The organism is Delftia deserti (assembly GCF_042653485.1).
GTDB lineage: Bacteria > Pseudomonadota > Gammaproteobacteria > Burkholderiales > Burkholderiaceae_C > Comamonas > Comamonas acidovorans.
In genome coordinates this window covers 4773439-4828486 of record NZ_JBHSIH010000001.1, presented here as the reverse complement: position 1 = coordinate 4828486, position 55048 = coordinate 4773439, and the positions used below count along the sequence as shown (strand labels likewise).

The 55048-nt window shown below is 69.7% G+C and carries 53 protein-coding genes and 1 pseudogene (1 of these 54 cut by a window edge); 23 read left to right on the top strand and 31 right to left on the bottom strand.

The window, feature by feature from the left end; genetic code table 11:
- The 8 genes and pseudogenes from ACFPFG_RS23040 to metC all read left to right on the top strand — a co-directional run.
- Positions 1-542, top strand: the 3' portion of a protein-coding gene (locus ACFPFG_RS23040) for a transporter substrate-binding domain-containing protein (protein ID WP_183019634.1). The gene continues 277 nt to the left of window position 1, outside the view; only the last 542 of its 819 coding nucleotides appear in the window; its start codon lies beyond the left edge, outside the window; it ends in the stop codon at positions 540-542.
- Complete coding sequence (locus tag ACFPFG_RS23035) at positions 539-2068, top strand: FAD-binding oxidoreductase (protein WP_380108401.1); 1530 nt, start codon at positions 539-541, stop codon at positions 2066-2068. The genes ACFPFG_RS23040 and ACFPFG_RS23035 overlap by 4 nt, the downstream gene beginning before the upstream one ends.
- Positions 2065-3330: an aminotransferase class I/II-fold pyridoxal phosphate-dependent enzyme gene (locus tag ACFPFG_RS23030; protein ID WP_312374371.1), complete on the top strand. Its 1266-nt coding sequence runs from the start codon at positions 2065-2067 to the stop codon at positions 3328-3330. Before ACFPFG_RS23035 ends, ACFPFG_RS23030 begins: the two co-directional genes overlap by 4 nt.
- A complete protein-coding gene (locus ACFPFG_RS23025; RefSeq protein ID WP_013800583.1) occupies positions 3327-4076 on the top strand; it encodes an amino acid ABC transporter permease in 750 nt (249 codons plus the stop codon). Before ACFPFG_RS23030 ends, ACFPFG_RS23025 begins: the two co-directional genes overlap by 4 nt.
- Complete coding sequence (locus ACFPFG_RS23020; protein ID WP_380108398.1) at positions 4066-4887, top strand: amino acid ABC transporter permease; 822 nt, start codon at positions 4066-4068, stop codon at positions 4885-4887. Before ACFPFG_RS23025 ends, ACFPFG_RS23020 begins: the two co-directional genes overlap by 11 nt.
- A complete protein-coding gene (locus ACFPFG_RS23015; RefSeq protein WP_232245712.1) occupies positions 4874-5752 on the top strand; it encodes an amino acid ABC transporter ATP-binding protein in 879 nt (292 codons plus the stop codon). The genes ACFPFG_RS23020 and ACFPFG_RS23015 overlap by 14 nt, the downstream gene beginning before the upstream one ends.
- Positions 5753-5778: 26 nt before the next feature.
- On the top strand, positions 5779-6450 hold the full coding sequence (locus ACFPFG_RS23010; protein ID WP_380108396.1) for a cysteine dioxygenase family protein: 672 nt from the start codon (positions 5779-5781) through the stop codon (positions 6448-6450).
- Positions 6447-7671 (top strand): annotated as a pseudogene (metC, locus tag ACFPFG_RS23005) (cystathionine beta-lyase). The gene ACFPFG_RS23010 and the pseudogene metC overlap by 4 nt, the downstream one beginning before the upstream one ends.
- 852 nt (positions 7672-8523) lie before the next feature.
- Here the strand turns inward: metC and ACFPFG_RS23000 are convergent.
- Positions 8524-10734 (bottom strand): rhodanese-like domain-containing protein, encoded by a 2211-nt coding sequence (locus ACFPFG_RS23000; RefSeq protein ID WP_380108394.1) that lies wholly within the window; start codon positions 10732-10734, stop codon positions 8524-8526.
- 234 nt (positions 10735-10968) lie between these two features.
- Between ACFPFG_RS23000 and ACFPFG_RS22995 the strand changes: the two genes are divergently transcribed.
- Positions 10969-11958, top strand: coding sequence for a tripartite tricarboxylate transporter substrate binding protein (locus ACFPFG_RS22995; RefSeq protein WP_013800577.1), 990 nt, complete (start codon positions 10969-10971; stop codon positions 11956-11958).
- A 15-nt stretch (positions 11959-11973) separates the two neighbouring features.
- Here ACFPFG_RS22995 and ACFPFG_RS22990 read toward each other — a convergent pair whose 3' ends face one another.
- Both ACFPFG_RS22990 and ACFPFG_RS22985 read right to left on the bottom strand, forming a co-directional pair.
- The gene (locus ACFPFG_RS22990; RefSeq protein WP_013800576.1) at positions 11974-12390 is read right to left on the bottom strand and encodes a tautomerase family protein; all 417 of its coding nucleotides are present in this window, start codon (positions 12388-12390) and stop codon (positions 11974-11976) included.
- Positions 12391-12439: 49 nt separating this feature from the next.
- Complete coding sequence (locus tag ACFPFG_RS22985) at positions 12440-13243, bottom strand: SDR family NAD(P)-dependent oxidoreductase (RefSeq protein WP_183019643.1); 804 nt, start codon at positions 13241-13243, stop codon at positions 12440-12442.
- Positions 13244-13403: 160 nt separating this feature from the next.
- Between ACFPFG_RS22985 and ACFPFG_RS22980 the strand changes: the two genes are divergently transcribed.
- The 4 genes from ACFPFG_RS22980 to ACFPFG_RS22965 all read left to right on the top strand — a co-directional run bounded on the left by ACFPFG_RS22980 (position 13404) and on the right by ACFPFG_RS22965 (position 16430).
- A complete protein-coding gene (locus tag ACFPFG_RS22980) occupies positions 13404-13931 on the top strand; it encodes a winged helix-turn-helix transcriptional regulator (RefSeq protein WP_380108391.1) in 528 nt (175 codons plus the stop codon).
- Positions 13932-13939: 8 nt separating this feature from the next.
- Positions 13940-14743 carry a helix-turn-helix domain-containing protein gene (locus ACFPFG_RS22975; protein ID WP_183019645.1) on the top strand — a complete coding sequence of 268 codons (804 nt, stop codon included), beginning with the start codon at positions 13940-13942 and terminating at the stop codon, positions 14741-14743.
- A gap of 93 nt (positions 14744-14836) precedes the next feature.
- Positions 14837-15457, top strand: a complete 621-nt coding sequence (locus ACFPFG_RS22970; RefSeq protein ID WP_380108388.1) for a GlxA family transcriptional regulator — start codon at positions 14837-14839, stop codon at positions 15455-15457.
- A gap of 13 nt (positions 15458-15470) precedes the next feature.
- Positions 15471-16430, top strand: a complete 960-nt coding sequence (locus ACFPFG_RS22965) for a DMT family transporter (protein WP_235264268.1) — start codon at positions 15471-15473, stop codon at positions 16428-16430.
- A gap of 41 nt (positions 16431-16471) precedes the next feature.
- Here the strand turns inward: ACFPFG_RS22965 and ACFPFG_RS22960 are convergent, their stop codons facing one another.
- On the bottom strand, positions 16472-17035 hold the full coding sequence (locus tag ACFPFG_RS22960; RefSeq protein ID WP_380108386.1) for a fasciclin domain-containing protein: 564 nt from the start codon (positions 17033-17035) through the stop codon (positions 16472-16474).
- Positions 17036-17263: 228 nt separating this feature from the next.
- Here ACFPFG_RS22960 and ACFPFG_RS22955 point away from each other — a divergent pair, with 228 nt between their 5' ends.
- From ACFPFG_RS22955 to ACFPFG_RS22935, 5 genes are all read left to right on the top strand, one after another.
- Complete coding sequence (locus ACFPFG_RS22955; RefSeq protein WP_380108384.1) at positions 17264-17743, top strand: rhodanese-like domain-containing protein; 480 nt, start codon at positions 17264-17266, stop codon at positions 17741-17743.
- A 12-nt stretch (positions 17744-17755) separates the two neighbouring features.
- Positions 17756-18670, top strand: coding sequence for a serine O-acetyltransferase EpsC (epsC, locus tag ACFPFG_RS22950; RefSeq protein ID WP_183019649.1), 915 nt, complete (start codon positions 17756-17758; stop codon positions 18668-18670).
- Positions 18667-18939: a helix-turn-helix domain-containing protein gene (locus ACFPFG_RS22945; RefSeq protein WP_012207587.1), complete on the top strand. Its 273-nt coding sequence runs from the start codon at positions 18667-18669 to the stop codon at positions 18937-18939. Before epsC ends, ACFPFG_RS22945 begins: the two co-directional genes overlap by 4 nt.
- Before the next feature lie 82 nt (positions 18940-19021).
- A complete protein-coding gene (locus ACFPFG_RS22940) occupies positions 19022-19954 on the top strand; it encodes a family 2A encapsulin nanocompartment shell protein (protein WP_013800566.1) in 933 nt (310 codons plus the stop codon).
- Between the two features lie 12 nt (positions 19955-19966).
- On the top strand, positions 19967-21874 hold the full coding sequence (locus ACFPFG_RS22935) for a family 2A encapsulin nanocompartment cargo protein cysteine desulfurase (protein ID WP_386849608.1): 1908 nt from the start codon (positions 19967-19969) through the stop codon (positions 21872-21874).
- Between the two features lie 72 nt (positions 21875-21946).
- Here the strand turns inward: ACFPFG_RS22935 and ACFPFG_RS22930 are convergent, their stop codons facing one another.
- From ACFPFG_RS22930 to ACFPFG_RS22910, 5 genes are all read right to left on the bottom strand, one after another.
- The gene (locus ACFPFG_RS22930; protein ID WP_374619544.1) at positions 21947-22903 is read right to left on the bottom strand and encodes a Bug family tripartite tricarboxylate transporter substrate binding protein; all 957 of its coding nucleotides are present in this window, start codon (positions 22901-22903) and stop codon (positions 21947-21949) included.
- 44 nt (positions 22904-22947) lie between these two features.
- Positions 22948-23943, bottom strand: a complete 996-nt coding sequence (locus ACFPFG_RS22925) for a tripartite tricarboxylate transporter substrate binding protein (RefSeq protein WP_183019652.1) — start codon at positions 23941-23943, stop codon at positions 22948-22950.
- A gap of 64 nt (positions 23944-24007) precedes the next feature.
- Positions 24008-25048, bottom strand: a complete 1041-nt coding sequence (locus ACFPFG_RS22920) for a hydroxyacid dehydrogenase (protein WP_380108380.1) — start codon at positions 25046-25048, stop codon at positions 24008-24010.
- Complete coding sequence (locus tag ACFPFG_RS22915) at positions 25048-25725, bottom strand: RraA family protein (protein WP_197954957.1); 678 nt, start codon at positions 25723-25725, stop codon at positions 25048-25050. The genes ACFPFG_RS22920 and ACFPFG_RS22915 overlap by 1 nt, the downstream gene beginning before the upstream one ends.
- Positions 25726-25791: 66 nt before the next feature.
- Entirely contained in the window at positions 25792-27027 is a 1236-nt protein-coding gene (locus tag ACFPFG_RS22910) for an alpha-hydroxy acid oxidase (RefSeq protein WP_197954955.1), read from the bottom strand.
- A gap of 83 nt (positions 27028-27110) precedes the next feature.
- Between ACFPFG_RS22910 and ACFPFG_RS22905 the strand changes: the two genes are divergently transcribed.
- Together ACFPFG_RS22905 and ACFPFG_RS22900 are read left to right on the top strand one after the other, a co-directional pair.
- Complete coding sequence (locus tag ACFPFG_RS22905; RefSeq protein ID WP_380108377.1) at positions 27111-28031, top strand: LysR family transcriptional regulator; 921 nt, start codon at positions 27111-27113, stop codon at positions 28029-28031.
- Positions 28032-28106: 75 nt separating this feature from the next.
- Positions 28107-28301, top strand: a complete 195-nt coding sequence (locus tag ACFPFG_RS22900) for an oxidoreductase-like domain-containing protein (RefSeq protein ID WP_183019657.1) — start codon at positions 28107-28109, stop codon at positions 28299-28301.
- A gap of 18 nt (positions 28302-28319) precedes the next feature.
- On the opposite strand, the gene ACFPFG_RS22895 is transcribed toward ACFPFG_RS22900, so the two are convergent.
- From ACFPFG_RS22895 to ACFPFG_RS22865, 7 genes are all read right to left on the bottom strand, one after another.
- Positions 28320-28790, bottom strand: coding sequence for a RidA family protein (locus ACFPFG_RS22895; protein WP_183019658.1), 471 nt, complete (start codon positions 28788-28790; stop codon positions 28320-28322).
- A gap of 49 nt (positions 28791-28839) precedes the next feature.
- Positions 28840-30651, bottom strand: coding sequence for an acyclic terpene utilization AtuA family protein (locus ACFPFG_RS22890; protein ID WP_374619526.1), 1812 nt, complete (start codon positions 30649-30651; stop codon positions 28840-28842).
- A 21-nt stretch (positions 30652-30672) separates the two neighbouring features.
- Positions 30673-31842: an acyl-CoA dehydrogenase family protein gene (locus ACFPFG_RS22885; RefSeq protein ID WP_197954947.1), complete on the bottom strand. Its 1170-nt coding sequence runs from the start codon at positions 31840-31842 to the stop codon at positions 30673-30675.
- 191 nt (positions 31843-32033) lie between these two features.
- Complete coding sequence (locus tag ACFPFG_RS22880) at positions 32034-33188, bottom strand: acyl-CoA dehydrogenase family protein (RefSeq protein ID WP_380108374.1); 1155 nt, start codon at positions 33186-33188, stop codon at positions 32034-32036.
- Positions 33189-33220: 32 nt separating this feature from the next.
- Positions 33221-34000 (bottom strand): enoyl-CoA hydratase/isomerase family protein, encoded by a 780-nt coding sequence (locus ACFPFG_RS22875; protein ID WP_183019662.1) that lies wholly within the window; start codon positions 33998-34000, stop codon positions 33221-33223.
- A complete protein-coding gene (locus ACFPFG_RS22870) occupies positions 33997-36021 on the bottom strand; it encodes an acetyl/propionyl/methylcrotonyl-CoA carboxylase subunit alpha (protein WP_380108372.1) in 2025 nt (674 codons plus the stop codon). Before ACFPFG_RS22870 ends, ACFPFG_RS22875 begins: the two co-directional genes overlap by 4 nt.
- A 19-nt stretch (positions 36022-36040) precedes the next feature.
- The gene (locus ACFPFG_RS22865) at positions 36041-37663 is read right to left on the bottom strand and encodes an acyl-CoA carboxylase subunit beta (protein WP_183019664.1); all 1623 of its coding nucleotides are present in this window, start codon (positions 37661-37663) and stop codon (positions 36041-36043) included.
- 201 nt (positions 37664-37864) lie between these two features.
- On the opposite strand from ACFPFG_RS22865, the gene ACFPFG_RS22860 reads away from it, so the two are divergent.
- Complete coding sequence (locus ACFPFG_RS22860; RefSeq protein ID WP_220808647.1) at positions 37865-39460, top strand: acyl-CoA synthetase; 1596 nt, start codon at positions 37865-37867, stop codon at positions 39458-39460.
- 260 nt (positions 39461-39720) lie between these two features.
- Positions 39721-40554 (top strand): AraC family transcriptional regulator, encoded by an 834-nt coding sequence (locus ACFPFG_RS22855; protein ID WP_183019665.1) that lies wholly within the window; start codon positions 39721-39723, stop codon positions 40552-40554.
- Positions 40555-40565: 11 nt separating this feature from the next.
- On the opposite strand, the gene ACFPFG_RS22850 is transcribed toward ACFPFG_RS22855, so the two are convergent.
- From ACFPFG_RS22850 to ACFPFG_RS22785, 14 genes are all read right to left on the bottom strand, one after another.
- Entirely contained in the window at positions 40566-40997 is a 432-nt protein-coding gene (locus ACFPFG_RS22850) for a type II toxin-antitoxin system VapC family toxin (protein WP_183019666.1), read from the bottom strand.
- A complete protein-coding gene (locus tag ACFPFG_RS22845; RefSeq protein WP_197954938.1) occupies positions 40994-41287 on the bottom strand; it encodes a type II toxin-antitoxin system Phd/YefM family antitoxin in 294 nt (97 codons plus the stop codon). Before ACFPFG_RS22845 ends, ACFPFG_RS22850 begins: the two co-directional genes overlap by 4 nt.
- Positions 41288-41352: 65 nt before the next feature.
- Positions 41353-41946, bottom strand: a complete 594-nt coding sequence (locus ACFPFG_RS22840; protein ID WP_374619512.1) for a TetR/AcrR family transcriptional regulator — start codon at positions 41944-41946, stop codon at positions 41353-41355.
- A gap of 9 nt (positions 41947-41955) precedes the next feature.
- Positions 41956-42732 carry an enoyl-CoA hydratase/isomerase family protein gene (locus tag ACFPFG_RS22835; RefSeq protein WP_183019669.1) on the bottom strand — a complete coding sequence of 259 codons (777 nt, stop codon included), beginning with the start codon at positions 42730-42732 and terminating at the stop codon, positions 41956-41958.
- 17 nt (positions 42733-42749) lie between these two features.
- The gene (locus ACFPFG_RS22830) at positions 42750-43922 is read right to left on the bottom strand and encodes an ABC transporter substrate-binding protein (RefSeq protein WP_183019670.1); all 1173 of its coding nucleotides are present in this window, start codon (positions 43920-43922) and stop codon (positions 42750-42752) included.
- Between the two features lie 36 nt (positions 43923-43958).
- The gene (locus tag ACFPFG_RS22825) at positions 43959-45815 is read right to left on the bottom strand and encodes an AMP-dependent synthetase/ligase (RefSeq protein ID WP_380108368.1); all 1857 of its coding nucleotides are present in this window, start codon (positions 45813-45815) and stop codon (positions 43959-43961) included.
- A 16-nt stretch (positions 45816-45831) separates the two neighbouring features.
- Positions 45832-46653 (bottom strand): ABC transporter ATP-binding protein, encoded by an 822-nt coding sequence (locus tag ACFPFG_RS22820; protein ID WP_232245710.1) that lies wholly within the window; start codon positions 46651-46653, stop codon positions 45832-45834.
- Positions 46650-47456, bottom strand: coding sequence for an ABC transporter ATP-binding protein (locus ACFPFG_RS22815; RefSeq protein ID WP_183019672.1), 807 nt, complete (start codon positions 47454-47456; stop codon positions 46650-46652). The genes ACFPFG_RS22820 and ACFPFG_RS22815 overlap by 4 nt, the downstream gene beginning before the upstream one ends.
- 12 nt (positions 47457-47468) lie before the next feature.
- The gene (locus ACFPFG_RS22810) at positions 47469-48545 is read right to left on the bottom strand and encodes a branched-chain amino acid ABC transporter permease (protein WP_183019673.1); all 1077 of its coding nucleotides are present in this window, start codon (positions 48543-48545) and stop codon (positions 47469-47471) included.
- A gap of 16 nt (positions 48546-48561) precedes the next feature.
- Positions 48562-49437, bottom strand: a complete 876-nt coding sequence (locus ACFPFG_RS22805; protein ID WP_197954935.1) for a branched-chain amino acid ABC transporter permease — start codon at positions 49435-49437, stop codon at positions 48562-48564.
- Between the two features lie 247 nt (positions 49438-49684).
- Positions 49685-49876, bottom strand: a complete 192-nt coding sequence (locus tag ACFPFG_RS22800) for a hypothetical protein (protein ID WP_183019675.1) — start codon at positions 49874-49876, stop codon at positions 49685-49687.
- Positions 49877-49879: 3 nt separating this feature from the next.
- Positions 49880-50695 carry an ABC transporter permease gene (locus ACFPFG_RS22795; RefSeq protein WP_183019676.1) on the bottom strand — a complete coding sequence of 272 codons (816 nt, stop codon included), beginning with the start codon at positions 50693-50695 and terminating at the stop codon, positions 49880-49882.
- A gap of 5 nt (positions 50696-50700) precedes the next feature.
- A complete protein-coding gene (locus ACFPFG_RS22790) occupies positions 50701-51552 on the bottom strand; it encodes an ABC transporter permease (RefSeq protein ID WP_380108365.1) in 852 nt (283 codons plus the stop codon).
- Positions 51553-51557: 5 nt separating this feature from the next.
- On the bottom strand, positions 51558-52346 hold the full coding sequence (locus ACFPFG_RS22785) for an ABC transporter ATP-binding protein (protein ID WP_417323509.1): 789 nt from the start codon (positions 52344-52346) through the stop codon (positions 51558-51560).
- A gap of 212 nt (positions 52347-52558) precedes the next feature.
- Between ACFPFG_RS22785 and ACFPFG_RS22780 the strand changes: the two genes are divergently transcribed.
- Positions 52559-54343 carry a monovalent cation:proton antiporter-2 (CPA2) family protein gene (locus ACFPFG_RS22780; protein WP_380108361.1) on the top strand — a complete coding sequence of 595 codons (1785 nt, stop codon included), beginning with the start codon at positions 52559-52561 and terminating at the stop codon, positions 54341-54343.
- A gap of 33 nt (positions 54344-54376) precedes the next feature.
- Here the strand turns inward: ACFPFG_RS22780 and ACFPFG_RS22775 are convergent, their stop codons facing one another.
- On the bottom strand, positions 54377-54766 hold the full coding sequence (locus ACFPFG_RS22775; RefSeq protein WP_183019680.1) for a VOC family protein: 390 nt from the start codon (positions 54764-54766) through the stop codon (positions 54377-54379).
- Between the last annotated feature and the right edge of the window lie 282 nt (positions 54767-55048).

Sequence of the window (55048 nt, the reverse complement as noted above, 5' to 3'; positions counted from 1 at the left end):
TGGACATCCTGATAGCCAACATGCAGTGGACGCAGGAGCGCAGCGAGATCCTGTCCTTCGTGCCCACGCCGTTCGAGGAAGTCGGCGGCGCAGCCATCGCCAAGAAGGGCAGCGGCGTGCGCCAGTGGGACGACCTGCGCGGCAAGCCCGTGTGCGTGTCGCAGGGCAGCAATTTCACCAAGCCGCTGGCCGATCAATACGGCGCCCAGATCAAGGCCTTCCGGGGCCAGCCCGAGTCGCTGCTGGCCCTCAAGGGCGGCAACTGCGCGGCCGCCGTGCATGTCAGCCCCACGCTGCGCGAACTCGTGGCCGGCAATGCGGACTGGAAGGACTACGAGATCGTCTCGCCCGCCGACATCATTCCCTCGCCCTCGGTGATCTGGCTGCGCAAGGGCGAGTCCGACACGCAGGCGGCCATCGACCGCATCGTGCAGGACTGGCACCGCACGGGCTGGCTGATCGAGGTGGAGCAGCGCAACGGCATGACGCCCACGCCGCTGCTGCACCAGCTGCACGACAAGTTCAGGAAGGCGCCCGCATGAGCACCCGCACCAGCACCAGCGGCCACATCACCGGCCCCGCCGACCTGATCACCGCGCTGCGCCAGGCCCTGGGCGACGCCCATGTGCTCACGGGGGCCGATGCGGCCGGCTACCTGACCGACCAGCATGGCCGCCTCACGGGCCAGGCCCTGGCCGTGGCACGGCCCGCCGACACGGCCCAGGTGGCGCAGCTGGTGCGCCTGTGCCGCGCCCACCGCACGCCCATCGTGGCCCAGGGCGGCAACACCGGGCTGATGGGCGGCGCCACGCCCGATGCCTCGGGCCATGCCGTGCTGCTGTCGCTGGCGCGCCTGAACCGCGTGCGCGCCATCGACACCGACAACGACACCCTGACCGTGGAGGCCGGCGCCGTGCTGGCCCATGTGCAGCAGGCGGCGCGCGATGCGGACCGGCTGTTTCCCCTGAGCCTGGGATCCGAGGGCAGTTGCACCATTGGCGGCAACCTGTCCACCAACGCAGGCGGCACCCAGGTGCTGCGCTACGGCAACGCGCGCGAGCTGGTGCTGGGCCTGGAAGTGGTGACGGCCGAGGGCGAGATCTGGGACGGCCTGCGCGGGCTGCGCAAGGACAACACCGGCTATGCGCTGCGCGACCTGTACGTGGGCAGCGAAGGCACGCTGGGCATCATCACGGCGGCCACGCTGCGCCTGCATCCGCTGCCCCGCGCCCAGCACACGGCCCTGCTGGCCTTTGGCTGCATACGCGATGCGGTGGCCTTCCTCAGCCAGGCGCGGGCGGGCTTCGGCGCCAGCCTGACGGCGTTCGAGCTGATGTCGGACACGGCCCTGGGCCTGATAGCCCGCCATGTGCCCGAGCAGCCGATACCGCTGGCGCTCAACGCGCCCTGGTTTGCGCTGATCGAGCTGTCCGACAGCGAGGGCGAGGACCATGCGCGCCAGCGCTTCGAGTGCGTGGTGGGCCAGGCCTTCGAGGACGGCCTGGTCACCGATGCCGCCATTGCCGAGAGCCTGCAGCAAAGCCGGGCCCTGTGGCGGCTGCGCGACCAGGCCCTGGGCGAGGCCCAGCGGCGCGACGGCGGCAACATCAAGCACGACGTGTCGGTGCCCATCTCGCGCATCCCCGACTTTCTTGCGGCCACGGCCGCGCTGCTGCAGGCGCGCTTTGGCGCCGTGCGGCCCGTGGCCTTCGGGCACCTGGGCGACGGCAACCTGCACTACAACGTGTCGCACGCGCCGGACAGCACGCCCGCGCAACTGTTCGCCCAGGAAGACGCCATCCACGAGGTGGTGCACGACAGCGTGCACGCCCACGGCGGCTCCATCAGCGCCGAGCACGGCGTGGGCCAGACCAAGCGCGACCTGCTGCCCCGCTACAAAAGCGCCGTGGAGCTGCAGCTCATGCGGCGTCTCAAGCAGGCCTTCGACCCGCTGGGCCTGCTCAACCCCGGCAAGGTGCTGCAGCCCCTGACGGACGATTTGCCGCAGGACTTGCCGCAGGTCTCTCCAGCGCCAGCCGCCGCATTCCAGGAAGGCCCCACGCCATGACCACGCCCTTTCCCCTTTCGCAGCGCGTGCAGCGCGTCAGGCTCTCGCCCAATGCCGCAGCCAGCGCGCGGGCCACGGCCCTGGCCCGCCAGGGCCGCGACATCATTGCGCTGACCACGGGCGAGCCCGATTTCGACACGCCCGAGCCCATCAAGCAGGCCGCCATCGCGGCCCTGGCCCGTGGCGAAACCAAGTACACGCCCACGCCCGGCACGGCCGCGCTGCGCCAGGCCATCAGCGCCAAGTACCGGCGCGAGAACGGGCTGGACTTCGAGGCCGGGCAGATCATCGTCAGCAACGGCGGCAAGCAGGTGATCTACAACGCGCTGGCGGCCACGCTGGACGCGGGTGACGAGGTCATCGTGCCCGCGCCGTACTGGCCTTCGTTTCCCGACATCGTGCGCGTGAACGACGGCACGCCGGTCATCGTGGACTGCGGCATTGAGCAGGGCTTCAAGCTCACGCCGGCCGCGCTGCAGGCCGCCATCACGCCGCGCACGCGCTGGCTGGTGCTGAACACGCCGGGCAACCCCTCGGGCGCCGTCTACAGCCGCGAGGAACTGGCCGCGCTGGCCCAGGTGCTGCGCCAGCACCCGCAGGTGCTGGTGCTGCTGGACGAGCTGTACGAGCACATCTGGTTCACGCCCCAGGCCCCCGCGCACTGGCTGGCGGTGGCCCCCGACCTGCGCGAGCGCACGCTGCTGGTCAACGGCGTCTCCAAGACCTATGCCATGACCGGCTGGCGCATCGGCTGGGGCGCAGGCCCGGCCGCGCTGGTGCAGGCCATGGTGGTGATCCAGTCGCAGGCCTCGTCAGGCCCCAATTCCGTGGCCCAGGCCGCAGCCACGGCGGCGCTGCAGTCGCCCGACCAGAGCTTTGTGCAGCAGGCCCGCAACGCCTATGCGCGGCGCGCGCAACGGGTCACCCAGGCGCTGGCCCAGGTGCCGGGCCTGGCCCTGCTGCCGCCAGGCGGATCGTTCTTTGCCTTTGTGCACTGCGGCGCGCTGATAGGCCACCTGCGCCCGGACGGCCAGCCCATCGCCAGCGACACCGACCTGACCGAATGGCTGCTGGAGTCCGAAGGCGTGGCTGCCGTGGATGGCGGGGCCTACGGCCTGTCGCCGTACTTCCGCATCTCCACGGCCGCCAGCGACGAGCTGCTGGCCGAGGCCACGGCCCGCATCGCACGCGCCGTGGCCGCGCTGAAAGACCCCGCTGCGCAAGCGCATGCACAGCCGGCCGCCCTGGAGGCCGTGCCATGAACGACAGCCTGCTTGCCCAGGGCGTGCAAGCGCTCAAGGGCCTGGGCCTGAACTACGCCTTCGTGCTGGACGTGGCCGAGCGCCAGGCCTTTGTGCGCGGCATGTTCGTGACCGTGCAGCTGGCCCTGCTGACCATTGCCGGCAGCCTGGCGGCCGGCGTGGCGCTGGCGGCGGCCCTGACCTCGGGCCGCGCCTGGCTGGCACGGCCTGCGCGCGCCTTTGTGGAGGTCACGCGCAACACGCCCACGCTGGTGCAGCTGTACTGCGCCTTCCTGGTGCTCAACATGCTGATCACCCAGCAGCTGCGCGACTGGGGCGCGGGCAACAACCCGCTCACGCCCTTTGTCTGGGTGGTGATCGTGGTCTCGCTGCACAAGGGCGTGTTCCATGCCGAGGCGCTGCGCGCCGGCATCGAGGCCGTGCCCGCCACCACGCTGGAGGCGGCGCGCTCGCTGGGCTTTTCGCAGCGCCAGCTGCTGGTGCGCGTGCAGCTGCCGCTGGCCGTGCGCTTTGCCCTGCCCTCGCTGACCAACAACCTGGTGGATCTGGTGAAGATGACGGCCGTGGCCTCGGCCATTGCCGTGGGCGACGTGACCTACGAGTCCATCATGATCTGGTCGCAGCGCGACAACGTGCTGGAGCTGCTGCTGCTCATCCTGCTGTGGTTCGGCCTGCTGACCTGGCTGGTCAGCCTGGCGGGCCGCTGGCTGGAACAACACCTGAGGATGCCCGGCTATGGCCAATGAAGCCACCCTGAACCCCGGCGCCGCGCCCCGCCCCCTGCCCGCCGCCCTGCTGCGCGCGGCGCGCAGCCCCTGGCTGATGGCAGGCGCCGCGCTGCTGGCCCTGTGCGCCTGCTGGGCCGCCACGGACAGCGCCCCGCCCGCCTTCGTGCACCTGTGGAAATGGCTGCCTGCGCTGCTGCGCGGCCTCCTGGTCAACATCGAGATCAGCGTGCTGGCGGTGGCCATCGGCACCGTGGCCGGCCTGGTGCTGGGCGCCCTGTCGCTGTCGCCCACGCCGGCCGTGCGCACGGGCGTGCGCTGGTATGTGCAGCTGTTTCGCAATGCGCCCATCCTGGTGCTCATCTACTTCACCACCTATGTGTTCCCGTTCGAGCTGAAGCTGGTGGGCTGGACCTTTCCGTTCCCCGACTGGGTCAAGGTGGTGCTGGGCCTGGCCCTGCCCACCAGCGCCAACGTGGCCGAGATCTTCCGGGGCGCCATCCAGTCCATTCCCAGCGCGCAGTGGGAGGCGGCCCAGTCGCTGGCCTTTCGCCGCAGCGAGATCTTCCGCCTCATCGTGCTGCCGCAGTGCGTGCGCCGCATGCTGCCGCCGTGGATGAACCTCTACGCCAGCATCACCATGAGCACCTCGCTGGCCTCGCTGGTGGGCGTGCACGACGTGGTGGACACCGCCCAGATCGCCAGCAACACCGTGGCACGCACGGACTTCACCATCCTTGTGTACTTCACGCTGCTCGCGCTTTTCTTTGCCTATTGCTATCCCATTGCGCGCGCCACGCGCAGCCTGGAGCGACGCCATGAACGCCACTGACTCCTTTCTCTCCCAACTCGCCACGGCCGATGCCCCCGCAGGCACGGCGCCCGCACTGGTCCACCTGCAGGATGTGCACCTGTCCTTTGGCGACAACCAGGTGCTCCAAGGCATCGACGTGCAGGTGCGGCGCGGCGAGGCGGTGACCATCATCGGGCCCTCGGGCTCGGGCAAGTCCACCATCCTGCGCTGCATCACCGGCCTGCTGCGGCCCCAGCGCGGCGCCATCTCGGTGGCGGGCACGCGCGTGGACCAGCTGCGCACCGAGGCCGAGCTGATCGCCCTGCGCAAGCGCGTGGGCTTCGTCTTCCAGCAGTACAACCTGTTCCCCCATCTGTCGGTGCTGGAGAACCTGGTCATCGCCCCCACGCGCGTGGTCGGCCGCGACCGCGCCACGGCCGAGCGCGAGGCCCGCGCCCTGCTGCAGAAGGTGCGCCTGGACCACAAGGAATCCGCCTACCCCGGCGAGCTGTCCGGCGGCCAGCAGCAGCGCGTGGCCATTGCGCGCGCCCTGGCCATGCGGCCCGAGCTGATCCTGTTCGACGAAGTGACCTCGGCCCTGGACCCCGAGACCGTGGGCGAGGTGCTGACCGTGATCCGCGACCTGGTCAGGGACGGCATGACCTGCGTGCTGGTCACGCACGAGATGCGCTTTGCCGAAGAGGTCAGCGACCAGGTGTATTTCACCGAGGCCGGCCGCATCGTCGAGCACGGCCCGGCCGCCCAGATCTTCGGCAGCCCGCGCAGCGAGCGCACGCGCGAATTCCTGCAGCGCGCCCTGGGCGATGGCGCCCGGCCCAGGCCTGGGCCAGCCGCCCCGGCCACAACGCCGCTGCCCTTCAACAGCCTGCGCTTTGCCCTTTGATCCCCCACCTCCAGGAGCACATCCCCATGACCGCAGAAACAACGACTGAAACCCCGGCCGGCACAGGCGCAGATACAGGCACCCATACAGACGCCGCCGCCCGGCGCCGCCAGGCCGTGGACGCCGCCCTGGCCGACGTGCGCCAGCTGCTGCAGGCCGGCGCGCCCGAGCGCAGCACCCTGTCGGCCATCACCGCACGCCTGGAGCAGCTGGCCGCGCACAAGGCCTTGTTCAGCCGCGCGGACTTTCCCCCGCCCGCGCAGACCGAAGGCGTGGGCGCCTCCACGCGCTACCGCCTCAACCCGGCCGATGGCGATGCGGGCCTGGCCCTGTACCTGAACTCCATCAACCCCGGCAAGACCACGGCGCCGCACAACCACACGACCTGGGCCGTGATCGTTGCCGTCGAAGGCCAGGAGCTCAACCGCCTCTACGAACGCACGGACGACCGCAGCGACCCCGCACGCGCCAGCATCCACCTGGCGCGCGAATTCACCGTGCAGCCGGGCGCCTCCATCGCCTTCCTGCCCGATGACATCCACAGCATTGCCGTCGTGGGCGAGCAGCCCACGCTGCACTTCCATCTCTACGGCCAGCCGCTGGAAACCCTGAGCGGCCGCGTGGCCATCGACCCCGACACCGGCGAAGTCAAGAACTACAACGCCGCCTACCTGCGTCCCAGCGAGGCCGTGGCATGAGCACCCCCCAAGACAAGCACCGCCCCCTGGGCCCGTCGACCCGCCTGCTGCACGCAGGCACGCCGCCGCTGCAGGGCGGCTCCGGCCCCGTCAACGTGCCCGTGGTGCGCACCAGCACCGTGCGCTTTGCCGACAGCGCCGCCTACGCCGACCTGCACCACCGCCGCGAGGCCGGCGAGCGCGTGGCCTCCTACGGCCGCCACGGCCTGGACACGCACCGCGCGCTGGAGGACGCCGTGGTCGCGCTGGAGGGCGGGCACCGCGCCTTCCTCACGCCCTCGGGCCTGTCCGCCATCACCCTGGTGCTGATCGCCCTGCTCTCGCCCGGCGACCATGCGCTGGTGGCCGACAGCGTCTACTCTCCCGTGCGCCGCGTGGACGCCACCTTGCTGCAGCGCCTGGGCATCACGCTGGAGTACTTCTCGCCCTCGCGCGACGATCTGGCCGGCAAAATCCGCCCCAACACCCGCCTGGTCTACCTGGAATCGCCCAGCTCCCTGCTCTACGAGGTGCTGGACCTGCCCGCCCTGGCTGCCGTGGCGCGCCAGCACGGCATTCCCGTGGCCACCGACAACACCTGGAGCGGCGGCTGGTTCTACCAGCCCCTGGAGCACGGCGCCAACCTGTCCATCCAGGCCGCGACCAAGTACATCGCCGGCCACTCCGACGTGATGCAGGGCATCGTCATCACCGACGGCCCCGCGCTGTCGAAGAAGATCTCCACCGCCTACGAGGCCCTGGGCCTGACCATAGGCGCCGACGACGCCTACCTGGCACTGCGCGGCCTGCGCACCCTGCCCGTGCGCCTGGCCCAGCACCAGCGCCACGCCACCGAAATCGCCCAGTGGCTGGAGCATCAGCCCCAGGTCGGCCGCGTCTTCTACCCAGCCCTGCCCTCCGACCCCGGCCATGCGCTGTGGAAGCGGGACTTCAGCGGGGCGAGCGGGCTGGTGTCATTCGCGTTTGCCGAAGGGGTGGACCCCGGTGCCGGCGCCGTGTTCGTCGACTCGTTGCGGCAGTTTGCGCAGGGGGCTTCCTGGGGCGGCTACGAGAGCCTGGCGCTGGTGGCGCAGCCTGAGCGGTTGCGGGAGCACAGTGTGTGGACGGGGACTGCGCCTGTGGTGCGGCTGCATGTGGGGCTGGAGGATCCTTTGGATCTGATTGCGGATCTGGAGAGGGGGTTTGGGGGGGGTGGTGGAGCGGTTCAGGCTGGCTGCCTGAGATTTTTTGGGCTTTGCTGCGTGCGCTGCGTTTGCTGCGTTTGCTGCGTGTTGCTGCGTTTGCTGCGTGTTGCTGCGTGTTGCTGCGTGTTGCTGCGCTTGCTGGTTCTGACCCTGCCGGGGGGTTTCTTTTCGAGGCCGGGTCTCGGCCCGGCGGCCGACTGCCCTTTCTTGATTCGCCAAGAAAGGTCAGATCAAAGAAGGCGACCCGAATGTCCGCGACCCCTTCGCTTCGCTGCGGGGCAACCTGCGTCGTGGCGATTGCGGGGTTCGCCGTGAAACTCTCTTCGCGCTACGCGCTACGTTCAAACATCACGGCGAGTCAGATCACGAAGCAGTCCTGTCCTTCGGCAGGACTGCAACCCCGCAACCACCACGCCGCAGGCGCTGACATACGGGGGAGTTTTTTCGGGCCGTCGCTTCGCTCGGCCCCATTGAAAAAACAGCCGAGCGCAGCGATGGCGCGTCGGCTGTTTTTGCATTTTTGGCGCTTGGCTGTTGGCTGTTGGCTGTTGGCTGTTGGCTGTTGGCTGTTGGCTGTTCCCCAGCCTCCCCCCTTCTGCCCACGCCTGCGTTGGGCGGGATGCGGGGTGGCAAGCCTGCCGAAGGACAGGCTTGCTTCGTTGTCTAGCTCGCCGTGATGTTTGAGTGAAGCGCGCAGCGCGTAACGAGTTTCACGGCGCACCCCGCATCCCGCCCAACGCAGGTCGCCCGCAGCGAAGCGAAGGGTCGTGGGCAGTGCGGGGCGCGCTTCTTTGCTTCCTTTCTTATCGCGCGATAAGAAAGGGAGTCGGCTGCCGGGCCGAGACCCGGCCTCGAAAAACAACCACCCGGCAGGGACAAAAAAAGCAACTCAGACAGGCACCAGCCGAATCTCAGCAGCCCACCCATCCCTCTCCAACTGCCCCACCAACCCAAGTTCCCAATCCAGATAAGCCCGAAACCCCGCATCCCTCAACCCCAGGTCCCGATGCGCATAAGGGCTGTACCACTGGTCATCATCCCCCGTCAGCACATCCGCATCCCCCTGCCCCAGCGGCAGACCCGCAGCAGCCCAGGCAGAAGTGCCGCCCACGACGGAACGCACATCGCGCCCCGTGCGCGCCGCCAGTTCGGCTGCCACGCTGCGCGCCAGAACGCCGTCCGGCGAGGTGAGCACCACGACCTGGGCCGGCGGCAGGGCCTGCACGAAGGCAGGTAGACGGTCAGGCACGGCAAAGCGCGCACCGGCGATGTGCTGCTTCTCGAAGGCGGGCCGGCTGTCCACGTCGAAGACGATGGCGCGGCCTTCGCCCAGCAGTTCCTGTGTCTGCTGCACGGACAGCTGGGGCGCAGGCGCGTGGGAGGCGAGCACGCGCACGGGCTCGGCACCGGTTTCCAGGGTGGCCAGCGCGGGCGGCACGAAGGTGAAGACTTCCCAGCCCAGCTGGGCCAGCCAGGCGCCGGTGGTGAGGGCGCGCACGCCGTCCCAGTCGGCCAGCACGATGCGTGCGCCGCGCGTGGCGGCGTATTCGTCGGTGGCCTGCACGAGCTGGCCGCCCGGCGCCCAGCGCCAGCCGGGCAGGTGGCCGGCCTGGTATTCCTCGCGGGTGCGCACGTCGAAGCGGTAGAGCGTGCGTTCGGTGGCTTCGGACTCGAAGCGGGCCAGTTCGGCCGCGTCGATGGATTGCACGCCCGCGCGCTGTGCCACGCTGGCTGCGCGTTCGCGGGCGGTGGCCAGGGCGACGGCGCCGGGCTCGGGCAGCGGGGTGCGGCGGCCATGGGCCAGCCTGCGGCCGGTGAGCAGCCAGTCCATGGTGCCGTTGCGCAGCGAGACGACCTGGTTGGGGATGCCGGCATCGATCAGGGTCTGCGCGCCCACGATGGAGCGCGTGCGGCCCGCGCAGTTGACGACGACCAGGGTTTGCGGGTCCGGGGCGATTTCGCCGATGCGGTAGACCAGTTCGGCGCCCGGTACGCTCAGTGCAAACGGCAGGCTGAAGGCCGCGAATTCCTCGGGCGTGCGGCTGTCGACGACGACGATGTTGTCGCCGCGCTGCACGCGCGCTCCCAGCTCGTCCGAGGTGATCCAGGGCGTGTGCTTTTCATGCTCGATGACTTCGCCGAAGGCCTTGCTGGGCACGTTGGTGCCGCTGAAGATTTCCAGCCCCTGGGCTGCCCAGCCTTCGGTGCCGCCTTCGAGCACGGAGACGTTGGGCCAGCCCAGGCGCACGAGCTTGGCGGCGGCTTCATGGGCCAGCGTGCCGTCGCCATCCACCAGCACGATGCGCGTGCCCCGGCGCGGCACCAGGCGGTCGATGAGCTGCTCCAGCCGCCAGGCCGGGGCGGGCGCCGCGAACAGGATGTGGCGGTGCGCGAAGACGCCGGCCTCGCGCACGTCGAGCACGGCGATTTCCTCGCCATCGGCCAGGGCCTGCCGGAGCGCGGCGGGCGTGACCAGCGCATGGCGAATCGACTTGGGCGGGCCGAAGGTGCGGAAGCTGCCGCCCTCCAGGCTCTCGAAGACCACGCGATCGGGCATGCGCTCCAGGCCGCGCCCGTAGAAGTGCAGGTGCAGGCCGGGCTCCTCGCCGATCAGCTCGATGGTGTGTACGTCGGTGGGCGTGAGCACCACCGAGGTTCCGCTGCCCACATCGACGCTGCGCCCCACCGCCAGGGTGTCGCGCAGCGGGTCGTCGGTCTTGCCGCGCGTGAAGAACACGTTGCGCTCCACGCCTTCGACGCCCGCGATGATGGCCCAGGTGGTGTGGTCATGCGGTGGCTGGGACTTGCCCGGCAGGCCGGTGGACAGGTACAGCGCATAGCGCCCGCCCAGGTCTTCGCTGAGGCGGTAGACCTGGGCCGGGTTGCTGGCCGAGACGGGAAAGTGCGCATGCGGGAACAGTTCGCGCTGCAGGCCCAGCGCCTCCAGCTCGCGGGCCACGGCCTGCAGTTGCTCGGGCGTGGCCCGCTCGGGATCGGGGAGCAGGCGCCGGGCCGTGGCGATGAAGCCGGTGATGGCGGCTGCGCGGCGGCTGGCCACGTCGCTGCCGCTGAAGTCGATGGAGAGATGGGTCTGTGTCATGGGAGTGCCTGGGAGGACGTTCGCGGGAGGACACGACGTTAGGCCTCTCCCGCCCCGGCGCCAACGACGCATTGCGGATATGGATATGAGCTTTGGGCACTGCGCGCGCATGCGTGGGGCAAGCGTGACGCACGTTGTGCGGCAGCCGCATATGCATAGCCGCAATGCTTAGTTCACGCCGCGCCAGGAGCCTCCCAGACTGCGGGCATCGACTCTCCGCACTCCGGCACTCCCATGATCCGCACCCCGTCTGCGCTGCGCGCACTGCTGCTTCCCCTGTTCTCCGCCCTGGCCCTGCACGCGCCGGCGGCCCTGGCCTCGGCCGACAGCTTTCCGAACAAGCCGGTGCGCATCATCGTGCCCGTGGCGCCCGGGGGCAGCGCCGACAAGCTCACGCGCACGCTGGCCGACAAGCTGGCCGCGCTGTGGGGCCAGTCGGTGGTGGTGGAGAACGTGGCCGGGGCCAGCGGCACCATCGGCGCGGCCAAGGTGGCCAAGGCGGCGCCCGACGGCTACACGCTGCTGCAGCAGGGCGAGGGCCTCACGCTCAACGGCCTGCTGTTCGCCCAGTTGCCCTACGACACGCAAAAGGCCTTCACGCCCATCATCAAGGCCGTGGTCAATCCGCAGGTGCTGGTGGTCAACCCCGGCACGGGCCTGAACACGCTGGGCGACTACCTGGCCCGCGCCAAGGCCAAGCCGCAAAGCATCAGCCTGGGCCTGCCCGGCAATGGCGGCATTGCCCATGTGGCGCATGAAATCCTCACGCAGGAGACGGGCGCCAAGGTCAACTACATCCCCTACCCGGGCGGTGGCCCCGCCTCGCTGGACGTGCTGGGCGGCCATACCGACGCCACGCTGATCACGCTGGCCGCCGTGACCGAGTACGTGCGCGCCGGCAAGCTGCGCGCCCTGGCAGTGACCACGCCCTACCGCTCCGACGCCCTGCCCCAGGTGCCCACCATGGCCGAGGCCGGCGTGCCCGGCTTCTCGGTGGAGAGCTGGCAGGGCTACTTCGCGCCGGCCGGCACGCCCGCGCCCATCGTCGCCAAGATCAACCGCGACCTGCAGACCGTGCTGCAGGCGCCCGATGTGCGCGCCCAGCTGGAGCACATGGGCTTCAAGGTGGCGGGCGGCTCCCCGGCCGACCTGGGCCAGAGCCTGCAAAGCGAGCGCCCGCGCTACGCCCGCGCGATCCAGTCGGCGGGGCTGTCGCTGCGCTGAGATGCAGGCAGGTCCTCAGAGGGGGGAGGGGCGATTGTCCAGGCGCCATTTCTCGCCCTCGGGCGTGCCCGGCACGGGCGGGCGCAGGCCCTGGATGCTCCAGAGGCTGAAGGGCGTTTCGTCCACATGCATCTCCCAGCGCAGGCCCCGGTCGGCGATGAAGGGGGACAGCTGCCGCCGCACGCCTTCGAGGAACCGTGTCTTGGTCTCCTCGTCGCGTATCTGCCGCGCGATGTGGTCCACGGAGATGCGCACGAAATCATCCGCAGGCTCGCCGCCGATGAAGAACGAAGTGCGCGCGACGGCCTCGAACACCACGCCGACGTAAAAGCGCGGCAGGTCGCCGTAGACGGCCGTGATGCGCTGGGCAATGGCCTGTTTGTCTTCATCGCTGAAGGCGTTTTCGGGGTGGTAGATTTTCCACAGGGGCATGGTTTTCTCCGGGTGCAAGAGGGGCGGATGAAGAATAGGGGTCCGGTGCTCAGGAAGCCGCGGCCTCGGCAACTGCGTAGCGCGCCGCGGGCGTGCCGCCCTGCATGAGCGCCGAGACCAGGCGGGCGCGCGACGCGTCGAAGTCCTGCCAGGCGGCCATGTCCTGCAGCGTGGGAAAGCAGATGGCCTCGCCCTGGTCCAGCGCGGCCAGGGCCGTGTCCACCAGGGTCTCGGGCGACATGAACAGGTGCTCGGGAAACGGCGCGGGCTTGCCGCCGAAGAACTCGGAGCGCACCAGGCTGGGCATCACCGCCTGCACCATGACGCCGCTGGAGGCCAGCTCCGCCTGCAGCGAGCGCGTGAAGTTCAGCACATAGGCCTTGGAGGCGCCGTAGCCGGCGGCGCCCGGCACGGGCATGGCGGCCAGGATGGAGCCGATATTGATCAGCGTGCCCCGCCCGCACGTGGCGAACAGCCGCGCTGCCGCCAGCGACAGCCGCGTCAGCGCATGGATGTTGACCATGACCATGCGATCGACCTCGCCTGCATCCACCTGGGCGGCCGGGCCCAGGGCTCCCAGGCCTGCGCAGTTCACCAGCATGCGGATGTCACGCTCGCCCGACAGCAGCGCCGCCACGCGCTGCAGGCCGGCGGCGTCGGCCAGGTCGGCGGCCACCACCTCGACCTCGCGGCCGTGCGCGCTGCGCAGGCGCTGCGCCAGCGCCTGCAGCCGGTCTTCTCGGCGGGCCACCAGAATCAGGCCATGGCCCCTGGCGGCCAGGCGGTCGGCGTAGACGGCGCCAATGCCGGAAGAGGCGCCAGTGACGATGGCGGTGCCTTGATGCGTGCTCATGAAGGAAGTCCTTGCTTGAAAAGCCGTGGTTGATAGTGGCTCCAAATATAAACTCCAATCATTAGAGTTACAAGCACGCAATCCACCTTTGCGGGCCGGGCTTGCGTTTTGCTGAGACACTCCAGGCCTGCGACAACCGCGAACACACAAGGGAAACCCCATGCGATCCAAGAGCTTCGAGGGCATGGCCTGCTCGATCGCCACCGCGCTGGAGGCCATAGGCGACCGCTGGGCCATGCTGGTGCTGCGCGACCTGATGCTGGGCCTGACCCGCTATGACGACCTGAGAAAGTCCACGGACATCACCAATGCCACCCTGACCGACCGCCTGCGCCACCTGGAGCAGACCGGCCTGGTCGAGCGCCGCCTCTACCAAAGCGGCCCGGACCGCTACGAGTACCTGCTCACGCCCAAGGGCCGCGACCTGTCCCTGGTGATCCAGGCGCTGGCCCAGGTCGGCGACCGGTGGCGCCTGCAGCAAGAGGCCCAGCCGCCCATGCGCTTTGTGCGTGCGCATTCGGGCACGCCCCTGCGGCTGGCGCTGGTGGAGGAGGAATCGGGCCAGAGCGTGCCCTTTTCCGAGCTGCGCGTGGAGGCCGGCCCCGGCGCGGACGACCTGACGCGCTGGCGGCTGTCCAAGCTGGCCGCGCAGGCCAGGACGCCGGCAGCGGCCCCCGGCGCGGATTGAGGCCGGCCATGGCCGCGCCCATACCCGGCAAGCGCCCGCAACGCGCCCTGACCTACCGCCGCCACTGCGCGCTGGGCGGCGTGGAAATCCTCAGCGGCCATGCGGTGCAGCACCGCTATCCGCGCCACTTCCACGACACCATGGGCATTGCCGTCATCCACGGCGGGCGCGAGCTGTGCTGGAGCCGGGGCGCCGAGCGCGAGTTCACGGGTGGCGATATCGCGCTGTTCAACGCGGGCGAGATCCACGACGGGCGCCCGGGCGGCGAGCAGGGCTGGACCTACGACATGCTGCATGTCGAGCCCGCCCGCATGCACGCGCTGCTGGGCGTGCGCGATGGCTGGTTCGACGCCGTCAGCCTGCGCGACCCGCAGACCCGGGCCTGCGCCCGGCAGTTGCTGCACGGCCCGCAGGACGGCCTGGCCGCCGACGAGGCCCTGCTGGCGCTGCTGCGCCGCGTGGTGCACAGCCCCGGCCGGCCGCATGCGCCCGATGGCGCCAGCGCGGCGCTGCTGCGCGAGTTCATCGATGCCCATGCGGACCAGGAGCTGGGCGCCGCGCGGCTGGCCGCCGTCTGCGGGCTCAGTCCCGAGCACGCCATCCGCAGCTTCAGCCGCCGCTACGGCATCACGCCCCATGCCTACCACCAGGCCCGCCGCGCCGAAAGCGCCCGCGGCCTGCTGCGCGGCACGCTGGCGCTGAGCGAGGTGGCACTGTCGCTGGGCTTCTACGACCAGAGCCATTTCTCCAACTGGTTCCGCCGCGCGCACGGCGTGGCGCCTTCGCAGTACCGCCAGGCCATGCGGCCCTGAGCAGCCTTGAGCGGCCCGGCCTGATCAATTCCGTCCAAGACCGCGCGCTGCGGCCTGCCTAAGCTGCCACTCCTCGACAGACAGGAGTGGTGGATGAAGACCCGGACCGTTGGATTTTTCGTCTTTGATGGCGTGGTGCTACTGGAGTTTGCAGGGCCTTTGCAGGTGTTCGACGTGGCCGCGCGCGTGGCCGTGCGGCGCGGGCTGGCGGCCTCGCCCCCGTTTCAGCCCGTGGTGATCAGCCGCAGCGGCGCCGCCGTGCGCACGCGCGAGGGCGTGGGCATCCAGGCGCAGGCCAGCCTGCAGGACCATCCCGCGCTGGACCTGGTGATCGTGGCCGGCGGCGCGCTGCAGGCCGAGCTGGCCGCACCCGAGGTCGCCGCCTGGCTGCGGCAGGTGGCCGGCAGCAGCGAGGTGACGGGCTCCGTCTGCGTAGGCTCCTTCCTGCTGGGGCGGGCAGGGCTCCTGGACCAGCGCGAGGCCACCACGCACTTCGAGGACACGGAAGACCTGCGCGCCATTGCGCCGGCCGCCCGCGTGAGCGCAGACAGGCTGTGGATCGATGAGGGTGCCATCGTCACCTCGGGCGGGTTTGCGGCAGGCATCGACATGGCCCTGCACCTGGTGGAACGCCTGCTGGGCGCGGAGATCGCGGCCGAGACGGCGCGCCAGCTCGAATACCGGCGGCGCAATGCCGCCGACCGGCCAGCGTGACGGAGCCATGCGCATGAACGGCAAGACAAGCTACCTGGCGCTGCTGGCCGTGGGCGGGCTGATCCTGAGCCTATCCGGCGTGGCCGTGGCTTTCAGCAGCATGGGCACCAGCGCCATGGGCTTTTACCGCATGCTGCTGGGCGGCCTGGGGCTGGCCGGCTTTGCCCTGTGGCGGGGCCTGCGCTGGCGCATGACGCGCCAGGCCCTGCTGTACGCCTGCCTGGCCGGCGCCGCGCTGGCGCTGGACCTGTACTGGTGGCACAAGAGCATACGCATGGTGGGGCCGGGCCTGGGCGCCATACTGACCAACTGCCAGTCGTTCTTTCTGGCGGGGCTGGCCTGGGCGGTGTTCCGCGAACGGATCACGGTCGTCTACTTCGTGGCGCTGGTGCTGGCGGCCACCGGCATCCTCATGGTGTCGGGCGCGGGCCTGCCGGTGGCCGCAGGCCCGGATTCGGCGTCCGAACACTGGCTGGGCGTGGCCCTGGGCCTGGCCTCGGCGGCGGCCTATGCGCTGTGCGTGGTCTTCATCAAGAAGGGGCAGACCCCGCCGCATGCCACGCATCCGGCCGTCAACATGGCCGTGCTGTGCGCCGCCGCAGCGCCCTGCCTGCTGGCGGCAGCGTGGCTGGAGGGCGAGTCGCTGGCCATTGCCGGCGCGGCCGATTTCGGCACGCTGCTGCTGTATGGCCTGCTGGTGCAGGGCGTGGCCTGGCTCATGGTGAGCACGGCCGTGCCGCATGTGAAGGCCTCGCTGGCCGGCCTCATCCTGCTGGCCGAGCCCATAGGCACCTATGCCATCGACGTGCTGTTCTTCACCGCCCGGCCCACGCCGATGGCGCTGGCCGGCATGGCGCTGACGCTGGCAGCCATCTATGCGGGATCGACCTATGGCGGTGCGCCCTCCGGCGGAGCGCCCTCCGGCGGCGCGCCCGCAAGGCGCATGGCGAAGGCGCAAGGCTCCGGCCACTGACCATGGCGGCCAGCGGCCGGCCCGCTGGCCTGCTGCGCCGCTCACTTGGGCAGCAGCACCTTGTCGATCACGTGGATCACTCCGTTGGACTGGTAGACGTCGGGGATGGTCACCGTGGCCGTGCCGCCCTTTTCATCGGTCAGCATGATCCTGGAGCCGCTGGACTTGGCCACCAGCGTGCCGCCGCTGACGGTCTTGATGCTGGCCATGCCCTTGCCGTCCTTGATCATCTTGGACAGCGCGGCCGCACCCCACTTGCCGGCCACCACGTGGTAGGTCAGCACGGTGGTCAGCGTGCCCTTGTTCTCGGGCTTGAGCAGGGTGTCCACCGTGCCTGCGGGCAGGGCCTCGAAGGCGGCATTGGTGGGCGCGAACACGGTGAACGGACCCGGGCCCTTGAGCGTATCGACCAGGCCCGCCGCCTTGACGGCTGCGACCAGGGTGGTGTGGTCCTTGGAGTTGACGGCGTTGTCGATGATGTCCTTGGACGGCAGCATGGGTGCGCCGCCCACCATCACATCGGCCATGGCGGCCACGGAGGCAGCCGACATCACGATGGCCAGGCCGAACGAGGCCAGCTTGCGGGTGTTTTGAATCGAGACCATGGAATGCTCCTAGCGGGTTGATGACAAGCCGAACGATTACGGCTGATCTGGATACGCAGCGGGGCGGGGTCTGGATTCAAGAAAAGCGGACACCGCCGCGCGGCCATGCCGTTTGTTTAGACGTTTTGCTTCTTTAAAACCCAGTTTTCATTCGTTGTTGCCCGTTGGCGAAGTTCTTAGATTGGTGCCTATAGCCACCAACCGCGAAACCTCCGCAAGGACGACGACATGACAGCCCCCACTTTGGAAACCGCCTTGCCCCAGGCTCTGGAAGAGGCGCAGGAACACGCCCGCGCACAGGGGCTGGGCCACGCAGGCGGCGTGCGCCCGCCCGTGGCCTGGGCGCTGGTGCAGGCCGGCCAGGCCGTGCTGGTCGATGTGCGCACGGCCGAGGAACGCAAGTTCGTCGGCCAGGTGCAGGGCACCCTGCACGTGCCCTGGGCCACGGGCACGGCGCTGACGCGCAACCCGCGCTTTGCCCGCGAGCTGGAAGCGCGCCTGGCACCGCACGGCGGCAAGGAGGCCGTGGCCCTGCTGCTGTGCCGAAGCGGCAAGCGCTCGGTGCTGGCGGCCCAGGCGGCCGCGCAGGCCGGTTTCGCCCATGTGTTCAACGTGCTCGAAGGTTTCGAGGGCGAGATCGATGCCTTGCAGCAGCGCGGCAAGAGCGATGGCTGGCGCTTCAACGGCCTGCCCTGGATTCAAGACTGAAGGAGCACGCAGATGGCCAGTTTCGACATTGCCGGACTCACCCAGAACCTGCATGCGGCGCGCCGCGAATGGCGCGAGGCGCACGGCCGCACCCAGGAGCCCGGGGCGCGCGAGTTTCCCTCGCGCGATGCGCTTGCCACCCTTATCGACCAGCTCAAGGCAGCCCTGTTCCCCATGCGCCTGGGGCCGCACGACCTGCGCCAGGAGAGCGAGGACATCTTCGTGGCCCACCAGCTGGACTCGGCCCTGCACGCGCTGCTGGGCCAGATACGGCTGGAGCTGCGGCTGTCCGCGCCCCACACGGCAGCGGGCGCCGACGCCATGGCGCTGGACATCGCACGCGCCTTTGCCGAGGCCCTGCCCCAGATCCGCCGCCTGCTGGACAGCGATGTGCTGGCCGCCTTCCAGGGCGATCCCGCCGCGCGCAGCGTGGACGAGGTGCTGCTGTGCTACCCGGGCGTGCTGGCCATGATCCATCACCGCCTGGCCCACCAGCTGTACCTGCTGGAGCAGCCGCTGCTGGCGCGCATCGTGGCCGAGCTGGCCCATGCGCAGACGGGCATCGACATCCATCCGGGCGCGAAGATCGGGCGGGGCTTTTTCATGGACCACGGCACGGGCGTGGTGATCGGAGAGACCGCCGTGATCGGTGAACGCGTACGGCTGTACCAGGCCGTCACCCTGGGCGCCAAGCGCTTTCCCACCGATGAGCACGGCCATCTGCGCAAGGGCCTGGCGCGCCATCCGGTGGTGGAGGACGACGTGGTCATCTACGCGGGCGCCACCATCCTGGGCCGCGTCACGCTGGGGCGTGGCGCGGTCATCGGCGGCAATGTCTGGGTGACCGAGGACGTGCCGCCCGGCGCCCATGTCACCCAGGCCCATGCGCGCGAGCACGCGCAGCAGCCCCGGGAGGTGGCCCTATGAGCACCCGGCTTGTCACCAGCTTCGGCATTGCCGTGCGCCAGGCGCGCGAGGCCCATGGCTGGTCGCAGGAGCGGCTGGCCGAGCACTCGGACCTGAACCGCTCCTACGTGGGCGAGATAGAGCGCGGCCGCGTCATCGCCTCGCTGCTGACCGTGGAGAAGCTGGCCGTCTCGCTGGGCGTGCAGCCCTCGGCCCTGGTGATGCGCGGCGAAACCGTGGCCCACGACCAGCTGGTGCGCGGCCTGCGCTTGGCGGCTATAGCATGTTGAAGACATGTGCGCGGGCCGGGACACTGGCCCTGTTTCCTTCCTTCCCCTTCCCTTTTTCCTGAACTGATCACGGAGTCTGCACATGTCGGCAACAGTGGGCGGCACGACCGCGCTAGGCGACAACGCCGCGCGGCAACTGGCCAACGCAACCAAAACCGTTCCCCAGCTTTCGACCATCAGCCCGCGCTGGCTGACGCACCTGCTGCAATGGTCGCCGGTGGAGGCCGGCATCTACCGCCTCAACCGCGTCAAGAACCCGGAGGCCATCAAGGTCACCTGCACGGCCAAGCAGGAAGACAACCAGCTGCCGCGCACCTATGTGGACTACGAGGAGCAGCCGCGCGAGTACTTCCTCAACGCCGTCTCCACCATCCTGGATGTGCACACGCGCATCTCCGACCTCTACAGCAGCCCGCATGACCAGATCAAGGAACAGCTGCGCCTGACCATCGAGACCATCAAGGAGAACCAGGAAAGCGAGCTGATCAACAACCCCGACTACGGCCTGCTGGCCCAGGTCACGGACGAGCAGCGCATCTTCCCGCTGACCGGCGCGCCCACGCCCGACGACCTGGACGAGCTACTGACCAAGGTCTGGAAGGAACCCGCCTTCTTCCTGACCCATCCGCTGGCCATTGCCGCCTTCGGCCGCGAGGCCACGCGCCGCGGCACGCCGCCGCCCACGGTCAGCCTGTTCGGCTCACAGTTCATCACCTGGCGCGGCATTCCGCTGATCCCCTCGGACAAGGTGCCCGTGGCCGATGGCAAGAGCAAGATCCTGCTGCTGCGCGTGGGCGACAAGCGCCAGGGCGTGGTCGGCCTGTACCAGCCCGGCCTGCCGGGCGAGCAGAGCCCGGGCCTGTCGGTGCGCTTCATGGGCATCAACAACCATGCCATCGCGTCCTACCTGATCTCGCTGTACTGCTCGCTGGCCGTGCTCACGCCCGACGCGCTGGCCGTGCTCGACGATGTCGAGATCGGCAAGTACCACGACTATCCCGACACCTACAAGTAAAGAGGCCGGGCGTTGACCGTGTCTGCAATCACCTCCATGGCGCCCCAGGCGCCCTTCGACCCCGAGGCGCTGGCGCGCATGGCCAACGCCCTGTTCTCCGCCGCACCGGGATCGGCTCCTGCCCTGCCGGGTCTTCCGGGTCTTCCGGGTCTTCCGGGTCTTCCCGGCCTGCCTGCCGGCGTGCAGGCGCCCGTGAACGTGGCGCCGCCCGGCTCGCCGCTGGCCAGCCCCGCAGGCCTGGGCCCCGGCGTGCCGGGCACGCCCATCCCGCAGGGCCAGGCGCCGGGCAGCAACCTGCTGCCGGCATCGCCCGCGCCGCTGGCCTCGCTGGCCCACCGCGCGCCCGCGCTGCTGCCCCATGCCCAGGCAGGCAACGGCGTGCCCGACCATGTCGTGAGCGCCCTGCCCGCCTACGAGCCGCGCCTGGGATCGCAGGTGCTGGGCGTGCCCCAGCGCCAGGGCGATCCGCTGGATGCGTTGGCCGCGCTCCCGTTCACGGCACCTGCGGCACCCGCCGTGCCGCGCATCGGCGTGCCCACCGAAGGGCCCGGCATTGCGTCCACCGTGCCTTCGGCCGAGCCGCGCTTTTACTTTGTCGATCCCGTGGTGCTGCCCGCCGGCTACACCACGCCGGCCCATCCGCTGCAGCGCCAGCAGGCTTCGCACGGGGCAAGGCATGGAGCGGCCGGCGTGCAGGCGCCCTTCGACGTGCATGCCGTGCGCCGGGACTTTCCCATACTGTCCGAGCGCGTCAACGGCCGCCCGCTGGCCTGGCTGGACAACGCGGCCACCACGCACAAGCCGCGCGCGGTGATAGAGCGCATCCGCCATTTCTACGAACACGAGAACTCCAACATCCACCGCGCAGCCCATGAACTCGCTGCCCGCGCCACCGACGCCTACGAGGGCGCGCGCGAGCGCGTGCGCCGCTTCATCAACGCGCCCGACGTGAACGAGGTCATCTTCGTGCGCGGCACCACCGAGGCCATCAACCTGGTGGCCAAGAGCTGGGGCTGGCAGCATGTGGGCGAGGGCGACGAGATCATCGTCTCCCACCTGGAGCACCACGCCAACATCGTGCCCTGGCAGCAGCTGGCGGCCGCCAAGGGCGCGAAGATCCGCGTGATCCCGGTGGACGACTCGGGCCAGGTGCTGATCGATGAATACCGCAGGCTGCTGAACCCGCGTACGAAGATCGTCTCCGTCACCCAGGTCTCCAACGCGCTGGGCACGGTCGTGCCCGTGCAGCAGATCGTGGAGCTGGCCCACCAGGCGGGCGCCCGGGCCCTGGTCGATGGCGCGCAGTCGGTCTCGCACATGGCCGTGGACGTGCAGGCCATCGGTGCGGACTTCTTCGTGTTCTCGGGCCACAAGGTCTTCGGTCCCACGGGCATCGGCGTGGTCTGGGGACGGCGCGAGGTGCTGGAGGACATGCCGCCCTGGCAGGGCGGCGGCAACATGATTGCCGACGTGACCTTCGAGAAAACCGTCTACCAGCCCCTGCCCAACACCTTCGAGGCCGGCACCGGCAACATTGCCGACGCCGTGGGCCTGGGCGCCGCCATCGACTACGTGCAGGCCCTGGGCATGGAGCGCATCGCGCGCTACGAGCACGATCTGCTGCAGTACGGCACGCAGGCGCTGGCGCCCATCCCCGGCCTGCGCCTGATCGGCACGGCGGCCGACAAGGCCAGCGTGCTGTCCTTCGTGCTCAAGGGCTGGACCACGGCCGAGGTGGGCGAGGCACTCAACGCCGAAGGCATCGCCGTGCGCACCGGCCACCACTGCGCCCAGCCAATCCTGCGGCGCTTCGGCGTGGAGACCACCGTGCGGCCCTCGCTGGCCTTCTACAACACCACCGAGGAAATCGACCGGCTGGCGGCCGTGGTGCAGGGGCTGGCAGCGCGAAGAAGAGGCTGAGAGAAGGGGCTGAGACCGGGCCTTCCCTTGCTCCAGCCCGATCCAGCCCGCACCAGAGCGCACCAGCCCCTCCTACTCCGCCCGCGCCCCCGACACCCGCACCTGCTCGGCCGCCACCGGCATCTGCTCGCGCACGAAGCGCCAGAACGCGTCCACGCCCATGGGCTGGACGGGCAGCGAGCCCTGCTCGACGAACTGCTTTTGCACCTCGGGATTGCGCAGCGCCGTGGCCAGTGCGCCGTTCAGGCGCTCCAGCGCCGCGCGCGGCGTGCCGGCCGGAGCGACCAGGCCGTACCAGGAGTCGGTGTAGAAGCCCTTGACGCCTGCTTCCTCGAACGTCGGCACCTCGGGCAGGGCCGGCAGGCGCTGGCGCGAGGCCACGGCCAGGGCGCGCAGCTTGCCCGAGCGGATGAAGGGGATGGCGCCCGTGGTGAGCACGAAGTCCACGCGGCCCGCCATCAGGTCGGTCATGGCCGGGGCCGTGCCCTTGTAGGGGATGTGGGTGACGTCCACGCCCGTGAGCTGCTTGAAGCTGGCGCCGGCCAGGTGCTGGCTGGAGCCCACGCCGCCCGAGCCGTAGTTGAGCTGGCCCGGCCTGGCGCGCGCCGCCTCCAGCAGATCGTTGACCGAGCGCAGCGGCGAGGCCACGGGCACCAGCAGCACGCTGGGCGAGGTGGTGATCATGCCGATGGGCGCGAAGTCCTTGAGCGGATCGTGGTTCAGCTTGGCGTAGAGAGCGGAGTTCAGGCCGTGCGAGGCCACGGTGGCCAGCATGATGGTGTTGCCATCGGGCCTTGCGCGGGCCGCCGCGTCGCTGCCCAGGTTGCCGCCCGCGCCGGCCCGGTTGTCGATGGTGATGGGCTGGCCCAGGGCCTCGCTCATGCGCGTGGCCGCCAGCCGCGCCACGTTGTCGGAGGGGCCGCCCGCAGGCCAGCCCACGATGAGGGTGATGGGGCCTTGCGCCAGGGCCGGCAGGGCCAGGGCGCACAGGGCCAGCGCAGCCAGGCTGCGGCGCGGCAGACAGTGCATGGCGGTCGTCCTTGTGAATTCAAAGGTTGGCATGGGCATGGCCTTCAGGGCTTGCCGTCCTGCCAGGGCATTTCGGTCCAGAGCTTGCGAAAGCCGGCCTCGGTGCGCTCCAGCTCGGCCGCGTAGGCGGGCGGCGCCAGGTAGCGCAGCGGCGCGTACATGGCCTCGGCCTGCTGCCTGAACTGCGGGTCGGCCGCGATGGCGGCCACGGCATCGACCAGCTTTTTGCGCACGCCTTCGGGCAAGCCCTTGGGCGCGGCCAGGCCGCGCAGGGAGGCCAGCTCGATATCGATGCCCTGCTCCTTGAACGTAGGCACCTGGGGCGCCAGCGAGCTGCGCGCGGCCGACATCTGGCCCAGCAGGCGGATGGGAGTGCCGCCCTTCTGGTAGGCCAGCACCTCGCCCACGTTGATGGCGCCGATGGTGATCTGCTGGCCCGTGGCGGCGGCGCGCACCTCGCCCGCGCCCTTGTAGGGCACATGGGTGAGCTGCGTTCCGGTGGCCTTGGCGAAGAGCAGCATGGCGAGGTGGTCGTCCGAGCCCGTGCCCGTGGTGCCCACGGTCACGGCGCCGGGGTTGGCCCGGGCGTAGGCGGCCAGGCCCGCCAGCGTGGTGATGGCGTTGCTGTTGTGGATGGCAAAGCCGCCCGGGTCGTCCACCAGGTTGCCCAGCAGGTCGTACTGGCTCCAGTGGAAGCTGCTCTTGCGCTCGATGGGGATGGTCAGCACGTTGGGCGTGTTGATGAAGCCGATGGTGTAGCCATCCGGCCTGGCCCGCGCCAGTTCGCCAAAGCCGATGCCGCCGCCCGCGCCGGGGCGGTTGAGCACGACCACGCTGCCGCCCAGCTTCTTTTCCAGATGGCGGGCCAGCAGCCGCGCCACCAGATCGGTGCCGCCGCCGGGCCCGTAGGCCACGATCATCTCGATGTTGCGCGAGGGATAGGGGGCCTCGCCCTGAGTCTGGGCCTGGGACAGGGCCGGCAGCGCCATGCAGGCGGCGGCCAGGCCTGCGCACAATGCGCGCCTTGCTTGCTGTGTCATCTTTGTCTCCTCGGTAGCCCTTTGTAGAGGCCTGCGGGCTTTGCTTGTGGTTGCTGGACAGGGATCAACGGGACGGGAACAGGGTCCGGGCGATGCGCTCGCGCGCATGCGGCCAGACCTCGGGATTGACCAGGCGCGCGGGCCGCTGGCCGTCGGCCAGCAGTTGCACGATCTGGGTGGCGGCCAGCTCGGCGTTGTTGCGCCGGGCCTCGTGCGTGACGCCGGCGGTGTGGAAGGTGGCCACCACCTGGGGCAGGGCCAGCAGCGGATGGGAGGCGGGCGGCGGCTCCTGGTCCCAGACATCCAGCCCCGCGCCCGCCAGGTGGCCGCTGGCCAGGGCGGCGTGCAGGGCGGCCTCGTCATGGATGCCGCCGCGCGCCGTGCTCACGAAAACGGCGCCCGGCTTCATGGCCGCAAAGGCAGCGGCGTCCATCAGCCCCAGCGTGGAGGCATCGCGCGGGCAGTGCAGGGAGACGATGTCCGCGCGCTGCAGCAGCTCGTCGAAGCCGACGGCCTCGGCCCCGCGCGCCGCCAGGCCGGCCGCGTCGTAGGCCGGGTCGCAGCCGATCACCTGCATGCCGAAGGCCCGGCCCAGGGCCGCGACGCGGCTGCCGGCCTCGCCCACGCCCACCAGGCCCAGGGTGCGGCCGCGCAGCTCGTGGCCCATGACGTCTTCCCGGCTGAAGCCCCGGCCCGGTGAGCGCAGCAGGCGGTCGGATTCGTTGATGCGGCGCAGCACGGACAGCATCAGCCCGATGGCCATCTCGGCCACCGAATCCGCATTGCCGCCCGACTGGTTCATCACGGCCACGCCGGCGCGCGTGCAGGCCTCGATATCGATGGTGTCGCAGCCCGAGCCGCTGGAGGACACGGCCAGCAGATCAGGGCAGCGCGCCAGCAGGTCCGCCGTGGCGAACCAGTGGCGCGGCAGCTCGTCCTTGGCGGCCGTGATCTGGTAGACCCGGGCGCCGGCAAGGGCCTGCCAGGCGGCGGCATCGTCGCCCTCGCGCCGGCAGGTGACCAGTTGCACGTCAGGCGCGGCCGAGACGATGCGGTCGAAGGCCGCATCCAGCCAGTAGTCGAAGCGGACAACGCGATGGTCCATCACAGCACCCCCTTGGCGGCCAGCGTGCGCGCCACCCAGGAGCGGTCGGCGCGGCCTGCGGCAATGGCGGCGAGCACGTCGGCCTCGTCGCGCTGTATGGCCTCCACGCGGTCGGCAATGGCGGCGGCCTCGGCGGCGGGCACGGCCAGCAGGCCGTCGCCGTCGCCCAGGATCAGGTCGCCGGGGTGGACGACCATGCCGTCGATGCTGACGGGCACATGCAGCTCGCCGGGTCCGTCCTTGTAGGGGCCACGGTGCGAGACGCCGCGCGCATACACGGGCAGGCCGTGCTGGCCGATGGTGTCGCTGTCGCGGATCAGCCCGTCGATGACGATGCCGGCCGCGCCGCGCGCCATCATCAGCGCCAGCATGATCTCGCCGATGATGGCGTTGGGCCCGGCGCCGCCCGCGTCCACCACGATCACGTCGCCGGGGCCGCAGATGTCGATGGCCTGGTGCACCATCAGGTTGTCGCCGGGCCGCGTGCGCACGGTCAGCGCACGGCCCGCCAGCGGCCCCTGGCGGCGATGGAAGGGCCGCAGCGCCGAGGTGCCCGTGGTGCGGCTCATGGCGTCGCTGACATTGGCGACCGGAAAGCCGCGGTAGCGCTGCAGCAGCGCATCGCCAAGGGCGGCCTCGGGCCGGGCGTGGATATGGAATCCGGGAATCTTGCTCACTGCTGTGTCTCCGTCTGTGTCTGTTGTCTGTGTCTGTTGTCTGTGTCGATACCGTTGTCTTGCCGCTCAGAACGCATCCCAGGCCTGCGCGTGGCGCACGCAGGCCGGCGTGACCTGGTCCAGGCGCGTGGCGCCCAGCATGGCCATGTCGCGCAGCACCTCCTCGCGCAGCAGGGCCATGGCGTGGGTCACGCCCGCCGGTCCGGCCACCGAGGCCGCGTAGTTGAAGGGCCGGCCCACGAAGACGCAGCGCGCGCCCAGGGCCAGGGCCTTGAGCACGTCGGTGCCCCGGCGCACGCCGCTGTCCAGCATCACCGGCAGGCCGGGCACGGCGCGCACGATGCCGGGCAGCACGCGCAGCGGTGCCACGGCGCCGTCGAGCTGGCGCCCGCCGTGGTTGGAGACGATGAGGCCGTCGGCGCCATGGTCGCGCGCCAGCACGGCGTCTGCGGCCGAAAGAATGCCCTTGACCACCAGTTGCCCCTGCCAGCGCCGGCGGATGGCGGCCAGATGCGGCCAGGCCAGGTGGGAGCGGTCCGAGAAATCGCGCATCACGCTGGCCGACAGGATGGGCGCGCCCCGGTGCGCATAGTTGTTCTCGAAATGCGGCATGCCGTGGCGCCACAGGGTCTTGAGAAAGCTGCCGAACAGCCAGCGCGGATGGCTGATGCCCTGCCAGGCCAGGCCCGGTCCGGGCCGCAGCGGCGTGGAGAAGCCGGCGCGCACATTGTTCTCGCGGTTGGCGGCCACGGGCGTGTCCACGGTGATCACCAGGGTCTGCACGCCGGCGGCGGCCACGCGGTCCAGCAGCGCATCGATCTGGCCCTGGTCGCCCGGCAGGTAGGCCTGGAACCAGGTGTGGGGCGCGGCCGCCATCACCTCCTCCAGCCGGATCAGCGAGGAGCCGCTCATGATGGCCGGCACGCCCGCCTGCTGTGCAGCCCGGGCCAGCACCAGGTCGCCCCGGTAGGCCGACAGCGCGGCAATGCCCATGGGCGCCACACCGAAGGGCGCGCCGTAGCGGCGCCCGAACAGCTCGAAGGAGGGATCGCGCTGCGCCACGCCCACCAGCGCGCGCGGCACGAAGGCCAGCTCGGCAAAGGCGCGGCGGTTGTCCGCCAGCGAGGCGTTGTCCTCCACCGCGCCGCTGATGTAGGCATGGATGGGGCGCGGCAGGTGCCGCCGCGCCAGCCGCTCGAAATCATCGAGCGACAGCACCTGGCGCAGGCGGCGCGGCGGCCGGGCCGAGGCTGGCGCGGCGGCTGCGGGAGCGGTGGCGGAGGGGACGGTGTTGGCAGGCATTGCCGGCCAATGTAGAAGGGCCCAATCGCAAAGAAAAGCGAAATAAATAGGAATCGATATTTCGATTTTGGAAGAATGTCGCCATGACCCTCAAACAGCTCGAAGCCTTCTACTGGGCTGCCACCTGCCTGAACTTCAGCGTGGCCGCCGACCGCGTGCACCTGTCGGTCTCATCGCTGTCCAAGCGCATTGCGGAGCTGGAGGCCTCGCTGGGCGTGCAGCTGTTCGACCGCAGCGGCCGCGCCGCCGAACTCACGCCCCAGGGCGAGCAGTTGCTGCCGCGCATCCGCGAGCTGCTGCACGGCGCCGCCGAGCTGCGCGAGGCGGCAGGCCGCAGCGTGGGCCTGCAGGGCCGCTGCCGCATCGGCTTTGGCGAACTCAGCGGCCTGACCTGGCTGCCCCGGCTGGTGCAGAAGGTGGCCGAGCTGCACCCCGACCTGCAGCTGGAGCCCCACACCGACATCGGCCAGGTGCTGGAGCAGCGCATCGTCGATGGCGAGCTGGACTGCGTGGTCATCGCCGGGCCATCGTCGCGCAGCAGCCTGGCCTTCGAGCAGGTCGCCCAGGTGCGCTTCGTCTGGGCCGCCAGCGACGAGTTCATCGCCCGCGCCGGCACCGGCCTGCCCCGGCGCCTGGTGCGCGAGCAACTGCTGATCGCCCTGCCCACCGGCTCGGGCGCCACGCGCACGCTGGACGACTGGCTGGGCCGCCACGGCCTGGCCGTGGAGCGGCGCCTTTCCTGCAACAGCTGGGGCGCCGTGGTGGGCATGGTGGTGGACGGCCTGGGCTTCACCTACATGCCCGAGCAATGGGCCCTGGCCCTGCAGCAACGCGGCCGCCTGCGCGTGCTGGACGGCAGCGCCGAAGCCGCAAAGCACAGCGCGCTGGCCCCGCTGACCTACACCGTGCAATGGCGCCGCGACGATGCCCGGCCGCTGATCACGGAGATGCGCGAGATCATCCGCAGCGTGATCGATTTCCCGGCGCCGCGCTGTTTGAGTTGAGCTTGCACCCTGGAGCGCCCATGCCTTTGACCCGCACGCAGCAGCCACGGATGGAGCTGCTGGACAATCGAGCCCATGACCACCGCGCCGATTCCAGATTCCGCCGACCCCATGCCCCAGCCGCCCGAGCAGCCCGACCTGGACGCCTGCTGCGGCAATGGCTGCGATCCCTGCATCTTCGACAGCTATGACCTGGCCATGGATGAATACCGCCAGGCGCTGCGTGCCTGGAAGGCGCGCCAGGAGATTGCGGCCGGGGGCCAGGGATAGCTGCAGGGGCTGGCGCGATCAGTCCACGCGGGCGATCAGGTCCAGCTCCACGGCCGCGCCCTTGGGCAGCTGCAGCACGCCCACCGAGGTTCGGCTGTGCGCACCCACGGGGCCCAGCACCCGGGCGATGAGGTCGGAGGCGCCGTCGGCCACTTCGCTTTGCTGGGTGAAATCGGGCGCCGAGCGCACATAGACCGTGATCCGTGCAATGGCGCGCACGGCATCGAGCGAGCCGGCCGCGCGCTGCACGAAGGCCAGGGCGCGCATGGCGCAGACGGCGGCGGCCGTTCTGGCCGATGCCAGGTCGATCCCGGCGCCGACCGTCCCCACGTAGAGCACTTCATCGCCCACGCGGGGAATCTGCCCGCTGACGAACAGCTGCTGGCCATCGCGCACCACGGGCGCGTAGTTGCCGCCGATCTTGATCTCGCCGTCGAAGCGGTGGCCCAGTTCAAGGGCTGCCTGGGCGAAGCGTTGGTCTGCTGTCATGCTGCGTCATCCGTAAGGGGAAAACGCCAGTCTATGCGCTGCACCTGCTTCAGCGCACGCCATCCGCCAGGGAGCGCGGCACGCGCACCGGCATGGCCAGCAGGATCTGGGCATTGCCCTTGCCCAACGGGTCAAAGCGCGGTGAGGCCGGGCCGCCGCCGGCCAGGGCCTGTTCGATCACCAGGTTCATGGATGCCGTGCCCGGCAGCCAGTAGCGCCGCACGGGGCCCCGGGCCAGGTGGGAAAACCAGGCCAGCACGGCCTCGGGCGTGAGCCGGGCCCACAGCAGCGGCAGCCATTCGGGGCGGCGCGCGATGACGCCGATGTTGGCGATGTCGCCCTTGTCGCCGCTGCGCGCCCAGGCAAGGCGTATCAGCGGCAGTTCCACCTGTTCCTCGTGCGGATCGACCCAGGACGGAGGCTGCGCAGGCGGACTTGCAGGCCCTGTGTTCAGCACGGATGGCCCGCCGGTGCGCACCGCCACGCCGGTCTGCGCGCCTTCCATGCGCACGCAGACGGGAACCAGGGCCTTGTCGAGCAAAAAGGAAAAGGGCTTGATCAGCGGCGAGGGAGAGGGCCTGCCCAGCGACGGCCCCGTGGTGCCCGGCGACCACGAGGTGCCGGCCGGAGCGATCTCGCGCGCAAAGATCTCCAGGGCCTGTTTCTGCGCATGGTCGGCGACGATGCGCACCAGTACCTCGCGGCTGCAGGCCTGCATGCCGCCTGCCCCCTGAGGGCCGGCCAGGGTGCCGGCGCCCAGCAGCTCCACGGCCGTGCGCGTGAAGGGCGGCAGGCCGGCTGCATGCAGGATGCGCCCGGTGCGCTCTATGACGGCCTCACCCGTGCGCCGTGCCTTGGCCGCCGCGTCCAGGCCGATGAGGGCCAGCAGGCCCGCGCAGCGGTATCCGTCGAGCTGCGTGGCCGATACCTTGTAGCTGCCCGTGGGCGCACGGCCCCGCGCGCCGCTCACGCGCACCCGTTGGGCATCCATCTGTTCGATGCGCACCTGGCGGAAGTCGCAGCACACGTCGGGCAGCAGGTAGGCGCCGGGGTCGCCTATCTCGTAGAGCATCTGCTCGGCCACGCAGGCGCTGTCGATCAGGCCGCCCGTGCCCGGCGGCTTGGTGAGTTCGAAGCTGCCGTCGGCAGCGCACTCCACGACGGGATAGCCGATGCCGGGCCAGTCCGGCACGCGCTGCCAGTCGGTGAAGAGGCCGCCCGTGGCCTGACAGCCGCATTCGATGATGTGGCCTGCCAGGCTGCCGCCCGCGAGGCGGTCATGGTCGGTATCGCTCCAGCCGAATTCGTGCATGAGCACGCCCAGGGTCACGGCGCTGTCCACGCAGCGCCCCGTGATCACGATGTCGGCGCCCTGCGCCAGCGCCCGTGCCACGGGTGTGGCGCCCAGATAGGCGTTGGCGCTGAGCACCTGCTCCGGCAGCGGCTCCCCCGTGAACATGTCGCGCACGCCCTGCTCCCGCATCGCGGGCAGCAGTGCCGCCACGTTGTCGCCCTCGACCACGGCGATGCGCGGGCGCAGTCCCATCGACTCGGCCAGCACCTGCAGCGCGTCGGCGCAGCCCTGGGGGTGGATGCCGCCGGCGTTGGACACCACCTTGATGCCGCGGCGCAGGACCTCGGGCAGCACCTGGGCCATGGCGCTGTCCACGAAGTCGGTCGCATAGCCCATGGCAGGATTCCTGGCCCGGGCCGCGGCCAGGATGGCCATGGTGGTCTCGGCCAGGTAGTCGAACACCAGGTAGTCGATGCCGCCCGAGTCCACGAGCTGGGGCGCGCCCACTTTGCTGTCACCCCAGAACCCCGAGGCGCCGCCGATGCGCACGGTCTTTTGCCCATTCATTTGCTGTCTCCCCATGCCGCTTCAGATGCCCAGCTGGCGCGCGGCCAGGTCCTTCATGATTTCCTCGGAGCCGCCGCCGATCATCATGACCTTGACCTCGCGGTAGATGCGCTCGCTGCGCGTGCCGCGCATGAAGCCCATGCCGCCGAGGATCTGCACCGCCTGGTCGGCGCACAGCTGCATGGCGCGCGTGGCCATGACCTTGGCCAGGCAGGTGCGCGCCACCAGCTCATGGGCCAGGCCCTGCCCTTCGCGCAGCCGCCAGGCCAGTTCATAGACCATGGCGCGCGCGGCCTCGATCTGCAGGTACATGTCCATGAGCTTGTGGCGTATGACCTGGCGCTCGGACAGCGGCGCACCGAAGGTGCTGCGCCCGCGCGCCCAGTCCAGGGCCTCGCGCAGGCAGGTTTCGGCATAGGCGCAGGCGCTGGCCGACATGACCAGCCGCTCGCTGTTGAAGTTGTTCATGAAGACCTTGAAGCCCGCGTTCTCCTCGCCGATCAGCTGCGAGACAGGTACACGCACCTGGTCGAAGCGCAGGTGGGCGGTGTCCGAGGCCCACCATCCCATCTTGCGCAGTTCGGTGCGTTCCAGGCCCGGGCTGTCGCCGGCGATGAGCAGGGCCGAGATGCCGCCCGGCCCCTTGTTGCCGGGCTCGGTGCGCACCGCCACGGTGAACCAGTCGGCGCGCATGCCCGAGGTGATGAAGGTCTTTTCTCCGTTGACGACGTAGTGATCTCCGTCGCGCACGGCCGTGGTCCTGAGTGCAGCCACGTCGGAGCCGCCGCCAGGCTCGGTGACGGCCAGCGCCGAGATCTGCTCGCCGCGCAGCACGCCGGGGATGACGCGCCGCTTCAAGGCCTCGCTGCCCCAGTGCAGCACGGGCGGCAGACCGATGATGTGCGAGGTCAGCGAGGCCGACAGCCCGCCGCAGCCCGCACGCGCCAGCTCCTCGGCCACGACGAACTGGTGGAACACGTCGGCCTCGGTGCCGCCCAGCGCCTCGGGGTAGCCCAGGCCCAGGGCGCCCAGCGCGGCCATGCGGCCGTACAGCGAACGCGGGAAGCTGCCGGCCTCGTCCCAGGCGTTGACGAAGGGCGCGATCTCGCGGTCCACGAAATCGCGCAGGCTGCGCCGGAAGGCTTCATGCCCGGGCGAGAAATAGTGGGGCAGTGGCGGGGAGTCGAACATGCAAGGGCTCCGATATCTCGGTTTTCAACAGGGCTGCGCGTCATCCACACCGCATGAAACTGGCGCGCCCAAGGACAGGGGACAGCAAGGAAGGGCCGCCCCGCACCGAGGCTGGCGTCCCCCTCCCTTGCGAAGCAAGTACGGAGGCGCCGTGCCACGAGGAGAAGGCGCAAAGCGACCCAGGGGGCGTCTCATGCATTTTTTGGAAAGATGCCCATGAACTTGCACAGCACCTGCAGCATCACTTCGTCGGCGCCCGCGCCTATCGAGGTCAGCCGCCCATCGCGGAAGAAGCGCGAGACCGGGCTTTCCATCACATAGCCCATGCCGCCCCAGAACTGCAGGCAGCCGTCGGCCACCTCGCGCACCAGGCGGCCGACCTTGAGCTTGGCCATGGTGGCCACGCGCGTGGCGTCCTCGCCGCGCACCACCATCTCCACGCCCTGCCAGGCCAGGGCCCGCACGGCCGCGACATCGGCCTGCAGCTCGGCCAGCCGGAAATGCACCCATTGGTTGTCCAGCAGCGGCCGGCCGAAGACCTGGCGGCCGCGCGTGTAATCGATGGTCTGGTCGATGGCGCGCTGCGCCATGGCCGTGGCGTTGAGCGCGCCCCACAGACGTTCGGACTGGAACTGCTCCATCTGATAGATGAATCCCATGCCCTCCTCGCCGATGCAGTGGCGCAGGGGCACGCGTACGTCATCGAAATAGAGCTGCGCCGTGTCCGAGGAGTCCATGCCGATCTTGCGGATCTTGCGCGCCACGCTGATGCCGCGCGCCTTCATGGGCACGATGATCAGCGACTTGTTCCTGTGGACGGGGCCATCCGAGGTATTGGCCAGCAGGCAGCAGAAGTCGGCCTGCGTGCCATTGGTGATCCACATCTTGCCGCCGTTGATCACGTAGTCGCCGCCGTCGCGGCGCGCCGTGGTCCTGATGGCGGCCACGTCCGAGCCACCGCCGACCTCGGACACGCCGATGCAGCCCACCCGCTCGCCCCGGATGGCCGGAGCCAGGAACTCGGCGCGCAGCTCGGCGCTGCCGCGCTGGGCCAGGGCCGGCGTGCACATGTCGGTCTGCACGCCGATGGCCATGGGAATGCCGCCGCAGTCGATGTCCGCGATGGCCTCGGCCAGCACGGCGGCGTAGGAGTAGTCCAGGCCCAGTCCGCCATCCTCCACGGGCTTGTTCAGCCCCAGCAGCCCCAGGCGCCCCATCTGGCCGAAGACCTGGTGGGCCGGGAAGATTTCTTCGGCCTCCCAGGCGTCCACATGGGGATTGACCTCCTGCGCCACCCAGCGCCGGACGGTGTCGCGTATCTGTTCATGTTCAGGTGTCAGTTGCATGGTTTGTCTCCTCCTGGGGTCCAGAGTTCTGTCTAGCGGCCCGTGAAGGCGGTGGGGCGCTTTTCGGCGAAGGCGGCCAGACCCTCGCGGGCGTCCTCGGTCTGAGCCAGCAGCGCGATCTGGCTTTCCGTGAAGGCGATGGACTGCTCGAAGGACATGGCGGCGATGGCGCGCATGGCGTACTTGCCACGCCGGATGGCCGTGGGCGACTTGTCTGCCAGGCGCGCAAGCAGCCAGCCGGTCTTGTCGTCGAGTTCCGCCGATGGGACAACGTGGTTGACCAGGCCGTGGCGCAGCGCCTCCTGCGCGTCGAAGGGCTCGCCGCACAGCGCCCATTCGCGCAGCACGCGCGGGGGCACCAGGTCCTTCAGCAGGCTCATCACCTGCATGGGAAACACGCCCACCCTGACCTCGGGCAGGCCGAACTGCGCATGCTCTGCCGCCACGGCCATGTCGGCCATGCAGGCCAGGCCCATGCCGCCGGCCATGCAGGCGCCGTTGATGCGCGCGATGATGGGCAGGCGTGTGTCATGGGCCTCGCGCAGCAGGTCGGCGTAGTCCAGCGTGGGCGTGGCGAAGTCGAAGCGAAAGGCCTGGCCTGGCTGCAGATCGGCGCCCGCACAAAAAGCCGTGTCGCCACTGCCCGTGAGCACGATGGCGCGCACATCGGCATCGGCCTGCGCCTGCCGCAAGCCCTGGCGCAGGCCGGCCAGCACGCCGGCGTTGAGCGCATTGCGCCGCTCGGGCCGGTGGATGGTGATCCAGAAGGCCGTGCCGCGCTTGTCGAGCAGCACTTCGCTGGCTTCGCTCATGACCGGCCCCCCTGTTCCACCGGCACCTGCACCGGCTCCGCAGCCGCAGTGATCTCCAGCACCAGGCGTCCCGCACCCAACTGCTCCCCCACGGCCGCATGCACGGCCGCCACCACGCCGCCCACGCCCGCCGCGTGTACATGCTCCATCTTCATCGCCTCGACCACCAGCACGGACTGTCCGGCCTGCACCGTGTCGCCCACGGCCACAGGCAACGCGACCACGCGGCCGGTCAGGGACGCGCGGACCTTGCCATCGCCGCCGGCCGTACCGGCGCGCATGGCAGGTTCATGACTGCGGTCCTCGGCCGCATGGGGGGCGCCGTCCAGGTGCAGCCAGAGGTGGTTGCCTTCGCGCTCCCAGGCGACGGCCTCGGTGACATCGTTCAACGTGAAGCGCGCATGGCCCCGGGCAGGAGCGTCCTCCACGCGCAGCAGGGAGACAGCGCCGTCCTCTTGCATCTCGAACAGGCACGGTGCCGTGCGGCGTATGCGGGTCCTGCGCGCCTGGCCGTCGAAGACCCAGCGCATGGCCACGGGATGGCGGTGGGCCAGGCCCGCCGCGTCGCCCATCAGCCCGCCCCCGGGCATGGTGGAGGCGGTTTCCAGCAGCAGCCAGCAGGCCACGGCGCGGGCACGGGCCAGCCGGGCTTCATCGTCCTCCTGCAGCAAGGCCTGGCCCTGCTCGGCGATGAAGGCCGTGGTGGCGCCGCCCGCGAGGAACTGACGGTGACCCAGGCAGCGCGACAGAAAGGCCTGGTTGGTCGCCAGGCCCAGCGCCACCAGATCGCCCAGCGCGCGGCGCAGCCGTCGTGCGGCCTCGTCGCGCGTGGCGCCGTGGACGATGATCTTGGCGATCATGGAGTCGTAGTAGGGCGGAACCTCCATGCCCGAGGCCAGCCCATGCTCCACGCGCACGCCAGGTGGCGGCTCCCAGCGGTGCAAGGTTCCGCTTTGCGGCATGAAGCCGCTGGCAGGGTCCTCGGCGCACAGCCGCACCTCGATGGCATGGCCTGCAAAGCGGATGGCGTCCTGGGCTGCGGGCAGCGGCTCGCCGGCCGCCACGCGCAACTGCCACTCCACAAGGTCCAGGCCCGTGACGGCTTCGGTGACCGGATGCTCGACCTGCAGCCGCGTGTTCATCTCCATGAAGAAGAAGCCGCCCTGTGCGTCCAGCAGAAACTCCAGGGTGCCTGCGCCTTCGTAGCCGATGGCGCGCGCGGCCGCCACGGCCGTGGCGCCCATGCGCTCGCGCAGCGCGGCATCGACGGCGGGCGAAGGCGCCTCTTCGATCAGCTTCTGGTGGCGGCGCTGCACCGAGCAGTCGCGCTCGCCCAGATGCACCACGTTGCCGTGGCGGTCGGCGAAGACCTGAATCTCCACATGGCGCGGGCTGGCGATGGCCTGCTCCAGGATCACGGTGGCATCGCCGAAGGCATGCAAGGCCTCGGACTGGGCGCTGGCCAGCGCCTCGGCGAACTGCGCAGCCTGCGCCACCAGGCGCATGCCGCGCCCGCCGCCCCCGGCCGTGGCCTTGATCATGACCGGATAGCCGATGCGCTGCGCCTCGGCGGCCAGGCGCGGCTGCGACTGGTCCTCGCCCTGGTAGCCGGGAATGCAGGGCACGCCCGCCTCCATCATCAGGCGCTTGGCACCGGCCTTGTCGCCCATGGCGCGCATGGCCTCGGGCGACGGTCCGACGAAGACCAGGCCCGCCGCGCGGCAGGCCTTGGCGAAGTCTGCGTTCTCGGCCAGGAAGCCGTAGCCCGGATGCACGGCGTCGGCACCCGTGGCGCGTGCGGCCTCGATGATGCGGTCTGCGCACAGGTAGGACTGGGCGGGCAGCGGTGCGCCGATGCAGACGGCCTGGTCGGCCGCCAGCACATGGGCGGCCCGTGCGTCGGCGCTGGAATGGACGGCCACCGTACGGTAGCCCATGGCCCGGGCCGTGCGCATGACGCGCAGGGCGATCTCGCCCCGGTTGGCGACCAGGAGGGTGTGAAAGGGTGTGGCTTGCGGCATGGCGGGAAGGGGCTAGGACTCAGGGACGTGCGACGGAGAACTGCATCGCCTGCGGCTCGCGGGCCTGGGCCTCGCGGCAGATGGCCAGCACATTGGCCAGCACGGCGCGCGTGTCGCGCGGGTCGATCACGCCGTCGTCCAGCAGCCGTGCGCTGGTGGTGAAAACGCTCATCTGGCTGTCGAATCGCTCGATGATCTGGCGCTCCAGCGCATCCAGCCTGGCAGCATCGACCTCGCCCTTGCGGCGCATGCCGGCCTCGGTGACGATGCGCATGGTGCGCGCCGCCTGCTCCCCCCCCATGACAGCCGTCCTGGCATTGGGCCAGCTGAAGCAAAAGCGCGGATGAAAGCCTCGCCCGCACATGCCGTAGTTGCCCGCGCCGAAGGAGGCGCCGCAGTAGATGGTGATCTGGGGCACGGTGGCGTTGGTCACGGCCTGGATCATCTTGGAGCCGTGCTTGATGATGCCGCCCTCCTCGTAGGCACGCCCCACCATGAAGCCGGTGGTGTTGTTGAGGTACAGCAGCGGTGTGCGCGCCTGGCAGCAGGCCTGGATGAAGTGCGTGGCCTTGGTGGCGCCGTCGGCATCGATGGGGCCGTTGTTGGTGATCACGCCCACGGCCCAGCCCTCGATGCGCAGGGTGCCGCAGACCGTGGCGCTGCCGTAGTTCCGGCCGAACTCCAGGAACTCCGAGCCATCGGCGATGCGTGCGATCACCTGCTTCATGTCCACGGGCCGCTTGTAGTCGGCAGGCATGATGCCCAGCAATTCCTCGGCGTCATAGCGCGGCGGCCTGAAGGAGCGCCGCACCGTGGCCGGGTCGGCACCGCGGTCCCAGTCGATCTGGCCCAGGATGGAGCGCGCAATGCGCAGCGCGTCGCGGTCGTCCTCGGCCAGGTAGTCGCCCAGACCCGAGACCGAGGTATGCATGACGGCACCACCGAGTTCCTCCTCGGTGGCCACCTCGCCCGTGGCTGCCAGCAGCAGCGGCGGCCCCGCGAGGAAGGCGCGCGAGCGGTCGCGCACCATGATGATGTAGTCCGACAGCCCCGTCTGGTAGGCGCCGCCGGCCGTGGACGATCCGTGCGTGACCGTCACCACCGGCAGGCCCGCAGCCGACAGCCGCGCGAGATTGCGGAAGGTGCTGCCGCCGTGGATGAAGTCCTCCACGCGGTAGGCCATGAGGTTGGCACCCGCGCTTTCCACCAGCTGCACATAGGGCAGCCTGTTTTCCAGCGCCAGCTCCTGCATGCGCAGGGTCTTTTCCAGGCCCATGGGCTGCAGCGCACCCGCATCGATGCCGCAGTCGGAGGCCTTGACCAGGCAGCGCACGCCGTTCACATGACCGATGCCGGCGATGATGCCGCCGCCGGGCACGCTGCGCTCCGGGTCGGGTGTGTCCATGCAGTAGCCGGCCAGCGTGCCCAGCTCCAGGAAGGGCATGCCAGGGTCCAGCAGCAGGGACAGTCGCTCGCGCGGCAGCAGCTGGCCGCGCTTTTCGAGGCGTTCGCGCGCGGCCTCGGATTTTCCGACGGTGCGCTGCTCCAGCGCACGCACGCGTTCGAGCTGGCCCAGCGTGGCCGCACGGTTGGCCTGGTAGCTTTCGCTGCCCGTGGCGATGGTGGATTCGATCAATGGCATCTGGACCTTCTTGCAATCCCCGCGCGGCGCCGGCCGCGTGCTCCGGGTATGGCATTCAGTCTAGGAACCGTCCGGCCCGCTGTATTGCGGCAACCTGCTGACCCGGCCTTCGTTCGCTTCAGCAGGATTGCGCAAGCCGCAGGCCACCAAAGCTGGGAGCATGCGGGCAAATCCCGGACGACGCACCAAGGAGACGCAACGATGCCCGCCACCGCCCCCTGCACCCAGGAACAGATGGGAGGCCAGCCCTCGCAGCCACCGGCCATCGGCATGGCGCAGTGGATGCGCGGGCGCGCGCTGCGCTCCGGACCGCGCCCGGCGCTGAGCTTCGAGGGCCTGACCTGGAGCTATGGCCAACTGCAGTCGCAGATAGAGCGCGCGGCGGCCGTGCTGGCGCAGGGCGGGCTGCGCCCCGGCATGCGCGTGGCCTACCTGGGGCTCAACCATCCGATGTTCCTGGTCACCATGTTCGCCGCATCGCAACTGGGCGCCATCTTCGTGCCGCTGAACTTCCGGCTGGCGGAGCCCGAGCTGCACTACATCGTCAACGACGCGGGCGTGCATACGCTGGTGGTGGCCGCCTCCCACCACGAGACCATCGCCGGCATCCGCGAGGGCCTGTGCTGCGCCCGCTACTGGAATGCCGAAGGCGAGGCCCGGGACAGCGCCCTGTGGCCGGACCTGGCGCAGGCCATGCGCGGCACGGCGCCCATGGCGCAGGCACCCGCCGCGCCGCTGAACGACGACGTGGCCCTGATCATGTACACCTCGGGCACCACCGGCCGACCCAAGGGCACCCTGCTGACCTGCGGCAATTTCTGGTGGAACCATGTGGGCGAGCTCTACAGCATCGACGTGCTGGCGACGGACCGGCTGCTGGTCTTCGCGCCCATCTTCCATATCGGCGGCCTCAATGTGCTGACGCTGACCACCCTGCTCAAGGGCGGCCATGTGGTGCTGCACCGCAGCTTCGATGCCGAACGTGCCCTGCACGACATCGCGGCCCATGGAATCACCACGGTGTTCGCGGTGCCGGCCATGCTGCTGTTCATCAGCCAGTCGCCGCAGTTTGCCGCGGCCGACCTGTCCTCGCTGCGCCTCATCGTCTGCGGCGGAGCGCCCTGCCCGGAACCGCTGCTGCGCGCCTACGGCGCCCGCGGCATAGGCGTGCAGCAGGGCTACGGACTGACGGAGACCGCAGCCCTGGTCACGGTGCTGGCCGAGGAATACGCGCTGGACAAGCTGGGCTCGGTGGGACACGCAGCGCTGCTGACCCAGGTGCGGCTCATCGATCCGGCAGGCGAAGAGATGCACGCACCCGGCGAGCGCGGTGAGATCTGCGTGCGCGGCCCCAATGTGGCGCGCGGCTACTGGAGGCAGCCCGAGGCCACGCGCCAGGCCTTCTCGCCCGAGGGCTGGTTCCGCACGGGCGACGTGGGCTACCGCGATGCGGACGGCTTCCTGTACGTCTGCGACCGCGTCAAGGACATGATCATCACGGGCGGCGAGAACGTCTATCCGGCCGAAGTCGAAAGCGTGCTGGCCGGCCACCCGGCCATTGCCGAGGTCGCCGTCGTCGGCGCGCCCGACCCACGCTGGGGCGAGGCCGTGGTGGCCGTGCTGGCCCTCAAGCCCGGCCAGTCACTGGAGCTGGAGCAGCTGCAGGCCTTCGCTTCCGCGCGGCTGGCCCGCTACAAGACGCCGCGCCGGCTGCACCTGGTGCAGGCGCTGCCGCGCAATCCCACGGGCAAGATCCTCAAGTACCAGCTGCGGGAGGCGCTGAAGGTGCAGACCTGAGCGGCGGCCGGCTGCACGCACCACCGCCTTCCTCCTGCGCCCCTCACAAGGGGCGCGCTCTTTCATCGCCCTGCATCAACGGTCAACGGCTGGCCGGCCGCACCGGTCTGCGTATACCCCGATAAAAAACCAATCAGTTGCTTTCTAAAATGCCATCCAGGAGCCTGGCCGCCAGCGCCGCGCTCCACGGCGCCTTCCCGTTGGTTTGCACTGCCCTCAGGGCAGCCCGTCACGACAACGATCTCCCAGGAGACCCCGCCATGCCGCCCCAGCCTTTACGCCCGGAAATCACGCTGCCGCATTCTCTGCCCCAGGAGCCCCGGGTCATGTGGCTCAATGCGGACCGCGCTGTCTACAGCGGCCTGCTGGGCCAGCCGCGCGAACGCTGCCTGGGCGGCCACGCGGTGTATTTCTCGCTGCGCGGATCGCACCGCGTGCGCCTGGGCGACGGTGCCTGGGAGCACAGCCGGCTGTCCATCGTGCCGGCGCATGCGCGCCATGGCATCGAGGCCAGCGAACGCACCATCTGCAATCTGCTGATCGAGGCCGAAACCGTGGACACGCAGCGCCTGCCATCCGAGCTGCTGGGTGCCGGCGGTGCCGTGCATGACGCGGCGCTGCTGCAGCGCATGCACGACGGCCTGTCCTGCCTGCTGCCCCAGCTGCAGCTGCACGAGCCGGGCCATGGCGTCAGCACGGCCGAGTTCGACCGCATTTTCTTCGGCGAACCCCTGCCGGCACCGGCCCGCGATGCGCGCGTGCAGACCATCATCGACCGGATCAAGGCCGAGCCCGGCAGCCCCGCGTCCGCACTGCGCTGTGCCAGCGACATCTGCCTGTCCGAGTCGCGCTTCCTGCACCTGTTCAGCCAGGAGGCCGGCGTGCCCTTTCGCCGCTTCAAGACCTGGAAGCGCGCCCGCGCCTTCCTCAGCTACGTGACCCAGGACATGAAGCTCACCGACGTGGCCCTGGACGCCGGCTACCCGGACGCCACGCATTTCAGCCACTCGATACGGCAGGTCTACGGGCTGACGCCGAAGTCGATCTTCGCGGGCAGCCGCAGGCTGGCGGTGTTTGCGGGAGCGGGAGGCTGAGGTGCAAGTCCCTATGGCGATTCCTGCCAGGGATTGAGCAGGGGCACGCCGGTCATGGCATAGCCGCCCGTGTCGCGGCTCACCATGGTCATTCCATGGTGCAGGGCCGTGGCAGCAATGATGAGGTCGGGCTGGGAAAAGGTATGCCCCATCTTGCGACCCTCGTGCACCAGCAACCGCCATCGGAACATGACATCCTCGCTGACGCCCAGCACGCGGTTCTCGAACATGGGCCGCAAGCTCAGTTGCAGCCAATCCATGAGCACGGCTCGCTTGTGGACGTCGTCAATCAGCTCGATGCCAAAGCGTATTTCCGCGAAAGTCACGGCACTGACGAAAAGGCTTTCGAATGGCTGGGCACGCAGGAAGGCCAGCACCTTGGCCTCGGGGCGAGGACGCCGCAGCTCCGAGAGGATGTTCGTGTCGAGCAGGTAGCCTTTCACAGCTCCACATCCCGCACGGGAGCGGCCTCGGATGATGCCGCCGCCAGGTCGATATCCCTCCAGGGAGATGCCTGCATGACGTCGATCAGCGCCTGGCCCGTGCGCGCGCCCTGCAGGCGGCGAAAGTCTTGCGCCGTGATGACGACGACTTCATCGCGGCCGTGCACGGTGACGTGCTGCGGCCCCTCGCTGTGAACGCGCCGCACCAGTTCACTGAAGCGCGCCTTTGCGTCTTGCAGCAACCAATGCCCCGGCTGCGGCGCCGGCCGGCTGGACGTGGCTTTGTTCATGGATGAAGATCTGGTCATGCTGACCAGATTATCACGGTGCAGATAGGGCGGCAAGCCGTGCGGCATCACGCCCGTGGCCCCAGCACCCAATCCACCAGCCGATCCGCCACGGCCTGCGGCGACAGCGGGCCTTCGGGCCGGTACCAGGAATAGACGGAGTGCAGCGCGCCCAGGAAGAAGTAGCACTCCATCTTCTCGGCCCGGCCGGCAAGGCCTGCATCGTGCAGGCCCTGCAGCGCGCGCGTCCACAGCTGCTCGTAGCGGCGGCGCAGGTCCACGATGGCGGCGCGGTTGGCGCCTTCCAGGTGGCGCCATTCGTCCACCACCAGCGGCGCCATGCCGATGCGGTCCTCCAGCAGGTGGGCCAGGTGCTCGCGCGCCAGCGCGCGGAAGTACGCGGCCGGCGCCATGCTGCGCGCATCGATGGCCTCCAGCACCTGCAGGCAGGCGCGCAGGCCATGCTCCACGCCGGCGAACAGCAGGTCCTGCTTGCTGGCGAAGTGGTAGAAGGGGCTGCCCGACTGCATGTGGGCGGCGGCGGCGATGTCACGCATGGAGGTGCCGTTGAAGCCCTTTTCACGGAACAGGCGCGCCGCCGCGATGACCAGTTCCTCGCGCCGGTTGTCGCTGTGGATCTCGCTCTTGCGCGGGCGGGCCATGGCGGCGGGTCAGGAAAAGCGCGAGAAGTCCGGCGCGCGCTTGGCAAGGAAGGCCGAGCAGGCTTCCTGGACCTCGGCGCCGGCGAAGCGGGTCTCCAGCGCCTGGCATTCATCGCGCCAGGCCCGGGCATAGGCAGGCTCCACGGCGCGGCGCAGCAGCCGCTTGGTGGAGCGCAGCGCAGCCGGCGGCAGGGCCGCCAGCGCGGCGGCCGTCTCCTGCGCGCGCCGCTCGGCCTCGGGCGCCGGCAGCGCCTCGCTGGCCAGGCCCGCACGCACGGCAGTGGCTGCATCGAAGGGCCGGGCCAGCAGCAGCAGTTCGGTGGCCAGGCGACGGCCCGCATGCTGGGCCAGCAGCACGGTCGATCCCAGCTCGGGCACGATGCCGATGCGAGTGAAGGGGAACTGGAAGCTGGTGCCCTCCTCGGCATAGACGAAGTCGCAGTGCAGCAGGATGGTCGCTCCGCCGCCGATGGCCGCGCCATGCACACAGGCCACGATGGGCTTGGCAAAGCCTTCCAGCGTCTGCAGGCAGCGCGCCAGGCCCGTGTCCATTGCGCCGCCTTCGGGAAAGGGACCGTTCAGAAAGGCCTGCAGATCACCGCCGCTGCTGAAGGACTTGCCTTCGGCCGAAAGCAGCAGGCAGCGCACCTGCGGGTTGGCGGTGGCGTCATGCAGCACCGCATCCAGGTCGGCGAACCATTCGTCGCGCATGAGGTTGTGGGCGCCGGGCGCGCCGAAGCGCAGGTGCAGAATATGCCCGTCCAGCCGGGTGCGGAAGGTGCTCATGTGTGGATGCTCCTGCGTCATTTGGCGTAGCCGGAGACCACCTTCCAGCGCCCGTCCACGACCTGCGACAGCCGCGACTCGTCGCTGCCCAGGCGCTTTTGTGCGCTGAACGAGATCATGGGAAAGCCGAACATGTCGGGCTCGAAGCGCATGGAGTCCATGGCCTGGATGAAGCTGTCGGTGCTCAGGCCCTTGCCGGCCTTGTTCGCGGCCTGGGCGAAGTGGTCCACGATGACGTAGCCATAGACCGAGAAGACATTGGGATCGTCGCCAAACCGCGTCTTGTACTTGTTGGCCCACAGACGCAGCGGCCCCGAGGCATCGTCCAGGTAGGGGTGCTGGGCCGTCATGGTGGTGAGCAGGCCCTCGACGGCCTTGCCGCCCAGCCGTGTAACCACCTCGGTGTACGAGGCCGAGGTCGACAGGAAGGTGGGCTCGAAGCCGCTTTTGCGCGACTCGGCCATCACGCCCACCGTCTCGCGGATGGTCGTACCCAGGATGACGAAGTCGCAGGAGGCCGCCTTGAGCCGCGCCACCTGCGAGGAAAAGTCGGTGGCACCGCGCTTGTAGGTGGTCTTCTCGGCCAGTTCCCTGCCCCCCGCCTTGAGGCCGGCCTCGGCGCCGCGCAGCACCTCCAGGCCGAAGTCATCGTCCTGGTAGACCACGCAGGCCTTCTTCGCGCCCTTGTCGGCCACCAGCTTCGGTGCGGCCAGGCGAACCTGGTCGTAGTAGGTGGCAGCAAAGGAGTACTTGAGCCGGTGCAGCGGCTCGTACATCTCGCGCGCCGCCGTCAGCGGGTAGAAGTTGATGATGTTCTTCTCGAACTGCACCGGCATGGCCGCCATGTTCTGGGCCGTGCCCAGGTGGCCGGCCACGAGGAAGACCTTGTCGCGGTTGACCAGCTTTTGCGCGGCCAGCACGGCCTTCTTGGGGTCGTAGCCGTCGTCCTCCACGATCAGGCGCAGCTTGCGCCCGTGGATGCCGCCCTGCTCGTTGACCTCGTCCAGCCGCATCAGCATGCCGTTGCGCGCGGGCTTGCCCATGGCCGCCACGGGGCCGGACAGGTCGAGGATGGAGCCCAGCAGGATCTCCGTGGGCGTGACGCCCTGCTGCTGGGCGTGGGCCGAGCCCGAAGCCAGGGGCCCCAGGGCTCCCAGCGACACCAGGGCCGCTGCGTGGATGCTTTTCATGTCCGTCTCCTTCGCTTGTGGTGGATGGCTGCCGGTTCAGGCGTACATCGCCTCGATCTGCGCCGCGTACTTGGCCTGCACCAGGCGGCGCTTGAGCTTCATGGTGGGCGTCAGCTCCTCGTCCTCGGCCGTGAGCTGGGTCTCCAGCAGATAGAACTTCTTGACCTGCTCCACGCGCGCGAAGCGGGTGTTGACGCGGTCGATCTCCGACTGCACCAGGGCCTGCACCTCGGGCGTGCGCGTGAGGCTGGCGTAGTTGGAGAACGGCACATCGCGCTCCTGCGCATACTTTTCCACGTTCTCCTGGTCGATCATGAGGATCGCGGTCAGGTAGGGGCGTTTGTCGCCTATGACCACGGCGTCGGTGATGTAGGGACTGAACTTGAGTTCGTTCTCCCACTCGCTGGGCGCCACGTTCTTGCCGCCGGCCGTGATCAGGATGTCCTTCATGCGCTCGGTGATGCGCAGGTAGCCCTGGGCGTCCACCGTCCCCACGTCGCCGGTGCGCAGCCAGCCGTCCTCGCTGAAGCTCTCGGCCGTCTTGGCCTCCTGGTTCAGATAGCCCATGAACACATTGGCGCCTCGCACCTGGATCTCGCCAGTGGCCGGGTCCACGCGCACCTGGTTGTAGCCGGCCGCGGGGCCTATGGAGCCTGGCACGATGCGGCCCGGCGGCATGCAGGTGGAGGCGCCGCAGGTCTCGGTCATGCCCCAGACCTCGAGCATGGGCACGCCCAGCGCCAGATACCAGCGCACCAGGTCCGGCGAGATGGGCGCGGCGCCCGTGATCAGGTAACGCGCCCTGTCTATGCCGATGGATTTGCGCACATTGCCCAGCACCGCCCAGCGCGCCAGCGTGAAGGCCACACGAAGGCCTGCTCCCACGGGACGGCCAGCCAGCACGGCATCGGCCACGCGCGTGCCCACGCCCAGGGCCCAGGCATAGCCGGCGCGCTGCAGCGCCGTGGCCTCGCGCAAGGCCAGGGTCACGGCCGAGTAGTATTTTTCCCAGACGCGCGGCACGCCCGCGCAGACCGTGGGCGCGATCTCGCGCATGTTCTCGGGCACGGTCTCGGGGTTCTCCACGAAGTTCAGCCGCGCGCCCGTGTACAGCGAGAAGTACTCGCCGCCCACGCGCTCGGCGATATGGCACAGCGGCAGAAAGCACATGCACTCATCACTCTCGTGGCGCGGCAGGATGGTGTTGTAGCCACGCACGGTATGCACCAGCCCCTGGTGCGAATGCATGGCGCCCTTGGGCTTGCCCGTGGTGCCCGAGGTGTAGACCAGAATGGCCAGGTCCCCGGGCCGCACGGCGGCCGTGCGCCGGGCCACGGCATCGGGCTCGCCAGCCAGGTGGCTGCGGCCCAGGGCGCGCAGTTGCTCCAGGCTGATCACGCCTGCATCCTGAAGGCCACGCAGGCCCTTCATGTCGAAGACCACGATCTTGCGCAGTGCGGGCAGGCGGCCGCGCACCTCCAGCGCCTTGTCCAGCTGCTCGTCGTTCTCCACGAACAGCAAGGCGGTGGCCGAGTCCTCGCACAGATACTCGACCTGACTGGCTGCGTCGGTGGGATAGATGCCATTGGCCACGCCCCCGCAGGACAGCACGGCCAGGTCGGTCAGCACCCATTCGATGACGGTGTTGGACAGGATGGAGACGGTCTCGCCGGGTGCCAGTCCCAGCGCCAGCAGGCCGCCCGCGATCTCGCGCACAGCCTCGCCCACCTCTTGCCAGGTATGGCTGCGCCAGATGCCCAGCTCCTTTTGCCGCAGCCAGACACGGTCGCCGCGCAGGGCCACGGCATTCCAGAACAGGGCGGCAACGGTCTCGCCGTCCAGCACGCTGTGCGGCTGGGGCTCTATGCGGTGCAGGTTCCACAGGCTGGGCATGTTCCTATTCCCCCGGCTAGCGCCAGCTCTTGCGTTTTTTCCAGCGGCGCTCGCCGCGCACGCCGCCATCGCGCAGGCCCAGGTAGAACTCCTTGATGTCGTCCTTCTCGCGCAGGCGCTCGCAGCTGTCCTCCATCACGATGCGGCCGTTTTCCAGCACGAAGCCGTGGTCGGCCGCATTCAGCGCCATGCTGGCGTTCTGCTCCACCAGCAAGATGGTGGTGCCGCGTTCGCGGTTGATGCGCACCACGATCTCGAAGATCTCGCGCGTGAGCCGCGGCGACAGGCCCAGGCTGGGCTCGTCCAGCAGGATCATCTTCGGCGCGGCCATGATGGCGCGGCCGATGGCCAGCATCTGCTGCTGGCCGCCCGACAGCAGACCGGCCTGCTGGCGCAGGCGCTCGCGCAGCACCGGGAAATAGCCCAGCACCGTCTCCATGTCGCGCGCCACGCCATCGCGATCGCCGCGCGTGTAGGCCCCCATGAGCAGGTTGTCGTGTACGTTCAGCAGCGGGAAGACCTCGCGCCCCTCGGGAACATGGACCAGGCCCTGGCGCACGATGGCTGCCGGATCGCATGCCGTGACGTCCCGGCCCAGGAAGTGCACTTGCCCCTTGCGCGGATCGATGATGCCCGAGATGGTCTTCAGAATGGTGGTCTTGCCCGCGCCATTGGAGCCCAGCACGGTGGCGATCTCGCCCTCGTGCACCTGCAGGCTGACGCCGCGTATCGCCTTGACCGGACCATAGGAAGACTCGATGTTCTGCAGGCCCAGCACGCAGGGCATGGCCTCGCGCCGAGACGCGGATTGAGCCAGGGGCATCGGCAGTGCACTCATGCGGCGCTCCTCCTGAGCGAGGCCACGTCGTCGGCCGTGCCCAGATAGGCCTCGGCCACTGCGGGATGGGACTGCACCTCGTGCGGCAGGCCCAGGGTCAGCACCTCGCCCTGGCTCATGGCCAGCACGCGGCTGCTCACGCGCGAGACCAGGGACATGTCGTGCTCCACCATCAGCACCGTCACGCCCAGCTCCTGCTGTATGTCCTGTATCCAGAAGGCCATGTCGTCGGTCTCCTCCACGTTCAGCCCCGAGGACGGCTCGTCCAGCAGCAGCAGGCGCGGGCTCGTGCACAGCGCACGCGCCAGCTCCACCACCTTGCGCACGCCATAGGGCAGGCCCGCCACCATCGCGTCGCGGTGGTGCTGCAGGTCAAGCAGTTCGATCACCTGCTCCACCTCGGCACGCGCGGCCACCTCGGCACGGCGCGTGGCCGGCGTGAACAGCAGGTCGCCCCACAGGCCGCTGCGCCGATGGCGGTGCCGCCCCACCAGCAGGTTCTGCAGCACGGTGGCATGCTCGAACAGCTCGATGTTCTGGAAGGTGCGTGCTATGCCCAGTGCCGCAATGCGGTGGGCTGCCATCCGCGTCAGCGGCTGGCCGTCGAAATGGATGCTGCCCGAGCCGGGCTCGTAGATGCGGCTGATCAGGTTGAACACCGTGGTCTTGCCCGCACCATTGGGGCCGATCAGCGTGAACACCTCGCCGCGCCGCACATCGAAGCTCACGCCGTTGACGGCGCGCACGCCGCCGAAGCGCACGCCCAGATCGCGCACCGACAGCAGGGGAGTGTCATGGTCCATGCCGCATCCCTCCTAGCGCAGGCGGTCCGATTTCTGGAAGGTCTTCTGCCGCCGGAACATGCCCTTGCGGTAGAACGGGAAGACCTGCAGATAGCTGCGGATCTTGAGCCAGCGCCCGTACATGCCTGCGGGCTCCAGCAGCACGAAGGCGATCAGCACCGCGCCGTAGATGAAGGACTTGAGCCCCGGCGCCTGGCCGATGGCCTCGGGCAGCAAATCCTTGACGGCAGCGATCCCCTGGGGCAGCGCGATGATGAACAGCGCGCCCAGAAAGGCCCCGTGGATGGACCCCAGTCCGCCGATGACCACCATCAGCAGCAGGTCTATGGACTGCACGATGTTGAACTGGTCGGGCGACAGAAAGCGGATCTGATGCGCATACAAGGCCCCGCCCACGCCCGCCAGCGCGGCCGAGAACGCGAAGGCCGTGGTCTTGTAGGCCGCCACATGGATGCCCATGCTGCGCGCAGATACTTCCGAATCGCGAATGGCCACGAAGGCGCGGCCTGTGGGGGAGCGCAGCAGGTTCAGGCAGGCCAGCGTGGCCAGCACCGCCACGGCCAGGCATACGAAGTAGAAAGACTCGGCCGTATCCGCCTTCCAGCCGAAGGCCTGCACCACGCCCACGGACTTGCCCGCGTTGCCGCCCGTCACGCTCTCCCAGCGCGCGAACACCTCCTCGACAATGAAGCCGAAGGCCAGCGTGGCAATGCCCAGGTAGATGCCCTTGACGCGCAGCGCGGGCAGCCCCACCACCACGCCCACGGCCGCCGCCAGTGCACCGCTGACGGCCAGGGCCAGCGGCGCCGGCCAGCCCAGCCCGGTGAAAAAGGCCTGCGCATAGGCCCCCACGCCGAAGAAGGCGGCCTGGCCCATGGAAAACAGGCCCGTGTAGCCGGCCAGCACCATCAGCCCCAGGCCCACCACCGCATAGATCAGCACAAAGGTCAGCTGCGCCAGCAGGTATTCGGACAGCAGCGCGGGCGCGGCCAGCAGGGCCAGCACCAGCAGCCCGTACCAGAACGCCTGGCCGCCGTGGCGCACCAGCCGGATGTCCTGTGCGTAATCGGTCTTGAAGATGAAGCGCATTGCGTATGTATTCCCTTCAGACCTTCTTGCGCAGCGCTTCGCCGAACAGGCCGTTGGGCATGACCACCAGCACCAGCAGCACCGCCACGTAGGCGGCAATGTCCTTGAAGCCCTCAGGCAGGTAAAAGCCCGACAGCGACTCCACCACGCCGATGACCAGCCCGCCCACGATGGCCCCCGGCACGCTGCCGAAACCGCCGATCACCGCCGCCGGAAAAGCCTTGAGCCCCACCAGGCCCATATTGGCGTGCACGAAAGTGATCGGCGCCAGCAGCAGCCCTGCAATGGCGGCCACGGCCGCCGCCAGGCCCCAGACCAGGGTATTGAGCCGGCGCACGGGAATGCCCATGTAGTAGGCCGCCAACTGGTTCTGCGAGGCCGCCTGCATGGCGATGCCCAGCGTGCTGAACCGAAAGCCTGCATAGAGCACGGCGCACAGCACGCCGGTGGCCGCGATCACCACCAGGTGCTCGGCATTGAGCACCAGCCCCGCCACTTTCAGCGCCGTATCGCGGTAGGGCACGGCCAGGGCAAGCGTTTCCGTACCGATGGAGGGAAGCATGGTGATGGCGCCCCGGCACACATAGCCGATGCCGATGGTCAGCATCACCACCGAGAACGCCGGCTGACCCAGGATGGGGCGGATCAGCGCCACCTCCAGCAGCAGGCCGCACAGCGCCATGGAGACCACGGCCAGCAGCGCCGCTGCCCAGAACGGCAGGCCCAGCACCGACATGAACAGAAAGCCGGCAAAGGCGCCCAGCATCATCAGCTCGCCCTGGGCGAAGGTCACCGTCTCCGTGGCCTTGTAGATCAGCACGAAGCCCAGCGCGATCAGGCCGTAGATGCAGCCCTGCGCCACTCCGCTGATCAGCAACTGAAGCAACTGCACCCGCGCCTCCGTCCCCTGCACCGATGCGCGGCCATATGGCGCATCCCGGTGCCGCGATTGTGGGCAGTCAGGGCTTGCGGGCGCTTGCGGGAACCTGCTGCTTCATGGGGGAGGTTTCCCGCATCTTGCGACGGTTACCGGGTTGCCCCCGGGGCCTCATGCACGGCATCCGGACGGATGGCGGCCACCTTGAGCAAGGTTTTGGCGGCACCGGAGGGCTCGCGCCGCCCTTGCTCCCAGTCCTGGCTCATTCATCGGCATGGCCAAACTCCTTTGCAATCTGGCGCAGGACATGCGCCGGCATGTTCTCGGTGGCGCCCTTGCCGACCCGCACGCCGCCACTCTTGCCTTTGCCAACTGCTCCCCATCGCAGCTTGCGGCCCCCACCTGAGCCGGGGACGACGCTCCCAGCCTCCGGGTTGCCGGCGACATGGGCCATGACTCAGCTGCCCGTGGATGCGTAGTGCCTGACCCCCAGCCTCCAGGCGCGGGACGACAGCCACAGGAAGGCAAAGCCCGCCAGCGGCGAGACCCAGCCCAGCCAGGCCGGTGCGCCCAGCGGGTCGGGCTTGCCCAGCACGGCCAGCGCCGGGTAGTAGGCCACGCAGGCCAGCGGCACGGCGAAGGTCAGCAGGCGGCGGAACCACTGCGCGTACAGGGCCAGGGGGTACTGGGCGGCCTCGACGCTGCCGTAGCTCAGCACATTGGCCGCTTCCAGGCTTTCCACGGTCCAGAACGACAGCGCGCCCTGCAGCACCAGGATGGCCAGGAACAGCGCCACGCCACCCGCCACGGCGAACAGCGCCACGGCCACGGCCTGGGGCGTCCACACCACGGCGCCCTGGGCCGTGGCAAAGACCAGCACCAGCAGGCCCTGCAGCAGGCGGCCCAGGCGGCTGATGCGCACGTCATGGCCCATGAGCTGCAGCCATACGGGGCGCGGGCGCAGCAGCAGGCGGTCGAAGGCGCCGGTGCGCAGGAACTGCGTGCCCAGCACGTCAAAGCCCCGGCCCAGCGCATCGGCCAGGGCGAACATGCAGTTCACCAGGCCATAGAACACGGCCACTTCGCCGATGCGCCAGCCCTGCACCTCGCCAAACCGGTGGAACAGCGCCCAGACGGCGATGACCTCGATGCCCGTGACCAGGAACTGGCCCAGGGTCAGCATCAGCGCCGAGGCCGGGTAGCGCGCCTGCCCGCCCAGCGAGGCCAGCGCCAGGCGCAGGAACATGGACAGCGATCCTTTTTCCCTGGCCATGGCGCTCACCCGCCCTGCACTTCGAGGCCGCGCATGGTGCGCGCCATGGCCGTGCGGCCCAGGGCCACGATCACGGCGATCCACAGGGCTTGCAGCGCCAGGCAGGCCAGCGCCTGCGCACCGGCCATCTGCCCGAAATAGATGCGCGCAGGAATGTCCATCACGCCCGCCAGCGGTTGCAGCAGCAGCGCGGTCTGCCAGGCGTCGGGCATCAGCGCCAGCGGCAGCAGGTTGCCCGACAGCACGATGACCACGGGCGCTGCCAGCGTGTTGATGCCTTTTTCATTGAGCGCAGCGGCGGCGGCAATGTTCAGCAGCATGACCAGTGCCGTGGACAGCAGCAGCGCCAGCAGCATGGAGGCGGCAAAGCCCAGGCCTGCGGCCCAGCCCGCCGGCGGCTGCCAGCCCCAGGCGCCCAGCCCCATCAGCGGCAGGGCCAGCCCTGCAAATGCCACCATCAGCGCCACGCGCGGCAGCACGCGCGCGGCGATCCAGCCGGCCGAGCGCACGAACCACAGCGCATAGGCATCCACGGGCCGCAGCCGGTCATAGGCGATGGAGCCCGTGCGCACGGCCAGGGCCACGTCGGGGTCGCCGCTCCAGGGCAGCAGCGCGAACAGGCCCTGCGCCACCCAGGTGTAGGTGATGGCGTGCTCCAGCGAAATCGGCGCGCCGGCCGATGCCGAGGCGCTGCCATAGAACGCCGCCAGCACCATGGTCTTGATGGCGCCCCACCAGCACTGCGTGGCAAAGCCCGCGTAGGCGGCCGTGCGGTACTGCAGCATCAGCAGGAAGCGCGAGGCGAAGGCGGCCTTGTAGGGGCGCAGCAGGTGTTGCAGGCGGTGGCGCGGTCCCATGGCGCTCAGACCTCCGAGGCACCATGCATGGCGTAGAAGCGGGCGATCACGGCCTCGATGGCCATGTCCTGACCCTCGCCCTCGCCCTCGACCGTGCCGTCGCGCTGCGCCGCCACGACCCGGGCCCGCAGCGCATCGACCGCGCAGTCGGCCAGCACGCGGCCATGGCCGATGACGATGACGCGCCGCGCCAGCGCCTCGATGTCGTGCATGTCGTGCGTGGTCAGCAGCACCGTGGTGCCGCGCTCGCGGTTGGCGCGCAGCACGAACTCGCGCACGGCCAGCTTGGAGGGTGCGTCCAGGCCGATGGTGGGCTCGTCCAGGAACAGGATCTCGGGCTCGTGCAGCAGGGCGGCGGCAATCTCGGCGCGCATGCGCTGGCCCAGGGACAGCTGGCGCACAGGCTGGTCCAGCAGCCGCTCCAGGCTCAGCATGGCCACCAGCTCGTCGCGGGTGCGCGCAAAGCGCAGCGGATCGACACGGTACAGGTCGCGCAGCAGGTTGAAGCCGTCGCCCACAGGCAGGTCCCACCACAGCTGCGAGCGCTGGCCGAAGACCACGCCGATGCGGCCCACATGGCGCTGGCGGTCGGCGAAGGGGTCGCGCCCGTCCACCTCCACGCGCCCGCCATCGGGCCGCAGGATGCCCGACAGGATCTTGATGGTGGTGGACTTGCCCGCGCCGTTGGGGCCGATGAAGCCCAGCAGCTCGCCACGCTCCAGCGCGAACGACACGCCCTGCAGCGCCTGCACCGTGCGGTGGCGCGGACGCACCAGCGCGCGCAGCGCGCCCATCACGCCGGGGTCGCGCTCATGGATGCGGTAGGTCTTGCGGAGGTCGTTGACGAGGATCTGGGGCATGGCGCTGGGCGCGGAGGTGGACGCAGAGGTGGGCGCAGAGGGGGCGCAGAGGGGGCGCGATTCTACACAGGACCGGGCTTTGCTATCCTGCGCGCAAATTCGCGGATGCAAACCCGCCTTGCCGCACGCACAAAGGAATCGACAACATGGCAGCTGAAGGCAATGCAAGCCAGCTCGTAGGAATCGTCACGCTGCTGGGGGCCGCCGTGGTGGCCGTGCCGCTGTTCAAGCGGCTGGGCCTGGGCGCCGTGCTCGGCTACCTGGCCGCCGGCCTGGCCATAGGCCCCTACGGGCTGGGCCTGGTGACGGACGCGCAGACCATCTTGCACGTGGCCGAGCTGGGCGTGGTGATGTTCCTGTTCGTCATCGGGCTGGAGATGAAGCCTTCGCACCTGTGGGATTTGCGCGGCCAGATCTTCGGGCTGGGCAGCCTGCAGGTGGTGGTGTGCGCGCTGCTGCTCACGGGCGTGGGCATGGCCTTCGGCTTTCCGTGGCAGGTGGCCTTCGTGAGCGGGGCTGGCTTCGTGCTGACCTCCACGGCCATCGTCATGCAGGTGCTGGCCGAACGCGGCGACATCCTGGCGCCGCGCGGCCAGCGCATCGTCTCCATCCTGCTGTTCGAGGACCTGCTCATCGTGCCGCTGCTGGCCGCCGTGGCTTTTCTGGCACCCGCCGATGCGGCGCCCGTGGCGGCGTCGCCGCTGTGGCAGCGCGCAGGCCTGGCCCTGCTGTCGCTGGGCGCGCTGGTGGGCGCGGGCCTGTGGCTGCTGAACCCGCTGTTCCGCATCCTGGCCAGGGCCAAGGCGCGCGAGGTGATGACGGCCGCCGCCCTGCTGGTGGTGCTGGGCGCCGCTCTGCTGATGGAGATGGGCGGCCTGTCCATGGCCATGGGCGCCTTCGTGGCGGGCGTGCTGCTGTCCGAGTCCTCGTTCCGCCACCAGCTCGAAGCCGATGTGGAGCCCTTCCGCGGCCTGCTGCTGGGCCTGTTCTTCCTGGGCGTGGGCATGGCGCTGAACCTGGAGGTGGTGGCGCTGAACTGGCGCATCGTGGGCATGGGCGTGGTGGCGCTGATGCTGGGCAAGGCGCTGTGCATCTACGCCGTGGCCCGCGTGGCGCGCAGCAGCCATGCCGATGCGCTGGACCGCGCCATCCTCATGGCCCAGGGCGGGGAGTTCGCCTTCGTGCTGTTTGCCGAGGCGCTCAAGCTCGGCGTGCTCGACGCCGAGGTGCATGCCAACATGACGGCCATCGTCGTGCTGTCCATGGCCATCACGCCGCTGGTGGTGGTGCTGCACAAGCGCCTGGCCGGCGCCCAGGCCGTGTCGCTGGACGGCGTGGAGGCGCCGCAGGACCTGCGCGGCAACGTGCTGGTCATCGGCTTCGGCCGCGTGGGCCAGATCGCCAGCCAGGGGCCGCTGGCCCGTGGCGCCAAGCTGTCCATCATCGACAACGACCCCGACGTGATCCGCAACGCCGAGCCCTACGGCTTCAAGGTCTATTTCGGCGACGGCGCGCGCGCCGACATCCTGCATGCTGCCGGCGCCAGCCACGCCAGCGCCATCCTGGTCTGCGTGGACAGCAAGGCCGCCGCCACGCGCATCGTGGAGAACGTGCGCCACGAATGCCCGCATGCCCGCCTCATCGTGCGCGCCTATGACCGCGAGCACGCGCTGGAGCTGATCCAGAAGGACGCCGACCATGTCGTGCGCGAGAGCTTCGAGTCCGCCCTGCTCATGGGCCGCCATGCCGTGCTGGCACTGGGCGCCACCGAGGACGAGGCCCAGACGCTGGAGGCCGAAGTGCGCGGCCGCGATACCGAGCGCTTTGCACTGGAGACCGCCGGCGGCAACTTTGCGGGCCGCGCCCTGCTGCTGGGCAATATCGAGCGCATCGATCCGCCCCGGCACGACAAGCCCACCGCCAGGGACTGAGCGCGCAAGGGCTGCAGGGGCCGCAGGCCCCGCTCAATGCCGCTGGTTGATCTGTATGAGATTGCCGCAGGTGTCGTCGAACACGGCAATCGTGACCGGCCCCAGATGCGTCGGCGGCTTGGTGAAGCGCACGCCGGCCGCGCTCAGGCGCTCGTACTCGGCCTGCACGTTGTCCACGCCGAAGAAGGTGGCCGGCACGCCGTCGGCATGCAGGGCGGTCTTGAACGGCCTGGCGGCCGGGTGCATGTCGGGCTCCAGCAGCAGCTCCACGCCATCGGCATCGCCGGGCGATGTCAGGGTGAGCCAGCGCGCGTCGCCGCCCATGGGAATGTCGTGCTTGAGGACGAAGCCGAGCACATCGCGGTAGAAGGCCAGGGCCTTGTCCTGGTCGTCGACGAGCACGCTGGTGATGACGATCTTCATGGAATGCTCCTTGTGTCGCGCGCGAGGCGACCGGCGGGGACCATGGTAGCGGGCCGGCCTTTCATCGTGCTGAGTGCTGCAGCAGCACCAGCCCGTCCCCGCGCAAGCAAAGAGGGCCGCCGGAGCGTGGACGTCAGTCAATCGTTGCTCCCGACAGCTTGACCCGCTTCTGGTCCTCGACCAGCCTGGACTGAAAGCAGGCCGGCGCCGACCGCCAATCAACGACGCGATGCCCAGCGCAGGCCTGGGCGCCTGGGGCAGTCTGGAGGGAGGCCACTCGGC

Bases quoted from the DNA above. Each gene is read 5' to 3' on its own strand.
- ACFPFG_RS23035 (WP_380108401.1), top strand. From the start codon at position 539: ATGAGCACCCGCACCAGCACCAGCGGCCACATCACCGGCCCCGCCGAC.
- ACFPFG_RS23030 (WP_312374371.1), top strand. From the start codon at position 2,065: ATGACCACGCCCTTTCCCCTTTCGCAGCGCGTGCAGCGCGTCAGGCTC.
- ACFPFG_RS23025 (WP_013800583.1), top strand. From the start codon at position 3,327: ATGAACGACAGCCTGCTTGCCCAGGGCGTGCAAGCGCTCAAGGGCCTG.
- ACFPFG_RS23020 (WP_380108398.1), top strand. From the start codon at position 4,066: ATGGCCAATGAAGCCACCCTGAACCCCGGCGCCGCGCCCCGCCCCCTG.
- ACFPFG_RS23015 (WP_232245712.1), top strand. From the start codon at position 4,874: ATGAACGCCACTGACTCCTTTCTCTCCCAACTCGCCACGGCCGATGCC.
- ACFPFG_RS23010 (WP_380108396.1), top strand. From the start codon at position 5,779: ATGACCGCAGAAACAACGACTGAAACCCCGGCCGGCACAGGCGCAGAT.
- ACFPFG_RS23000 (WP_380108394.1), bottom strand. From the start codon at position 10,734: ATGACACAGACCCATCTCTCCATCGACTTCAGCGGCAGCGACGTGGCC.
- ACFPFG_RS22995 (WP_013800577.1), top strand. From the start codon at position 10,969: ATGATCCGCACCCCGTCTGCGCTGCGCGCACTGCTGCTTCCCCTGTTC.
- ACFPFG_RS22990 (WP_013800576.1), bottom strand. From the start codon at position 12,390: ATGCCCCTGTGGAAAATCTACCACCCCGAAAACGCCTTCAGCGATGAA.
- ACFPFG_RS22985 (WP_183019643.1), bottom strand. From the start codon at position 13,243: ATGAGCACGCATCAAGGCACCGCCATCGTCACTGGCGCCTCTTCCGGC.
- ACFPFG_RS22980 (WP_380108391.1), top strand. From the start codon at position 13,404: ATGCGATCCAAGAGCTTCGAGGGCATGGCCTGCTCGATCGCCACCGCG.
- ACFPFG_RS22975 (WP_183019645.1), top strand. From the start codon at position 13,940: ATGGCCGCGCCCATACCCGGCAAGCGCCCGCAACGCGCCCTGACCTAC.
- ACFPFG_RS22970 (WP_380108388.1), top strand. From the start codon at position 14,837: ATGAAGACCCGGACCGTTGGATTTTTCGTCTTTGATGGCGTGGTGCTA.
- ACFPFG_RS22965 (WP_235264268.1), top strand. From the start codon at position 15,471: ATGAACGGCAAGACAAGCTACCTGGCGCTGCTGGCCGTGGGCGGGCTG.
- ACFPFG_RS22960 (WP_380108386.1), bottom strand. From the start codon at position 17,035: ATGGTCTCGATTCAAAACACCCGCAAGCTGGCCTCGTTCGGCCTGGCC.
- ACFPFG_RS22955 (WP_380108384.1), top strand. From the start codon at position 17,264: ATGACAGCCCCCACTTTGGAAACCGCCTTGCCCCAGGCTCTGGAAGAG.
- epsC (WP_183019649.1), top strand. From the start codon at position 17,756: ATGGCCAGTTTCGACATTGCCGGACTCACCCAGAACCTGCATGCGGCG.
- ACFPFG_RS22945 (WP_012207587.1), top strand. From the start codon at position 18,667: ATGAGCACCCGGCTTGTCACCAGCTTCGGCATTGCCGTGCGCCAGGCG.
- ACFPFG_RS22940 (WP_013800566.1), top strand. From the start codon at position 19,022: ATGTCGGCAACAGTGGGCGGCACGACCGCGCTAGGCGACAACGCCGCG.
- ACFPFG_RS22930 (WP_374619544.1), bottom strand. From the start codon at position 22,903: ATGCACTGTCTGCCGCGCCGCAGCCTGGCTGCGCTGGCCCTGTGCGCC.
- ACFPFG_RS22925 (WP_183019652.1), bottom strand. From the start codon at position 23,943: ATGACACAGCAAGCAAGGCGCGCATTGTGCGCAGGCCTGGCCGCCGCC.
- ACFPFG_RS22920 (WP_380108380.1), bottom strand. From the start codon at position 25,048: ATGGACCATCGCGTTGTCCGCTTCGACTACTGGCTGGATGCGGCCTTC.
- ACFPFG_RS22910 (WP_197954955.1), bottom strand. From the start codon at position 27,027: ATGCCTGCCAACACCGTCCCCTCCGCCACCGCTCCCGCAGCCGCCGCG.
- ACFPFG_RS22905 (WP_380108377.1), top strand. From the start codon at position 27,111: ATGACCCTCAAACAGCTCGAAGCCTTCTACTGGGCTGCCACCTGCCTG.
- ACFPFG_RS22900 (WP_183019657.1), top strand. From the start codon at position 28,107: ATGACCACCGCGCCGATTCCAGATTCCGCCGACCCCATGCCCCAGCCG.
- ACFPFG_RS22895 (WP_183019658.1), bottom strand. From the start codon at position 28,790: ATGACAGCAGACCAACGCTTCGCCCAGGCAGCCCTTGAACTGGGCCAC.
- ACFPFG_RS22890 (WP_374619526.1), bottom strand. From the start codon at position 30,651: ATGAATGGGCAAAAGACCGTGCGCATCGGCGGCGCCTCGGGGTTCTGG.
- ACFPFG_RS22885 (WP_197954947.1), bottom strand. From the start codon at position 31,842: ATGTTCGACTCCCCGCCACTGCCCCACTATTTCTCGCCCGGGCATGAA.
- ACFPFG_RS22880 (WP_380108374.1), bottom strand. From the start codon at position 33,188: ATGCAACTGACACCTGAACATGAACAGATACGCGACACCGTCCGGCGC.
- ACFPFG_RS22875 (WP_183019662.1), bottom strand. From the start codon at position 34,000: ATGAGCGAAGCCAGCGAAGTGCTGCTCGACAAGCGCGGCACGGCCTTC.
- ACFPFG_RS22870 (WP_380108372.1), bottom strand. From the start codon at position 36,021: ATGCCGCAAGCCACACCCTTTCACACCCTCCTGGTCGCCAACCGGGGC.
- ACFPFG_RS22865 (WP_183019664.1), bottom strand. From the start codon at position 37,663: ATGCCATTGATCGAATCCACCATCGCCACGGGCAGCGAAAGCTACCAG.
- ACFPFG_RS22860 (WP_220808647.1), top strand. From the start codon at position 37,865: ATGCCCGCCACCGCCCCCTGCACCCAGGAACAGATGGGAGGCCAGCCC.
- ACFPFG_RS22855 (WP_183019665.1), top strand. From the start codon at position 39,721: ATGCCGCCCCAGCCTTTACGCCCGGAAATCACGCTGCCGCATTCTCTG.
- ACFPFG_RS22845 (WP_197954938.1), bottom strand. From the start codon at position 41,287: ATGAACAAAGCCACGTCCAGCCGGCCGGCGCCGCAGCCGGGGCATTGG.
- ACFPFG_RS22840 (WP_374619512.1), bottom strand. From the start codon at position 41,946: ATGGCCCGCCCGCGCAAGAGCGAGATCCACAGCGACAACCGGCGCGAG.
- ACFPFG_RS22835 (WP_183019669.1), bottom strand. From the start codon at position 42,732: ATGAGCACCTTCCGCACCCGGCTGGACGGGCATATTCTGCACCTGCGC.
- ACFPFG_RS22830 (WP_183019670.1), bottom strand. From the start codon at position 43,922: ATGAAAAGCATCCACGCAGCGGCCCTGGTGTCGCTGGGAGCCCTGGGG.
- ACFPFG_RS22825 (WP_380108368.1), bottom strand. From the start codon at position 45,815: ATGCCCAGCCTGTGGAACCTGCACCGCATAGAGCCCCAGCCGCACAGC.
- ACFPFG_RS22820 (WP_232245710.1), bottom strand. From the start codon at position 46,653: ATGAGTGCACTGCCGATGCCCCTGGCTCAATCCGCGTCTCGGCGCGAG.
- ACFPFG_RS22815 (WP_183019672.1), bottom strand. From the start codon at position 47,456: ATGGACCATGACACTCCCCTGCTGTCGGTGCGCGATCTGGGCGTGCGC.
- ACFPFG_RS22810 (WP_183019673.1), bottom strand. From the start codon at position 48,545: ATGCGCTTCATCTTCAAGACCGATTACGCACAGGACATCCGGCTGGTG.
- ACFPFG_RS22800 (WP_183019675.1), bottom strand. From the start codon at position 49,876: ATGGCCCATGTCGCCGGCAACCCGGAGGCTGGGAGCGTCGTCCCCGGC.
- ACFPFG_RS22795 (WP_183019676.1), bottom strand. From the start codon at position 50,695: ATGGCCAGGGAAAAAGGATCGCTGTCCATGTTCCTGCGCCTGGCGCTG.
- ACFPFG_RS22790 (WP_380108365.1), bottom strand. From the start codon at position 51,552: ATGGGACCGCGCCACCGCCTGCAACACCTGCTGCGCCCCTACAAGGCC.
- ACFPFG_RS22785 (WP_417323509.1), bottom strand. From the start codon at position 52,346: ATGGGCGCGCTGCGCGCGCTGGTGCGTCCGCGCCACCGCACGGTGCAG.
- ACFPFG_RS22780 (WP_380108361.1), top strand. From the start codon at position 52,559: ATGGCAGCTGAAGGCAATGCAAGCCAGCTCGTAGGAATCGTCACGCTG.
- ACFPFG_RS22775 (WP_183019680.1), bottom strand. From the start codon at position 54,766: ATGAAGATCGTCATCACCAGCGTGCTCGTCGACGACCAGGACAAGGCC.